We start from the raw sequence: 44698 nt of genomic DNA on the forward strand, positions 1-44698 counted from the left end.
ATCACAAACTTAGAACGGAGGTAACAACCCATGATGACGGCCGCACAAGAGGTAGAACAAGAGTATCGAGAGTTGTGGAACGGGGACTTCTCGAAGCTTGAGGTAGTCGCCGAGTCGGTGGACGTGTATGTTCCCTCGCTATCCGACGGCGAGATTCATGGACGAGACGCGTTCGAGGCGTACCTCCGTGACCTCCGGACGGGATTCCCCGACTGGCACGTCACGGTGGACGACATACTCACCAGCGACGGAATGGTAATGAAGGAATGGACGGTGACGGCAACACACGAAGGGGAGTACAACGGGATTCCACCGACCAATCGAGAGATGGAAATCAGTGGTATGGCCAAGATACGAACGGAGAACGGGAAGGTGGTGGAAGACCGGCTCTACTACGACCTTCAGGAAGTATTCGACCAACTTGGCCTCACCGAAGAATGAGTCCGGCCCTCTGCTGACTATAGCCTCTGTATTCAGCACGGCGCCCCTGTCAACTGCCGAGGGTTTCAACAGAGCAAACAAACCACTCATGTGTAACGCGATAATGGCACGGGACTGGGTTTGAGTTTGATGTCACCGAGCGACTGGACGTGCTGAGTTTTATATCCATGTGCGGCTTCCTTTGTTAACACCCCGATAAGGCGGCGAGGTGCAACCGGCTACCGGATGAAATGGATGTGCAGATTGAGGGAGAAACGCGGGAAGGGTCGGGATTCGTCTCCTTCAGAAACTATCATAAAACGTATGGGTTGGGGCGGATTCGAACCGCCGGCCTGCTCCGTGTGAAGGAGCCGTCATAACCGGGCTAGACCACCAACCCGCGCACCACTCGGTACCCGGGCGCGGGACTTAAGGGTTACTTACTCCGCCGGTGGTCGACCACGGTACTGATCGATCCGTTCGCGGGCCTTGCGGACCGGTTCGGCGTCGACGTTGCGGAACTCCGTCCGCACGCGGTCCATCCGAGTCCGGGGTTCCTCGGTGTCGTCTTCCTCCCACCCGAACCGCTCTCGCATGACGGCTTCGACCGGTGCGAGTTCCTCCGTGAGTCCGATGCGGAGGTGGTCGAACGCTCGACGGAGGTAGTACCACGCGTCCTGGAAGTGCTTGTTCATATCTGCCCTTACGCAAGCGACAGATATGAGTATTGTGGGACGTTCACGCGTCACAGAGTGTGACGGAATCGGAGCGGAAACCGCTGATATCACGCCGCACAGCCGATTTATGCTCCGAGCGCGCGTCTCCCTCCCCATGGTATTGAAGAACGTGCTCGTCACCGGTGCGACGGGCCAGCAGGGTGGTGCAGTCGTCGAGGCGCTGCGGTCCGGCGCGTACGGGGAGTACGAACTCTACGGGATGACCCGCGACGGCAGCAGCGACGCCGCCGCGGCGCTCGCCGAACGGGGCGTCCACGTCGTCGAGGCCGACATGAACGACCGCGCGAGTCTCGACGCGGCCGTCGAGGGGATGGACTACGTCTACCTCGTCACGACGTTCTTCGAGGAGGGGCCGGCCGTGGAAGCCGAGCAGGGCATGCGGCTGGTCGACGCCTGTGTCGACGCCGGCGTCGACCACCTCGTGTACTCCTCCGTCGCCGGGGCTGACCGCGCCCCGCTCGACCACTTCGCGTCCAAACACCGAGTCGAGGAGTACGTCGTCGACTCCGGACTCGAGTGGACGTTCGTCCGACCCGTGTACTTCATGGGGAACTTCGCGTGGCAGGTGGACGGAATCGAAGCGGGGACGCTCGCGATGCCGCTGGCCGAGGGTGTCTCTCTCGCCGTCGTCGACGTCGCCGACGTCGGCCGGATGGTGGCGACGGCGCTGTCAGACCCCCGGACCTGGGCCGGTGAGGCGGTCGAACTCGCGGGCGACGAGGCGACGCTCGAAGGCTTCGCCGCCGTCTTCGCCGACGCCCTGGGCCACGACGTCCTGGCCGTCCACCTCGACGTCGACGACTACCGCGCGGAGGCCGGCGACGAACTGGCCGACATGTACCAGTGGTTCAACGACGAGGGGTACGACACCGACGTCGCAACGCTCGCAGAACGGACCGGCATCGACTTCACGACGTTCGCTGAGTACGTCGACGCCCGCTGGGCGTCGCGGCCAGCGCCCGCCTGAGGACGGCGTTCAGGCGAGGCTTCGTTCGACGTACTCGAGGATGTTCTCGCTCTCTGACATCGTGACCCCGTGGTCGTCGTCGACGAGGACCGGAACGCCGCGCTGACCGCTCACGCGCTTCACCTCGTTGCGGTCGGAGTGCATCGCCTCGACCCACACGGTGTCGTAGTCGAGGTCAGCTTCGGTGAGTGCGTCGTGGACCTTGTCACAGTACGGACAACCGTCGAGTGCGTACAGGGTGAGCGCCATGACGGGGGGTATCGCCGCGGGAGGCAAGTATGTTGGCCTCCACGAGTAGGTGTCGCCGTCGGCGTTCGTGGTCGTCGGGGAGAGCCGTGCAGACCCGCGTCGTCGGGCAGGCCGGTGTGGGTCGTCCCAGACGCGACGACCAGCGACACGGACCCGGTGTGTTTCTCCCCCACCCGGCCGTCCACGTCCTGACCCCGACACCGGACGCAACGCGCTGGGACGAGTGGCCGGGGACCGACGCGGGATGCTATCACCGCCGGTAACTGGAACCAACATCTTAAACTGCGCGCGCCGACATCTCGACGTATGAGCCTGGAGACGGAACACCACTGCCCTGCCTGTGGCGAGGAGCGTACCTTCTGGCGGTCGGCCAGTACCCTGGTCCACCTCGGCGAGAAGGTCAAGTGGCGCTGCTCGGAGTGTAACTACGGCTTCGTCCGCATCGGCGACATCGACACGTCGGCCGAAGCCTGAGTCCGCTTCCGACGCGCTCGTCCGGTCCACTTCTGAGCGGTCGTCCACGTCTGTCCCACGGAGCGAACCGGGACGCGAGCGGCGTCAGTCCCCGCCGTCGTCCGCGAGTGCCTGCCACGAGAGCCGTGGGTCACGCGCCGCGCTCACCTGGTCGATGCGCCGCGCCGTGGTTCGCGAGGGCGCAGTCTCGAGCGTCTCGTCGTCGTCGCTGAGTGCGGCGTTGAACGCCGCGGCGAGGTCGTCCAGCGACGACCGGTTCTCGACTTCCGTCGGTTCGGTGAGCATCGCCTCCGAGACCAGTTCGGGCCACTTCGTCGTCGGCGGGTGGACGCCGTAGTCGAGCATCCGTTTCGCCACGTCCGCGGCGTCTCGCTCACCCGCCGTCGCGGCGAACTCGTGGTGGAACGGGCCGTAGGGGATGTCGCAGTCCAGTTGTGCGGCGAGGTAGTTGGCGTTCAGCACCGCCTTCGCCGAGGCGTCCCTGAGGCCCGCGTCGCCCAGTCGTGCGATGTACGCGTAGGTCTTGAGGAGCACGAGCCAGTTGCCCATCGTGCCGTGGACCTTGCCGATGGAGTGTTCGGGGTCGTACAGTTCGAACCCGCCGTTCGACCGCCGGACGCGGGGTTTCGGGAGAAACGCCGCGAGGTCCGACACCACGCCCACCGGCCCGGCACCGGGTCCGCCCCCGCCGTGTGGCGTCGCGAACGTTTTGTGGACGTTGTAGTGCATGATGTCGAAGCCCATGTCGCCCGGGCGGGCCCGGCCGAGGAGCGCGTTGAGGTTGGCGCCGTCGTAGTAGAGAAGGCCACCGGCGTCGTGGACCAACTCGGCGATTTCCACGATGTCGCGCTCGAACAGCCCTAGCGTGTTGGGATTGGTCAGCATGAGCGCCGCCGTCTCCTCGCTCACGGCGGCCGCCAGCGCGTCCAGGTCGACGCGGCCGTCGTCGCCCGAGGGCAGTTCGACCACCTCGTAGCCGGCCATCGCGGCCGACGCGAAGTTCGTGCCGTGTGCCGAGGCGGGGATGACCACCTCCGAGCGGTCGTCGTCGTTCGCCTCGTGGTACGCCTTCGCGACGAGGATGCCGGTGAACTCGCCCGCGGCGCCCGCCGGTGGCTGGAGCGTCACGGCGTCCATCCCGCCGATCTTCGCCAGGTCCTCCTGCAGTCCGTGGAGGACGGCGAGCGTCCCCTGGACCGACTCGCCCGAGCGGTCGGGGTGGACCGAGCCCGCCGGCAGGGCCGCGACGTCCTCGGTGAACGAGGGGTTGTACTTCATCGTACACGACCCCAGCGGGTAGGGACCCGTCTCGACGCCGTAGTTCATCTGCGACAGCCGCGTGTAGTGGCGGGCCAACTCTGGCTCCGAGAGGGAGGGAAGCGACACCGTGTCGCGGGTGAGGTCGTCCGGGAGCGACGACTCCACCTCGACGTCCGTCCCGCCCTTCTCGGAGAGCAACGGCTCGTACACGTCGTCTCGGCTGAAGCGCGCCTGGTCGTAGTTCACGCGAATCCCCCCGGGACGAGCGTGAACGAGGCAGGATGTGTCCTGACGGAGTTCATCTCAGGCGGCCTCCTCGAACGCCGCGACGAGGGCGTCCGCGTGTCCCGCGTTCGTCTCCGTGACACACACCTGCAGTCGGTGGTCGCCGACGACGTGGACCGCGAACCCGTCTGCTTCGAGTTTCGAAGCTACAGCCTTCGCGGGCTGGTCAGTGCGGGCCACGAACTCGCGGAAGTGGTGTCGGTCGTAGACGGGAGCCTGGACGCCGACGACCTCGTCGAGTTTCGCGGCGAGGTCACGAGCGTTCGTCACGCACTGTTCCGCGAGGTCGACCATCCCGTCCGCACCGAGCGACGCGACGTGCATCGCCGTCCGCAGGGCGACCCAGGCCTGGTTCGTACAGATGTTCGACGTGGCACGCTCCTTGCGGATGTGCTGTTCGCGCGTCTGGAGCGTGAGCGTGAACGCCCGGCGTCCGCTCGCGTCCTCGCTGGCGCCGACCAGTCGCCCTGGGACCTGTCTGAGGAACTCCTCGCGGGTGGCGAAGAGACCGAGGCCCATGCCGTAACTCGTCGGCATCCCGAGAACGTCGGCCGCGCCGACGACGACGTCGGCACCGACCGCTGCGGGTTCCTCGAGGAGCGCCAGCGCCAGCAGGTCCGACCCGAGGCAGAACAGTGCGTCGTGGTCGGCCGCGAGGGCGCCGACGTCCCGCAGGGAGGGCTCGATGACACCGTGAAGCGTCGGCGACTCCGCGTACACCATGACGGTGTCGTCGTCGACCAGTCCGGAGAGCGCGTCGACATCGACGGCGCCGTCGTCCATCGGATACCCCGCGACGGAGAGGCCCGCCCCCTCGACGTAGTTGTCGAGGACGCCCGCCTTCCCCTCGTGGAGGTGTTCGGGAACGAGGATGGTCGAGCCACTCGCCTGCCGGACCCGCCCGGCGAGTCGCGCGGCCTCCGCGAACGCCGTCGCGGCGTCGTACATCGAACAGTTCGCCACGGGGAGCCCCGTCAACTCGACGACGAACGACTGGTACTCGAACAGCGCCTGGAGGAACCCCTGGGTGACCTCTGGCTGGTACTGCGTGTAGGAAGTGAGGAACTCCGACCGCCGGGAGAGGTCCGAGACCAGGGCAGGGACGTAGTGGTCGTAGTGGCCCCGCCCGAGGAACTCGACGAGATCGTCGTTGCGCGAGAGCGTCGTCTCGACGCTCGCTCGGACGCTGGCTTCGGACTTCGAACTGATTCCGAAGTCACCGTCGAACGCGACTTCGTCGGGGATGTCGAACAGGTCGTCCTCCGAGTCGGCGCCGACGACGTCGAGCATCGCCTCGGTCTCCTCCGGCGTGTGCGGCGCGTACGGACTCCCGCTCATTCGATCTGCTCGCGGTACTCCTCGGGGGAGAGGAGGTCTTCGAACGCCTCGTCACCCTCGAGGCTCAGTTCGAGCATCCATCCCTCACCGTAGGGGTCCTCGTTGACGAGTTCGGGCCGGTCGAACAGGTCCTCGTTCACCGCCGTCACCTCGCCCGAGGCGGGGGCGTAGAGGTCTGAGACGGCCTTGATGGACTCGACGACGCCGAACGAGTCGCCGGCGGTCACCGTCTCGCCCGCCTCGGGGAGTTCGACGAAGACCACGTCGCCGAGTTCGTCCTGAGCGAACGCCGTGATGCCGACTCTGACCGGGCCGTCGGTCGTGATCCACTCGTGCGATTCCAGATACCGTCTGTCGTCGGGAACTTCGAACATAGTTGTGTTAGCGGTCGATGAAGGGCAGCGAGACGACCTTCGCCCGCTTCCGTTCGCCGCGGACGACCACGTCGACCCGCGTGCCGGGGTCGGCGTGGTCGACCGGGAGGTAGCCGAGGGCGACGGCCTTCGAGAGCGTCGGACTCATGGTTCCGCTGGTCACGTGACCGAGTGGCTCTCCGGTCTCGTCGGTGAGTTCGTAGCCGTGGCGGGCGATGCCGCGGTCGAGGAGTTCGACGCCGACGAACCGTTCGTCGACGCCCTCCGCGTGGACACGCTCGAGTGCGTCGCGACCGACGAACTCGGTGTCGAGTTCGACCGTGAAGCCGATGCCGGCCTCGTACGGATTGCGCGGTTCCTCGTCGGGGTCGAAATCCTGCCCCGAGAGCAGGAACCCCATCTCGATGCGGAGCGTGTCGCGGGCACCGAGCCCACAGGGCGGACAGGCGTCGTCGGCGGCGAACGCCGTCCACACCGTCTCCGCCTCATCCCACGGGCAGAGCACCTCGAACCCGTCCTCACCGGTGTAGCCTGTCCGCGCGAGCAGACACGACACGCCGGCGAGGTCGGCCTCTCGCGCCTCGAACCGGGCGAGTCCGGGTGCCGAACCGAGCACCTCGGTGACGAGGGCCGGGGCGTCGGGGCCCTGTACGGCGAACATCGCCCACTCGTCGGTGACGTTCGTCACGTCTGCGTCCAGGCCCCACTCGTCGCGAGAGGCCGTCCAGCGGTCGTACATCTCGTCGTCGTGGCCCGCGTTCGGGACGAACAGGTACGCGGCGTGCCCGTCTGCGTCCGACGGGAGGCGGTAGACGACGACGTCGTCGACGATGGTCCCTTCGGCAGTCGTGACCGTCGAGTACTGCGAGTCGCCGCGGTCCAGCGCGGTCACGTCGTTCGACGTGAGCCGTTGCATCAGCGCAGTCGCGTCCGGCCCGGTGACCTCGAGTTCGCTCATGTGCGAGACGTCGAAGATGCCGGCCCGTTCGCGAACGGCGGCGTGTTCGGTTCGGATAGAGTCGAACTCCACGGGCATGTCCCACCCGCCGAACTCGGTGAACTTCGCTCCCCGGTCGGCGTGAACGTCCCGCAGTGGCGGCTTCCGAAGGGCCATACTCGCGCATCGGCGGGAGTGAAGTAATGCTTTGGTATCGCGGACGAACGGCAGTGAGTCCGCGAGTCGTCGTGGGGTGCGAGGGAACGACGGTATCGCGGACGAACGGCAGGTGCCGTCGCTGACAGGGTGAGAGCACGGCGAGCGAAACCCCTCACGACTCGTCACGGACGTCGGTCACGCGACGACACCGCAGACGGACGGCAGTGACACCGGCACGCGTCCGGTTCCGGGCGTCCCGAACGTCGTCCTGACTGGCCGCTCCTAACTTCGAAGAGCGAAGCCTGACGCGAGGTGCAGGCTGGCTGGCACACGTGGCGTCGTGCGCGAGAGATAGATTTATGTAACCCGGATTCATAAAAACTTACTATGGAGATAGTAACTATTTCTGAATATCGAATCGAGGGCGAGACGTGGGCGGAGAGTCGGCGCACCGCGACGTTCGCGGACATGGCGAACGCGATGCGACGGGTCTGAGACGGGTTCTTCTTGCGGGTTCCGGGGCGTCGGTTCGTGGTCAGAGAGTGAGCGGATGCTGGCAGGGAAGAGACCACAGGGAGAGGGGGGGTCGAAGCGAGGGCCGACGGGGCTGGAGCGTGCTCGAGAGTCGGTCAGGCGCGAACGGGCGTCGGCTTCGCGGACCCGGTCACGACTTTCGTCGCCGTCCAGACGTTCGCTCTGACGCCGGCACGCGTGACCGACATCCGAACCTGTGCGCCTTCGGTGAGTGAGGCGAGGCGTTCGCGGGCCTCGGCGTCCGCGTAGTCGACCACGTGGTACGTCGCGTGACTGTCAGTCGACTGTACGGTGATGGCGCCGTGGTTGTTCATCGAATCTGTAACAATAAACGATTGGGGACTTTCGTCCTTCCCTGCTTCGCTCATATCAAGATAATCTCGTCCGAACTACATAAAGGTAAAGATATATAGCTCAAGTCGTCTTCTAGTTCTACTAGGTGTACTAGTGTCCCGCTCCTTGCCCGGGCGGGCTTCCACCGGTCGTGCGCCGAGCGGGGTCGGTCGAACCAGCACGCCTTTCTCTCCCACCGGATTACCGGGCACATGGACCTCCTCCAGCGGCTGTTCGCCGAGGACCACGCCTCGGAGCCGCGTGTCGCGCTGTTCGTCGACGGCCCGAACGTGCTCCGCGACGAGTTCGACGTGGACCTCGACGACGTGCGTGCGGCCGCTCGCGCCTACGGCCGGCCGACGACGACCCGCCTCTACGTGGACGAGCACGCGACACCCGGGCTCATTCAGGCGGCCGAGGCGCGGGGCTTCGACGTGGTCGTCACGAGCGGCGACGTCGACGTCAAACTCGCCGTCGACCTCACCCGGCAGGTGGTCGAAGGCAGAGCGGACGTCGTCGCGATCGCGTCCCGTGACACGGACTTCAAGCCGGCGCTGGAGGTGGCGAACGAGTACGGCCTCCGGACAGTCGCTATCGCACCGGGGAGCCACGGCCGCTCCGACGCGCTCCCGAACGCCGCGACGGAGAGCGTCACCCTCGGGGAGTGAGTCGTCGGCGGTGGCGGAGAAACGTTCTTGAGACTCCGCGTCGCTGGGTCGCGTATGGGACTCGTCGACTCGGTCGTCGGTTTCGTCGTGAGCCTCCTCGTCGGGGGGTTCGGCATCTACGTCGGCGCGCGGTTCGTCGTCGGCGAGCGCGACTACGGTCACGCCGTCGTCACCGCGCTCGCCGGGGCGGTCGTCTGGGCCGTCGTCGGGCTGTTCCTCGGGTGGATTCCGCTGGTCGGAGTGCTCCTCACGCTGCTCGCGTACGTCGCCGTGGTGAACTGGCGCTACCCGGGCGGGTGGGTCGAAGCGGCGGGCATCGCCCTGGTCGCGTGGGCCGCGTCGCTCGTCACCCTCGCCGTCCTCTCGCTCCTCGGCGTCGGGTCGCTGTCGGCGTTCGGCGTCCCGGGCGTCTGACGTCCGGACAGGGACCGGCCGCACATCCGGTCGTCTTTTGTGCCGCCCGTCGAAGGAGCGAGCATGGACCTCGGGACGCCGGTGCTGGACAACCACCTCCATCTCGACCCGGAGCACGGCCAGGGAATCGACGCCGTCGAGGACTTCGCCCGTCTCGGCGGGACGCACCTGCTGGTCGTCAACAAACCCTCCTGGCACCTCGGGTGCGAGGCGGAGACCGGCGAGGACTTCCGCGCGGTGTTCGAGACGACACTCGGCGTGGTCGAACGAGCGACCCACGTCCTCCCCGGGCGGGCCTGGCCCGTCCTCGGCGTCCACCCGGGCCTCGTCTCGCGGCTGGTCGACGAACGGGAGTTCGAGCCGGCCGAGGCGCGTGACCTCATGCAGGACGGCCTCGACGTCGCCGCCGAGTACGTCCGTGAGGGGCGCGCACTCGCACTGAAGTCCGGTCGACCACACTACGACGTCTCCGACGCGGTGTGGGAGGCCTCGAACGACGTGCTCAGACACGCCCTGTCGCTCGGCGCCGACTGCGACTGTGCGGTCCAGCTCCACACCGAATCCACGGAGGACCTGACCGACGTGGCCGCGTGGGCAGACGCGCGCGGGCTCTCACCCGAGCGCGTCGTCAAACACTACGCCGGACCGACGCTGGCAGGAGTCACGCCGAGCGTGATGAGCGAACCCGACTGGCTCCGGGAGGCGGCCGAGAGAGGGGAGCCGTTCCTCATGGAGACGGACTTCGTCGACGACCCCGACCGACCCGGCGCGGTCCTCGGGCCGAAGACCGTCCCCCGGCGCGTCAGGACGCTCCTCGACGAGGGCTACGACGAGGCCGTCCGCCGCGCGCACGTGGAGACGCCACGTGCAGTGTACGACATCGACACCCGTGCGACGCTCTCGGAGTGAGGTCCCTGACCCCCCACGACGGGTGGGAGCGCGCCACACCCAACCGGGGAGAGGAAAGGCCTTTGACGACAGGAGGTGACTCTCTGGTATGACCGAGGTTGAGGAGACCTACTACACCGACGAACGGTGGCAGAACTGGCTATCGAGGGTCGACGAGGAGGATCTAGACCCCGAGAGCGAGGAATCCGCACGGCTCCTATTCAACATGCAGGACGACGCGGCCATCGCCGTCGCGAAGGTTCTCTCCGCGTACAAAGAAGAGACCATCGACCAAGAGACGGCGCTCGAGGAACTCCGCGACATCGGGGAAATCGTCCTCTCAGAAGTCGAGTTCGAGAGCGAGGAGAAACTCATGCTCGTCGACGGCGTCCAGATGAGTCTTCGGTGCGTCTTCGCCGCGGGCGAGGAGTACGTCGCCGGCGGTCCCGCCGCCGAGGGCACCATCCCCGAACACGTCGAGGCGGCCGTCGCTGCCGAGGACGAGGAGGACCTCGACACCGCCTTCGCCCACGTCGTGCAGGCGGGCACGCTCGTCATCGAGGACGACGGCGAACTCGACGTGACCGTGCTGGAGGACATCGAGTACGGCCTCGTCTCCGACTGGGTCTCCGGCCTGGACTCGCTGCAGTCGGCGCTCGAAGACCCCGAAGTCATCGAAGAAGACGAGGACGAGTAAGCGGCCCGGGCCTGCCCTCACCGTGGCGCGATGAAGTACGTCGCTGACGCGTCACCCGTGCCGTCTCCATCGATGTCGATGAAAACGTTGAGGACGTAGAAGTCGCCTCGCTGTGGCGTGAACTCCGACCCGCCGGCGTTCGTGTTCTCGTAGAACTCCATCTCGAACGTTCTCGTCTGCGAGGGGCTGAAGACGTAACTGGTATTCTCGAAGTCACCGCCAGTGTTGAGCGACACGGTCGACCCTGACCCGACCAGACCGAGGGTCGCACTATCCGGACTGGGGTCCCTGCTCCCACTCTGGGCGTCGACACTGTAGAAGCTGAGTTTGGCCCGCGTGATATTCTTTTCTCTCGAAGAGTCGAAGTTCTTGAACGAGAGCCAAACTGCATCAATCTTGTTATCGTTCTGCGTGGGGTTCCCGTTGGAGTCAACCAGAGTCGCCGACTGCAACACCAGGTCGTTCCCTCCGGCGGGGTTGATTCCGCCGCCGTCGCCGCCGTCGTCGCCACCGGCCCCCTGCCGGATGACCGCGATAGTCGTCGAGTTGTACGGTGCGACCCCTTCGTCGACGATTTCGGCCGTGACGTTCGCGGTGTCGGTCCCGTCGGAGATGTTGAACGCGACGGTCGCCGTGCCGTCGGCGTCGGTCGTCACGGTCGATGACCCGTCGATGTCACCTCCGTTGGCCGTGAAATCCACGTCGACCCCGCCGAGAGGGTTGTTGTACCGGTCGCGGACCTCGACGGTGACGTCCCGCGACCCGCTGGTCGCGACCTCGGTCCCGTTGCTCGTCAGCGGCACGAGGTACTGCGGGTCGGTGTCCGTGTCGACGCCCGAGTCGGCCTTGTCGTGGACGACGACCCGCGCGAGGCGGAGCGTGTACGTCCGGGACCCGTCGAGTGTGACGTCGACGCGCGACCCGTTCACCTCGCGCGAGACGACGTTGGGATTCCGGTCGAGCGTCGTCGCGGCGGCCGAGTCGTTCCACGCCTGAGCGGCCGCTTCCGTGTCGTTTCCGGGGACCGGAAGCGTGACCGTGAAGTCCGCACCGCGGTCGCCGGTCACTGTCACGGAGCGCGTGGCCACGCTCGCCGGTGAGGCCGCGACCGACGAGGTCAACGACCCCGTCCGGAGGTCACCGTCGACGGTGACGAGGGTGATGGTGTTCCCGACGATGGCACGACGTTCGGTGAGTGCGAGCGGTCCGTTTCCAGTGAGTCGGTACGCACCGTCGCCCGAGAGTTCGACCGACGGGACGGTTATCTCGTTGTACGCGGGCGTGAAGACGAGGCTGCGAGTGCTGTAGTTCTGCGCGCCCCGTTCGGACGTGTTCCAGACGCCCTGGACGTTCCGTGGTTCACCCGAAACGGCCACGACACCGGAGATGGTGACGTTCTCGGCGGGGGTGGTCCCGACCGAACCGACGGGCGGCCCGGGGTTGATGAGCACTGCACGCGGGGGGTATCTGACACCGGTCTTGAGCGACTCCGCCTGCTGTCCGCCCTGTGTGCCAGCGGTGAGGATGTCGTTGCGGAACGTGACGAGGTCCTCCGTCGTCTCGGCGTAGCCGTTGAACTCGACACGGCCGTTCTCCTGTGGGACGACGACGGTCTGAAAGATGGACAGACCGATGATGAGAATCCCGAACAGCAGGATTGCACCGATCTGTAGCGACTGAGCGCGGTCGTCCTCCCGAAGCATCACTCTATCAAGAGTAACGGTGTTTATAGATGTAGCGCCGCCGCTATCACCGATAAGAAGTGGACGGTGAACACAGGAAGTGCGAGGCGTTCAGCCGAAGTCCGAAGAATTGACGAGTGAACGACGGGTCGTCGGATTCAGAGTCGGCCGACACCAGGAACGCATATCAGTACTGATATCGGAATCACGACTCATAAGTATCGTGTCTACCTACTGTTTGCAATGGAGGATTCTCACGGGACACGTGGTCAGGTGACGGGCATCACCGTCGTGCTCATGACGGCGGTGTTGGTAGTGGTCATCGGCACCGCTGGAACGTTCTATCTCGGCTCGCTCTCGGCAGCGGCGTCGGAGCCAGTCGCCGCCGTCGACCTCGTCGCAGTCGACGAGGGTGGCACTACCACTCTGACCGTGACCCACACTGCGGGGGAGGCGCTTTCGACTGGGAGCCTGACGTTGCCAGCACGCGGCGCGACGTACGCGCTTCCGACCCCGTTCGAGGAAGGGGCGACGTGGCGTACGTCGATTCCGGGCGTTCGGGCTGGCGAGAGACTTCAGGTCGTCGTCGTCGACAACCAGACCGGCACCGTCGTCTCGGACGTCCGCCTCACGGTCCGCGGCGAGACGCAGACGCCGACGCCGGCACCCGTGTACGGGGCAGTGACGCCAACTCCCGAACCGACGTCGACCCCCGAGCCAACGCCGACGTCGACGCCAACTCCCGAACCGACGCCGACCCCCGAGCCAACGCCGACGCCAACCCCCGAGCCAACACCGACTCCCGAACCGACGCCGACGTCGGACGACCCGCCGTCGATTCCGTCGTTCACCGTCGACTCGCCCGGCAAGGCGGGGAAAGTCGTGGTCGACTGGACGGTCACCGACGACGAGGAACTCTCGTCGGTCGTCGTCACGGTGAGGCGGGGCGGGACTGACGTGGCACGGGAGTCGCGTTCGGTGTCCGGCACGTCGGCGAACGACGTGACCCAGTTCAAGCACCTCGACACGGGGACGTACGACGTCGAACTCGTCGTCGTCAACGCCGCGGGCGGAGAGACGTCGAACGTCGTGACAGTCAGTGTCGAATCGAGAGGGAAGTCGAAGGGGCGGTCGAACGGCAACGGTCGGGTCGTCTGACCGTCGAGGACAATTCGACGTTCGACGAAAGACTCATCGACAAACCCATATGCCCCTCCGCAGTAACACGCAGTCATGACAAGCGTGGGGATCGACGCCATCGAAATCTGGACCGGCAAACTCCGACTCGACCTGCCGAACACGTTCGCCCCGGTGAAGGGCGACGACCCAGAGAAGTACACGAAGGGGCTGGGCCTGCAGAACTCCTCGATGCCCGACGTCTACGAGGACATCGTGACCATGGGCGCGAACGCCGCGAAACGGCTGATGGAGCGGAAGGGCCTGGTTCCGCAGGACATCGGCCGCATCGACGTCGCCACCGAGTCGGCGTTCGACAACTCGAAGCCGGTTTCGACGTACATCGCGGGCTGTCTCGAGCAGGTGTTCGAGGGCGACTTCCACCACGCGAACAAGGGCGAGCGGAAGTTCGCCTGTGTGGCTGGCACCCAGAGCATCGACGACGCGTACAACTGGATCAAGGCCGGGCGCAACCGCGGCCGTGCGGCGCTGGTCGTCGCCACCGACACCGCGCTGTACGCCCGCGGCGACCCCGGCGAAGCGACGCAGGGCGCCGGTGCCGTGGCGATGCTCATCTCGGAGGACCCGGGCCTGGTCGAACTCTCCACCGAGCAGGGTTACGGCTCCGCCGACGAGACGGACTTCCTGAAGCCGAACCAGCAGTTCCCGTCCGTCGACGGGAAGCGTTCGATGAAAGTGTACCTCGCACGCATGCGCGAGGCGCTCGAAGACTACGAGGCCGTCGCGGGGCGCACCCACCCCGAGGAGTTCGCGTACATCCCCTTCCACACGCCGTTCCCGGGGATGGTCCGGAAGGCCGCACTCCTCGGGTACCGGCACATGACGCGCGACACCGAAATCGAAGACGAACTCGCCGGTGAACTCGGCCGGCAGCCTCGCGAGGAGGACTTCGACTCGTGGGACGATTACGAGGAGGCCATCCGCGGCTACATGGACGGCCTCAAAGGGACCGACCAGTACCGCGACTGGTACGCCCGCACCATCGAGCCGACGCTCACGCTCTCCGGCCAACTCGGCAACTGGTACACCGGGTCGGTCCACCTGGCGCGGACTTCGGCGCTGAAGACGGCGGCCGAGACCGGCCGCGGCCTGTCGGGTGAGAAGCTCCTCGTCGGCTCGTACGGCTCCGGCGCGCAGGCGGAAATCCACGCCGAGACGGTCCAGGAGGGCTGGAAGGAGGAAATCGAGGCACTCACCATCGACGAGCAGATGGCCCGCCGATACGACCTCTCGTTCGAGGAGTACGAACAGGTCCACGACGTCCACAACCACGACAAGGAAATCGAGGTCGAGGAGTTCACCCAGCCCGTCGGGGAGTTCGTCTTCGCCGGGTGGGGGCGGATGAACGAACGGAAGTACGAGTACGTCGAGTAGTCGGCTCGCCCCGCGGTACGTGGACGCACGCGACGGCAGCCCCCCGCCGTTCAAGTAGGCTTTTTGTACCATTCATATTCTCGTTATCAGGGGAGAGAATTTGGGGGTTGGCTTTTTGCCCCGCCAGCGGGGAGTGGCGGTCAGTGCAGTATCCGGTCCGACGCCTGGCGTTAGCCGTCCCGGGACTCACGAGTGAGAACCGGCACGCCGTCATGGAGCCGGTGTGGTGGCCCGAGGCGATGCCCGCACCCGAGGTGACGGCGGCGGTCATCGTCGGAATGCTCGTCCTGGCGGCCGTCGTCGCCGTCGTCATCGTTCGGGTCGTCGTCCCCAGCGGGGTCCGGGTCGTCCGCGTGGTCCGACGCACCTGGGAGCGCGTCAGTCCCAAGACGACGTTCGGGAAGGTGTTCTCGATATTCACGCTGCTGTTCCTCGTCGCGGCCGCGCCGACGCTCGTGACGCTGGTCGACGCCAAGGGCGCGATCGGCCACGTCGCTGCCGGGACCGACACCATCGCCGAGATGGAGGGCGACACCATCGAGTTCGTGGACTCGACGGGCGTCCCCCGGCCGTCCCCCGACCGGGACGGCGACCGTCTCCTCGACGGGTGGGAGCGAGCCGGCCAGACACCCGACGGCGTCCCCCTCCCGGGGGCGGACCCCGACCGGAAGGACCTCTACCTGCAGGTGCTGTACGGGGACGGCGTCCAGCCGCTCTCGGAGTCCGAGCGAGCGCAACTGCGCGACATCTGGGCGCGGATGCCGGTGTCGAACCCCGACGGGTCGACGGGCATCGCCCTCCACGTCGTCGACGAGCGCCGACTCGACCAGGAGGTTCGAGCGTACGAGCCGAGCAAGGAACTGATCCGGAACCGGTACGACAGCGAGCACCTGTCGGGGGCGGAGTGCGTCTACTACCAGACGACGTTCGCCGACATCACCCACCCGAGACTCGGCGGACGCGGCGCCCTCGGCGGGTACGTCTCCATCGTCGACGGGACCGACACGACCGTCCGCGAGGGCCGGTCGGACCGCGTCGCGTTCCTCACCCACGAACTCCTCCACAACACCGCCGGCCACGTCGAGGGACGGACGCACACCCGGTCGGGGTGGCTGTCGGCACGCTACGACGGAACGGAGGCGGACGCGCGCCTCTCGCAGTCGACGGCCGACGATCTCTCGGACGGCTTCGAGGTCGGTGGGTACGAGGAACGCCGCGTCTGTGGGGCCTGAGCCGTCGTCCCGCGGCCGTCGCGCGTCTTCAGGTCGCGAAGTCCTGCGCGGGTTTTAGTCCACTTCGGCCCCGACGTGTTGGTAGACGATGTCCGTGCCAGATGGTTCGGACGCGTCGACCGACGAAGGCGCATCGACTGTCCAGGCTCCCGCTGACGCCGCGCCCGAGGAGTCAGAGCCAGAGACCACATCCGAGACCGACGAGAGCACTGTACTCCACGGGGACGACCACGACGACTCGTCGGACTCGGTGACGGAGAGGGTCACCGACTGGGCTCGCCACTGGCAGGCGTGGAGCGTCGCCCTGTTCTCCCTCCTCGTCGTCGGGTGGGCGGCGTTCCTCCAGCCGGAGGCGTCCCCGAAGGGGTACATCCCTATCTTCGCCGGATTCGCGGTGCTCGCCGTCGGCTACGTCTACATGGACGAGGAGAGCCAGATTCGACTCGCGTCTAGCTGACGACGGGCCTCGCGCCGAGTTCGCAGGGCCTCCCGCGGACTCCGGGGATGACTGGGGGTGTGTCGGGCGATACCTCCCCCGTTCTCTTCGCCCCCCACACCCCGCGACGCCGGCACACCCCCCATCTCACCCGTCCGGGAGGTCCGCGTCGCCGACGGGGTCTCGCCGCAGCGTGATGTCGAGGGTGAACCCACCCTCCTCGACGCTGATATGTGCCTCTTCGAGACGACACTCGTAGCTCTGGTAGTGGTTCCCCTCCTCGTCGTACTCGGTGTGGACGCCCACGAGGTCGTACTCCTCGAGGGAGTCGAGCCGTCGGTAGACCGTCGGCTGAGACGCCGAACTGCGCTCGGCGAGTTCGTCCGCCGAGAGGCGATCGACACTCGTCAGTGCCAGGAGCTCGCGGACGAGTTCGTTCCCGAGCAGGTCGAACACCGTCTCGGCTTCCCAGGCTCTGCTCACACTCGATAGTGACGACGTGCCCACATAAGCGTCGGGCCAGCAGAGGCCAGGCGGGTCGCAGTCACCTCCGCCGTTGCGGACGCGAGCGCACCGAGAGGACCGTCTTCACGAACTGAAGCGCCGCATCAGGTCTTCGACTCAGCCGAGCACCCGCAGGTCTGACAGCATCTCGTCGATGTCCCGGGTGGAGACGGCCAGCGAGAAGCCGTCGATGGTCGCGAGGGTGGCGGCGTGCTCCCACAGGTCGTCCTCGTGCAGGCCGTGCAGCACCACCGCGTTGGGAGTCGGGTTCACCACGCGGAGCGCGACCAGCGGGGACTCACCGCGGGTGACGTTCGTGAACACGAGCACCCGGTTGGTCGACTCGCCGTACAGTCGGTAGAACTCCTCCGACGAGAGCCGGGTGATGGCTTCGATGCTGTCGATGACGGTGTGGCCGCTCACCCGGTCGGTGTCGCCCCGGACGAGTTCGGTTGCCCCGAGCGCCTCGTACACCCGGGCGAGCCGGATGGCGGTGGGGTACTCGCGGAGGTCCTGGACGATGTCGCTCTCGAAGCCGGCACCGACGACCCGGGCGTACTGTCTGATGCGAGAGCCACCGCGAGCCTCGTCGATGTCGAGGAGCGCGTTCACCATCCGGCTGACGACGCCGATGCCGGGACTCTCGCGCCGCCCCGACTCGTAGTCCGAGACGACAGACGAGGAGACGTCGAGGTGGTTCGCCAGCGCCGTCTGTGAGACGTCGAAGTCGGTCCGCCACTTCCGGAGGGTGGCGCCGGGGTCGTCGCTGAGTGTTATCTCGCCGGCGATTCGGCGCGCGAGGTCCGCGCGCGGGCCGTCGGTCACGGCCGTGAACCTCCGGTCGGGTCGGAAGCGACTGTAGTCATACTCGACCGTCCGCCGAGCGCGACCAAAACCGTACCGAAACCGACCTTCGACGAACGTCGAGTCGTGCGATGGGCCAAGGCTCAAGCCCTCGCCTGGCCGACTACCCCTATGCCCTCGACACTCGTGCACGTGGCGCTCGGCGGACTCGTCGGCGCTGCGTTGCTCACCAGCGAGTTCGATGCGCGAGCGATCGCGCTCGTCGTCGCGGCGACGGCAGTCCCCGACCTCGACGCGTTCGCCGGACTCGTCCTCCCCGGCGCACACCGCTCGCTCCTCCACAGCCTCCTGTTCCCCGCGCTCGTCTGTGCGCTCCTCCTCGTCGACACGCTTCGAGAAGAGTCGCTGCTCCGAACCAGGTTCGGGACGCGCGGCGTCCGCCTCGCGTGGGTGTCGCTCGCGGCGATGCTGTTCGGGGGCATCCTCCCCGACCTCTTCACCAACGGCGTCAACGCCTTCTACCCCGCTGTCGACGCCTTCTACACCGTCGACGGGAAGCTACTCCTCTCCGACCAGCGCGGCCTCGTCCAGACGTTCGTCGAACTCCAGCCCGAACGGACCGAGCCCCGGCCGACGACACAGAACCTCCACTACAGCACGCCGGTCGACCCGAAACCGGGCAAGGAACCCGAGGACGTCGAGCGGGTCGCACCGGTGTTCCAGGCCGGCTGGGAGTTGATGCTCGTCGTCGTGAGCAGCGTGGTGGTCTCGGTCCGCCTGTGGGACGCGAGGCGGCGCTGAACCGCCGACACGACCGTGTTCTGCCCGGTGGGTGGTCGGCATCCTCGGAGCAGCACCGCCCGACACCCGGTGCATAAACTGAATACGGCGATAGAAAATCGGCCCCGGACACGCGAGAGGTCGGTATCGCCGCCGGGGCCAGGACCGGGTCCCGAAGACGTACACCGCCTCGGGAGGGCCTCCGACACGTGACTGTCCCGAACCCGGCACAGCAGGCGCGACGCGTGGGTTACCGCGGACTCGCGCTCCTCCTGGGCGGCGTGACACTGGCGACGTTCGGCACTGTCCGAGACGGCCGGGTCGCCGCTCGGAGCGGTCCCGGCGCACGTGATGGCGGCGGTGGTCCTCGCCGTCGGGGTGGGTGCGCTCCGCGCGGCGGTCCACGGCCACGGCGTCGAGACGGCGGTGCTGCTCGCGCTCGGGCCGGTCGGTGGCTTCGCGGCGTATCTCGTCGGCTACCACCTCGTTCGGCCCCCGAGCACTGACTCGCCGACGTGGCTCGTGTTCGTCGGCTTCGCCGGCGGAGTCGTCACGACAGGGGTCGCGGCGTACGTCGTCGGCCGGTTCGTCGAACGGTTCCGGTGACGAGTGGTGTCCGGCGGTGGCGTCGCGGGCTTCCGCCTCAGTCCGAACTCGTCCCCTCACCGGCGTCGATACTGCCGACCTCTGGCGCGGACTCCACGCCGGCGGCGGCCGTGAGTTTGCCGACAACAACCATGGTGACGTAGATGCCCACCGCGATGAGGACGATGACGCCGCCCGCAGTCGCCTCTGCGTAGTAGGAGACGCCGATGCCGAGCAGGACGGCCAGTTCCGCGAGCACGACGCTCACGAGGAGCGACTCCGAGAAACTCCGCGACACCTGCGCCGCGCCCGCGACGGGGACGACGAGCATGGCGGCGACGAGGATGACGCCCATAATCTGCATCGCGCCGACCACCACCAGCGCCGTCAACATCACCATGATACGGTTGTACCACTGCACCGAGATGCCCGCCACCGCCGCCGCCGTCTCGTCGAACGTGACGTACAGCAACTGGTTCCGCGTGAGTCCGACGGTGGCGACGATGACGGCGAACAGCACCAGCAGTATGGCCGCGTTCTCCGCCGACACTGTCGAGAGGTTCCCGAACAGGTACTGGTTGATGCCGACGGCCAGTCCGCCGGCGTTGATGCTGATGAGGACCGTCCCGAGGGCGAACCCCGTCGAGAGGACGATGGCCATCGAGACGTCGTTGTACGCGTCGGTCACCTCCGAGATGACCTCGATGAGCAAGGCGGCGAGCATCGCGACGACGACGGCCGATAGGTACGGCGAGACACCGAGTTCGAGCACTCCGTTGAGGAAGAGCCCGACGGCGACTCCCGCGAATGCGGTGTGTGCCAGCGCGTCACCGATGAGCGCGAGCTGTCGGTGGACCAGGAACGTCCCGATGAGCGGCGCCATCACGCCGATGCAGAGGCCGACGAGGATGGCCCGGTGCATGAACCCGTACTGGAGCAACTCCAACCCGGTCGCGCCCGCGACGAAGAAGAGCAGGTCCGACCAGAGACCCAGGAGCCAGTACAGCGGCGCGAGAACTGTGTCGAGCGCGCCGTCGCCCGACTGGAGCAGGAACGGCGGTGAACGGGTCATCGACTCGCCCCCGCGAACGCCGCGGCAGTCCCGAACGCCCGGGCCAGGGCGTCGCTCTCGACGAACTCGTCGGTGGGGCCGTCGAAGTACACCTCCCGGTTGAGACAGACGACCCGCTCGGCGTGTTCGGTCACCGCGCCGAGGTCGTGTTCGATGAGCAGGACCGTGATGCCCTCGTCGTTGAGCGACTCGAGCAGCGCGTAGAACGCCTCGACCGATTCGGCGTCGACCCCCACGGTCGGTTCGTCGAGGACGAGCAGGTCGGCCTCGCCGGCGAGCGCCCGCGCGATGAACGCGCGCTGGCGCTGGCCGCCCGAGAGCTGGGTCACCCGTCGGTCAGCGAAGGCGGCCATGCCGACCGTCTCGAGGGCGTCGTCGACGATAGCGTGGTCCTCCGGCGAGAGGCGGCCGAAGCCGACGTGGGGGAACCGACCCATCTTCACCACCTCGCGGACGGTGATGGGCATCTCCTTCGCGGCGCTGGCGTGCTGGGCGACGTAGCCGATGCGAGCGCCGTCGTCGAACCGGTGGGCGGGGTGACCGAACAGTCGCGCGGTCCCCTCGTCGGGGGTCAGGAGGCCGAGCATGAGCTTCATCAGCGTCGACTTGCCCGACCCGTTCGGCCCGACGACGGCCACGTACTCGCCGGGGTCGACGCGAAGCGAGATGTCCTGGACGACGGGGGAGGCCGTGTAGCCGAACGCGACGTCGGTGAGTTCGACGACAGGAGCGGCGTCGCTCCCGGTCACTCGAAGTTCCTCCACTCGGCAGCCCAGCCGTCGTAGCCGACTGCCTCGGGCTCGCGGTTCCCGAGGACGACCTCGAAGGTCGGCATATTGATGTTGTACGCGATCTCCTCGTACCCCCACTCCTGTTCGACCCAGTCCTCGCGGACGCCGGCGTAGGGCGTCACCGGGAAGTACGCCTCCACGGCCGTCTCGGCGACGAGTTGCTGTGCGGGCTTCCGCGTCTCGAACACGCCCGCGCCGATGTAACGGATGTCGTTCTCGTCGATGACGCGCTTGGCCTCCGTGATGTCCGAGGGTTTGACGTCGCCGCTGGCCGCGAGGTTCACCACGAGCGGGCGCATCTCGACGCCGTAGCGGACGCCGATGTACTGGAAGGCGTTGTGTGCGGCGAGCTGGACGACCTTCCGTTCGGCTCGGTCGAAGATGTCCTGGTAGTCGCTGTCGATACGGTCGAGGACCTCCGTCTTGTACGCCGTGGCGTTCTCGCGGAACGTGTCCTCGTACTCGGGGGCGAGTTCCACGAACCCCGCGGTGATGTTGTCGACTGCCTGTTTCGCCCGCTGGGGGTCGAGCCAGAAGTGCGGGTCCCTCCCGCGCCCCGCACCGACGCCCTCTTCTTCGGGGTCGAGGCTGGCCGCGAGGTCGACCAGTTCCACGCCCTCGCGGACGTTGATGAGCTGCGTGTCGACGTCGTCGTCCTTCAGCGTCTGGATGGCGCGGTCGGCCCACGGCTGGAAGTTCTCGCCGACGTGGACGAACGCGTCCGCCTCGATGATGTCCCGCGTGACGCTCGCGTTCGGCTCCCAGCCGTGGCCGTGGAGCCCCGTCGGCACGAGGTTCTTCACCGTGAGGGGGGTTCCGTCGGCGACCGTCCGGGCGAAGTCGTAGAAGCTAAAGAACGACGCGACGACGACGGGGCCGTCGTCGGAACTGTCGTCACCGCCGCTGGCACCGGCACCGGTCGTCGCGCTCCCGCCCAGACAGCCGGCCAGCCCCATCGAGACGAGGCTGCCACCCGCTGCGAGCGTAGCCCTGCGTGACCAGCGCCGACCGCCGCTCGAATCCTGTGGGAACTTCATGGGCGACTTAGACGATTCATACTCATATAGTTTTGCTACTCGTAATATTAGTTTAGAGTAGTCTAATTCTCTTGGACAGGATGAGAGCGTTGACGTTCTCCTCGGAGTAACCACGGGGTATGACCGACATCACCGTCCGTCCCTACGACGCGTCGGACGCCGAGGACCTCTGGTCGCTGAAACGCGGATTCGAACTCGGCATCGGGCAGGAGACCGGCGGCGACGACAAGGCGCAGACGTACGCGGGGAAGCTCACCGACTCGTACCGCGAGCGGTGGCTCGCGTGGGTCGAGCAGTGCGTCGACGAGGACCCCGACTGCGTCCAGCTGGCGGTCCACGAGGCGGGACCCGTCGGCTACGTCTTCGTCCTCCCCGAGTCGCTGGCGTTCGTCTGGGACGCCGCCGTCCTGAACGAACTGTACCTCGAACCGCCCGCGCGCGGGACGGGCGTCGCCGACGACCTGATGGAAGCGGCGCTCGCGTGCGCCAGCGCGCAGGACCTCCCGCTGGACCGCCTGGTGCTCGACGTCGACCGCGAGAACGACCGCGCGCGGGCGTTCTACGACCGGTGGGAGTTCGAACACTGGGGCGAGATGGTCGCGCGCGAGCTCTGAGACGGCGTGGCGACGGTTCGCGGTCGCCCGTTCGGGCCGACCGCGGGACACGTGTCCCGTGGTCGACAGTCCGACGGCGAGTGGACAGCTTCAAGCGACCACACCCCCCAGGGTCGGACGATGCTGCTGCGAGACGCCCGACTCCTGTCGAGCGGCGAGGACCGCGTCGGCGACCTCCGGGTCGTCGACGGTCGCATCGACGCAGTGGGCGACCTCTCCCCCCGGTCCGACGAGCGCTGTCTCTCTCTCGACGGACGGACGCTCACGCCCGGCCTGGTCGACGCGCACGTCCACTTCTCGCTGTCGGCCGAGACGAGCATCGAGTCCGTCGTCGGCATGTCCGAGGCGGAACTGGCGCTGGTCGAGGCGCGCAACGCACGGAAGACGCTCGAGGCGGGCGTCACCGGGGTTCGCGCGATGGGCGCGGCCGGCGTCGACCTCCACCTCAAGCGGGCGATAGAGCGCGGCGACGTTCCCGGCCCACGGATGGTGGCGAACAGCCGCTCGATCACGATTACGGGCGGGCACGGCCACCACCTGGGCCGGGAGATAGACGGGCCGGTCGACGCGCGACAGGCGGTCCGTGAACAGGTGAAACGTGGTGCCGACTTCATCAAGTTCATGACCACTGGCGGAGTGACGACGCCCGGCACCGACCCCGACACCGTCGCGCTGACCGACGACGAACTCGACGCCCTCGTCGACGAGACACACCGGCACGGCCTCCACGCGGCGACCCACGTCCACGGCGCGGCGGGGGCGAAAGCGGCCGCGCTGGCGGGCGTCGACACCATCGAACACGGCACGTTCCTCGACGAGGAGGCCATCGAACTCATGGTGTCGGAGGACGTCACGCTGGTGCCGACACTCTCGGCGCCGTACTACATCGTCCGCAACATCGAGTGGGCAACGCCCGACAGCGCACGGAAGACCGAGTACATCTACGAACGCCACATCGACTCCTTCGCGCGGGCCGTCGACGCCGGTGTCACGGTCGCCGGCGGAACCGACGCCGGCACCCCGTTCAACGACCACGGCGCGAACGCGTCGGAGGTGACGTTCATGGTCGAACACGGCCTGTCGCCGCGAGGGGCGCTCACGGCCATGACAGAGACGGCGGCCCGGACGATCGGGCTCGACGACTGCGGGACGCTCCGGGAGGGCGCACACGCGGACCTCGTCGTGCTGAACGGCGACCCGCTCGAGGACTCGACGCGGCTGAACGACCCCGAGGCCGTTCTCCGCGGCGGGGAACTCGTCGCCGGCTACCTCCCCACCGAGGACTGACCTGGACGGCCAGTCGTCACACGGCCTACCGAGCGGACGCTCGACGAACGCGTCACGTCACCGAGCGACTCAGCCTGAACCCGAGGTAGCCGGTCAGCACGAGGACCACAGCGCCGGGTATCGTGGCCGCGAGGGTCCCGTACCCCGCGAAGCCGGCGAGGAAGAGGAACCCGGCGACGGCACCCAGGACGAACAGGGCGTCCTGTGCCTGCTGGCTGTGGAGGGCATCCCGGAGCGGGCGTGACATAGCACGACCGACAGGCGCCTCGCTCGTAAGGCTGTCGTCCGCCCCCCCAGCGGCGACAGGCGGCCGGACCGGCGGCTCGATCGGTTACTCGCGGTCGAAGCGGTCGAGCTTCATCACCTTCTCCCACGCGTCCACGAAGTCGCGCACGAACTTCTCCTCGCCGTCGTCGCTGGCGTACACTTCCGCGACGGCGCGGAGCCGGGCGTTCGAGCCGAAGACGAGGTCGAAACGAGTACCTGTCCACTCGACGTCACCCGTCTCGCGGTTCCGGCCCTCGAACACGTCGTCGGTGTCCGAGACCGACTCCCACTCGACGTCGCTGTCGAGGAGGTTCACGAAGAAGTCGTTCGTCAGCGTCCCCGGCTGGTCGGTGAAGACGCCGAGGTCGGAGTCCTGGTAGGTCGCGCCCAGCGTCCGCATACCGCCGACCAGCACCGTCATCTCGGCCGGCGTCAGGTTCAGCAGGTCGGCCTCGTCCACGAGCAGTTCCTCGGCCCGACGATCGGCCTCGTCGCTGAGGTAGTTGCGGAACCCGTCGGCCTCCGGTCGGAGCACCTCGAAGGAGTCGACGTCGGTCTGCTCCTGCGTGGCGTCCACGCGTCCGGGTTCGAAGGAGACGCTGACGTCGTAGCCGGCGTCGGCTGCCGCCCGTTCGACGGCCGCGTGGCCGCCCAGGACGACGAGGTCCGCGAGCGAGACGCGCGTGTCGTCGGACCGGGAGTCGTTGAACGCCGTCTGGACGTCCTCCAGCGTCTCCAGGACGCTCGCCAGCTCCGCGGGCTCGTTGACCTCCCAGCTTTTCTGGGGTTCGAGGCGGATGCGAGCCCCGTTCGGGCCGCCGCGCTTGTCGCTGTCGCGGTACGTCGACGCGGCCGCCCAGGCGGTCTTGACGAGCTGCGTGACCGAGAGGTCCGAGTCGAGAATTTCCGCTTTGAGCTCGGCGGCCTCCTCATCGCCGACGACGTCGTAGTCGGCGTCCGGGAGCGGGTCCTGCCAGAGCAGTGTCTCCTCGGGGACTTCCGGGCCGAGGAACCGCGACGGCGGGCCCATGTCCCGGTGGATGAGCTTGTACCACGCCCTCGCGAAGGCGTCCTGGAACGCCCCGGGGTCCTCCTGGAACGTCTCGAGGACTGCCCGGTAGTCGGGGTCGTGCTTCAGGGCGACGTCGGTCGTGAGCATCATCGGGTCGACCGACTCGTCGGGCGCGTGGGCGTCCGGGACGGTGCTCTCCAGTTCCTCGTCGACTGGCCGCCACTGCCACGCGCCGCCGGGACCCTTGTGCGGCTCCCACTCGTGGTCGAGGAGGTTGTCGACGTATCCCATGTCCCACTGAATCGGCGTGGCGTTCCACGGCCCCTCGATACCGCTGGTGATGGTGTCGGGGCCCTTGCCCTCGCCGAACTCGTTCTCCCAGCCAAGACCCTGTTCCTCCATGGGTGCTGCGGCGGGTTCGGCGCCGAGGTTCTCGCCGGAGTCGGCGCCGTGGACCTTCCCGAAGGTGTGGCCGCCGGCGATGAGTGCGACGGTCTCCTCGTCGTTCATCGCCATCCGGCTGAACGACTCCCGGATGTTCTTCGCCGACCCTTCGAGGTCCGGCTCGCCGTCCGGACCCTCCGGGTTCACGTAGATGAGTCCCATCACGGTGTTTCCGAGCTGTCCCGTGAGGTTCCCGTCCTCGTCGAATCGCTCCGAAGAGGTCGTCTCCCACTCGTCCTCGGGGCCCCAGTCGACGGCCTCGTCCGGCTCGAAGTCGTCCTCGCGGCCGCCGGCGAAACCGAACGTCTCGAACCCCATCGACTCCAGGGCGACGTTCCCGGTCAGGACCAGCAGGTCCGCCCACGAGAGACTCCGGCCGTACTTCCGTTTGACCGGCCAGAGCAGTCGACGAGCCTTGTCGAGGTTCACGTTGTCCGGCCAACTGTCGAGGGGCGGGAGGCGCTGCCGACCGCCGGACGCGCCGCCGCGGCCGTCGGCGGTACGGTACGTCCCGGCGCTGTGCCACGCCATCCGGATGAAGAGCGGCCCGTAGTGGCCGTAGTCCGCTGGCCACCACTCCTTCGAGTCCGTCATCACCTCTTCGATGTCCGCCTTCACCGCGTCGAGGTCGAGCGACTCGAAGGCCTCCGCGTAGTCGAACGACTCGTCCATCGGCCCGACGTCGCGGGCGTTCTGGTCGAGGGGAGTCAGGTTCAGCTGATTCGGCCACCAGTCCTGGTTGGACCTAGTCATCGGCTGGGGGTCCTCGCGTTCGCGTGTTAAGTTTGTCCATATCGGAAAGAAAATTTCACTCCGGAAAAACTTTCTAGCGCGTCTGTTAGCTGCTGTCGTTACAGTGACCGAATCGCTACGCTGGGCAGCTTCGTCGAACGGATACGGACCGGCGCGTCCGACGGCCGAACCCGGTCAGGCGCTCTTCGCTTCTTTCCGCCCGGACAGTTCGTCGACGACCAGTCTGAAGAACCGGAACGTCAGTTCGCGGGGGTGACGGTCGAACACGTCGACGAGCGGGATGTGGACCCGCCGCATCGCCTGTACCACCTCGGACTCGATGGCCGCCTCCGTCACCTCGTCCAGGTGGCCGGTGACGACGACGCTCCGCCACCCCTCGTCGGTCTGACCGTGGACGACCAGCGAGAGCGGCCGGTCCGCGGCGACGACGTCCTCCTTCTCGCTCTCCGTGTCGAACGCGAGTCGGAGGTAGAAGCCGCCCGAGTCGGGATCGTAGCCGTACGACACCGGGAGCGAGTGTGGCGGTTCGTCCGCTTCCCGTGCGAAGGAGATGACACCGGTCCCGCCGGTGCCGAGGAACGCGTCTCGTTCGTCGTCGTCCATCCGCACCGAGCGAGTGTCGTTCATGCGTGGGGGTAGGATGTCAGTGAGCAAAAACGATGCGCCGGACCCCACGCCGTGAGAAACAGTTCGGGTTCGGCGGCCGGACTACACCTGTTTCTGTCCCGTGAGTTCGTCGGGGACGAGCTGGAACAGCTCGAAGTCGAGTTCCCGTGCGGGACGGTCGAACACGGTGAAGAACGGGATGTCGATGCGGCGGATGGCCTCGACGAGGCTCGAGTCGAGCGCCGCCTCACCGGTTTCACGGAGCCGACCACGGGCGACGATGCTCCGCCACCCCTCGTTAGTCTCCGCGCTGACGACGAGCGAGACGGTGCGACTGGGTCCGAGGAACTCCCGCTTCTGGCTGTCCGGGTGGAACGCGAGGCGGAGGTAGAACGTTTCTTCGTCCCCGTCGTAACCGTACGACACCGGAATGGCGTACGATTCGTCGTCCCTCGCGAGGGCGAGTACCCCCGTCCCTTCCTCGCCGAGGAACGCGACGACCTCTCTTCGGTCCATTGGTTCCGCGTTGGACATACCCTCAGAAGGACACCAACTGTGATAAGTTCACGCTTCGCACAGGTCGCCCGCAGACTGGTCCGTGGTAGCGAATGACGTCGGAACGTGAAATATGACTATCACGTTGGAGCGCGTAGAGGAGACGATTCGGCCGCGGAGACGACGGAGCCGCGACCGGGTCGAGAGAGGGGAAGACGATGGCAACCAGTCCGGCCACCGACTACGAGGCGGCGCGGGAGGACATCGAGGAGACGCTCGGCATCGTCCCTGGATGGCTCGACGGCCTCCCGCCGGCCGACCTCGTCCACGAGTGGCCACTCAACAAGCGGTATCTCGTCGGTGAGTGGGAGATACCACCGAAGTATCGGGAACTGATCGGCCTCGCGGTCGCGGCGAGCGTCAAGTGCCAGTACTGCATGCACTTCCACCGCGAGGCAGCGAAGATGCACGGGGCGACGGACGAGGAACTCGCGGAACTGTCGATGCTGGCGAGCGTCACGCCGCGGTACAGCGCGATGCTGCACGCACAGAACTACGACGTCGAGCGGTTCAAGTCTGAGACGGCGGAAATCGCCGCTCACTTCGAGCAGGCCGCCGACGCGGACGACTGAGCCGACCACGGGGTCGGCCGTTTCGTATAGCGGTCTGTGGTGTATCGGACCGCTGGTCGGGACCACGCTGTGAGCGCGAGTCGCGACACCGTAGACGCCAGCCGAAGCGCGGGGCTCTCCGCAACCACTAAACGCGCCTCGTGCCTTCCACCGACAATGGTCGACTGGACGGAGCAGTCATCGTCTGCATGCCCATATCGTGGGTATCTGGGAAGGCACCGACCGCAAGAGTGAGGCGTCGTCGGTATGAGTAATTGACGAGAGAATGAGACGACGGAGCTGCCTCTCAGGAGCGACGGCCGCTCTCACTTTCGGACTGTCCGGGTGCACTGGGACCGGACTCGGGTAGCAGTGCCATTCGGGCCACCACGGCCCACCGAAGGGAGTCGAGGTGACCAGCCATGCGACTGGCGAGCGAACGGTTACGATAACGGCCTACGACGTCGAGAGCGAATCTTCGGGACCGGTCTTCTCCAAGCGCACGATGATAAACCCGGGTGAGGAGCAGACATATCAGGAGGTGGCGACCGAACCGGGACGGTATCGCGTCGTGGTCGAGACTGAATCGCTTCTCCGGCGAGTGGACGGAAACGACCGAGCAGTGTGGCATCTGGTTACTATTGGTGGACCTCTACGACGAGCGAATCGAAGCGAGACGACCGGGTTCGATGTGAGAGTGCGGCTGAACCGCACGAGGCAAATTAGTAGTATCGACGGAGTAGTCATCGGCTGACAACTCTTGGAGATGCGCATCGTTGGCTTCCATCACGTCGCCAATCTGACGACCCTGCTGTCGAACGAAGACGAGGCCGGGGTTTTCTACACGACGTTGTCCGGTGACTCTGCGCCGTGTTCGAGTAGTTCGCTATCGAACGTGACGAGCGTCGCTCCGACGGCATCTGCAGCGGTGAGGACGAGTGCGTCCATCGGATAGAGAAGCGTCTCCGACTGGAGCCGATTAGCAGCCATCACGTCCGAGGCGTCCGGGAACGTGACCGTCGTTCGGGACGTGATTCGATTCTCGATTTGCTCGATTCGCTCGCGTTCGAACAGCTTCTTCTTTGTCAGGACGCTCCGAAGCTCCATGAGGCTCAATACAGAGACGTACGATTCGGCGGTTCGGTTGAGCAGCTCGACGGCATCCTCAGAACGCTCGGTGTCGTGAGTAACTGCCGCAACGAGGATATTCGTATCGAGAAGTAGCTTCATAACCGCTCGCGGACGTCTCGGACCGCCTCGACAGAATCCACCTCGACGTCAGAGGCCACCTCCGCAAGGGCGTCCCCGAGTGGGACGGATTCGTCGTCATCGGGGTCCGAATCCAGAAAATCCCTGAAATCATCCGTTGTCAAGCTCATACGATACTGTTACGCCCACAATTGAAAAAGACTGCCGGTGACATAGTTGCGGCACACGCTGCCGCGTCAGCACCGTTATTACCGTCGGTCGATAACCCCTGTTCAGACTCAGATGGACGGCGATATCGGTATTCGAAAACCCTCACGCGAGGTATCTCAGACATGACTTCTACCGACTGGACGGAGCAGTCACCGTCTGCATGCCCACATCGTGGGCATCTACGAAGGCGGCGACCGCAAGTGTGAGGTGTCGCCGGCCTATGCAGCCGACGAGGAGAGAATGAGACGACGGGCCTGCCTCTCGGGGACGGCGACCGCGCTCACATTCGGACTGGCAGGTTGCACCGAGACCGGACTCGGGCAGCAGTGCCACTCGGGTCATCACGGTCCGCCGAAAGGGGTCGAGGTGACCAATCATGCGACTGGCAAGCGAACGATTTCGATAGCGGCCTACGATGTCGAGAGCGAATCCGCGGAACCGGTCTTCTCCCAGCGCACGATGATGCGCCCGGGTGAGGAACGAACGTACCGAGAGGTTGCGACCGAACCGGGACGGCATCGCGTCGTGGTCGAGATGGAATCGCTCTCCGGCGAGTGGACCGAAACGACCGAGCAGTGTGGCATATGGCTACTCCTCGTGGACCTCTACGACGACCGTATCGAAGCGAGACGGCCGGGTTCGATGTGAGAGAGGACGAGTGAGCGCTACAGGTACTCGATAGAGTAGTCGTCGTCGGACCGGTTTTGAATATGTGCATCGACGGCTTTCACCACGTCCCCTATCTGACGGCCTTTCTGTCGAACGAAGACGATGCCGGCGTGTTCGAGGCCCTCGCCTTCGACGAGCGAGAGGAAGTCGTCGTCGAACGTCAGGAGAACCCAGTCGTGCTCGACGGCGTACGTCAGTTGGTCCCGGTCGGGGTCGCCGAGCGTGCCTTCATCTCTGGCCGTATGAACAGTCCAGCCGCGGCGACGTAATCCATCCGCGACCGGAATCCAGATACTCTCGTCACAGTAGACCGGTCTCGTCATGCGGATGCGGGTTCGGAAGAACTCGACCGGAAGTCGTCGATGTGGTCGTAGTAGTATGCGAGTGCCCTGTGGACATCTGCGAGCGTAAGGTCCGGGTAGAGCTGTGTGAGTTCATCCGGTTCGTAGCCGCTGTGCTCGTACGCGACAGCGATGTCTTTCACACGGATACCCGTCCCTTTGACCGTCGGCGCACCGTCACTGTGTTCGCTGTCCCGGACGATTCCCATACGAGAGTATAGCATCGATGGCGACTTGAAACGTGAGGGTAGGGAGTTCAAGCCCGTGTAACCGACAGCCCACGGTCCCTCGACTGAGGTCACGTCAGCACCGTTATTACCGTCGGTCGATAAGCCCCGTTCAGACTCAGATGGACGGCGACATCGGAATGCGAAACCGCTCACTCGAGGTATCTCAGACATGACTTCTACCGACTGGACGGAGAAGTATCGTCCGACGACGCTGTCGGAGGTACGCGGCAACGACAAAGCCCGCGACGAGTTCGAGGAGTGGGCCGACACGTGGGACGACCACCGGGAACCGGTCGTCCTGCACGGGAGTCCCGGTGTCGGCAAGACGAGCGCCGCACACGCGCTGGCCGCCGACAAGGGGTGGGAGACGGTGGAGTTGAACGCCTCGGACCAGCGGACGGCGGACGTCATCGAGCGCTTCGCGGGCCGGGCGGCGATGAACACCACGCTCGCGGGTGCCGCCGACGCCGGGACCCGCGGGCGACGTGACCGCGGCCGCCAGCTCGTCATCCTCGATGAGGCGGACAACATCCACTACCAGCAGGACTACGGCGGCAAGCAGGCCGTCACGAAGCTCCTGAAGGAGGCGAACCAGCCCGTCGTGCTCATCGCGAACGCGTACTACGACATGTCGCGGGGGATGCGGAACGCCTGCCGTGAAATCGAGTTCACGGACGTCTCCGCGCGCTCCATCGTCCCGGCGCTCCGCCACATCTGTCGGCAGGAGGGCGTCGAGTTCGAGGAGGCCGCGCTCGAGGCCATCGCCGAGACGAACGACGGCGACCTCCGCTCTGCGGTGAGAGACCTGCAGAGTTCGGTCGGCGGGAAGTCCTCGCTCACGGTCGACGACGTGACGACCGGTGGGAGGGACCGCACCGTGAACATCTTCGGCTTCCTCGACAGCGTCCTCAAGGAGTCCGAATCCGCCCAGGAGGCGCTGCGAACGGCGTACGACACCGACGAGACCCCGGACGACCTCACCTCGTGGGTCGAGGACAAGGTGTCGATGGTGTACGAGGGTGAGGAACTCGCCCGGGCGTACGACCACCTCGCGAGCGCGGACCGGTGGCTGGGACGCACCTACGCGACGCAGAACTACCGCTACTGGCGGTACGTGACCGACAACGTCTCGGCAGGCGTCGCCGCCTCGCGCGACCAGACTCAGGGGGGCTGGACCCGCTACGGCGGCGCGCCCTGGCGGTCGACCAAGGACGCGACCCGCGACGCGGTCACGTCGCGCATCGCCGAGTCGTCGGGGGTCAGCATCGCCACCGCCCGCCGGGAGATCCTCCCGTTCCTGCAGGCGATGACCCACCACTGCAAGCCGCGCGACCTCACCGTGGCGATGACGGGGTGGTACGACTTCGACGAGAGCCACGTCTCGTACGTGACGGGGAGCGGCGAGTCGACGAACAAGGTCGAGTCCATCGTCGAGGACGCCAGAGCGCGCCGCGAGGAACTGGTCGAGGCGCACGCCGGTGACGCGTTCGCGGCCGACGCACGCGACGCCCACGGGGAGGACGAGGAGTCGGCCGGGAACGGGGAGGAGGACGAGACGGCAGAGACGACCCTCGACGAACTCGGCGACACGGGCGACGAGAGCGACGGCGACGGCGACGGTGACGGCACCGCAGACGGCGACGGACGCGACGACGGCCAGTCCGGCCTCTTCGATTTTACATAACCGACACGGGACCGTCCGGATTCGAATAGGTTCTCCGTCTACTCCCGCGTTTCCGACCGTTTCGATATTCCTCGCGGGTGACGCACCATTTATCTATGTCGGTCGTCTAGAGGTATTAATTCATGAGTGAGGGGGGATTCCTCTGGGGGACCGCCGCGGAGGGAGCGGAGTCGCCGGTCGACGTGCTCGTCGCCGATGACGACGACGCGATGCGTGAGACGACCATCAAACTGCTCGAAGCCACCCTCGAGAACGCCGTCATCCGCGGGTACCCGTCGGCACAGGGCGTCCTCGACGCACTGGACGAGGGCGTCTCGGTCGACTGTATCGTCTCCGACTACGAGATGCCCGAGATGAGCGGACTGGAACTCCTCGAGGCGGTCCGGGAGACGGACCCCGACGTCCCGTTCATCATCTACACGGGTCACGGGAACGAGGACGTCGCGAGCGACGCCATCTCGGCGGGCGTCACCGACTACGTCCGCAAGTCGACCACCGGTGGCCACCAGATACTGGCCAACCGCATCGAGGCGGCCGTGGCGCGACGCCGTGCGGAGGCCGAACGCGAACTCCAGGCGCTGGCGATGTCGACCGTCGAGGAGGGCATCGCGGTGGTCGGCAGCGACGGGCGGTTCGTCGAGGTGAACCGCGCGTACGCGGAGACGTACGGGTACGACCGGGAGGAACTCGTCGGCGAGTCGTGGGAGCGGGTCAACCCGCCCGCGGAGAACGAACGGATGCATCTACAGATCCTCCCCGCGCTCGAAGAGAAGGGAACCTGGCGCGGGGAGTCCGTCGGCCTCCGCAAGGACGGGTCGACGTTCGTGAAGTCGAAGTCGCTGACGAAGCTCCACACTGGCGGGTTCGTCTGTGCGGTCAGGGACGTGACCGAGCAGCGCGAGGCCGAGGACGCCCTCCGCGAGCAGAACGAACGCCTCCGGGAGTTCGCACGACTGGTCTCGCACGACCTGCGCAACCCACTGAACGTGGCCGAGGGCTACCTCACCGTCGTCGAGGAGTCCGTCGGTGAGGAGCTACAGGACGACGTCGACCGGATCAAGACCGCCCACGACCGGATGCGCCGACTCATCGACGACATGCTCCGCCTCGCGCGCGAGGGCCGACTGGTCGACAACCCCGAGCCGATACCGCTCGAAGAGGTCGTCGAGACGGCGGCGCTCACGGTCGGCCTCACGAGCGAGGGCACCTGCGTCGTCGAGGCCGACCTCCCGTCGGTGTACGCGGACGAAGAGCGCCTGAGCGCGCTGTTCGAGAACCTCTTCGGCAACGCACTCGAACACGCCGGACCCGACCCGACCGTCCGCGTCGGACCCCTCTCCGACGACCACGGCGTCTGTGGCTTCTTCGTCGAAGACGACGGTCCGGGCATCCCGGAGAACCGTCACGTCAAGGTGTTCGAGTCCGGATTCACCACGAACCGCTCGGGGACCGGGTTCGGACTGGCCATCGTCAAGCGCATCACGACCGCCCACGGCTGGACCGTCTCCGTCCGCAACGGCCGGGACGGGGGCGCACGGTTCGAGTTCCGGGGTGTCGACGTCGTCGACGACGCGGCGCACGAACCGCCGAAGGCTGAACACCGGGACGTCGAACCCGAACCCGGGGCCGAGGCCGACGACGAGAGCGACGCGGAGACGGAGTCGGACGCCGAGACGGAGACCGACGTGGACGCGGAGGCCGGGGTCGACGCCGAGACGGGGACGGACGCCGTCGCCGACGGCGGAGACGACGAGAAGGGCGAGGGGTAGCCGCGCGGACGACGAGGCGTGAGCGACCACCCCGGGTGATTTTGTCGCGGCCCGCGAACGGCCGCCATGCGCGCCTGCGTCCTCACCGAGTACGGCGAGCCGTTGTCCATTCGCTCCGTCGACGACCCGAGTCCGACGCCCGACGGTGTCGTGGTCAGGGTGGAAGCCTGTGGCATCTGCCGGAGCGACTGGCACGCCTGGCAGGGCCACGGTGAGTGGGCCGACGACCGGGTGTCGCGCGGCCAGATACTCGGCCACGAACCCGCCGGAACCGTCGTCGAGACCGGCGAACGAGTCCACGCCTACGAAGTCGGAGACCGGGTCGCGGTGCCGTTCAACCTCGGCGACGGCTCCTGCCCGCGGTGTCTCTCCGGACACGGGAACCGCTGTGTCGACGGGAGCGCGCTCGGTTTCTCGAGCGACGCGCCGGGCGCGTTCGCCGAACGGGTCCACGTCCCTCACGCCGAGTACAACCTGCTCGCGCTGCCCGACGGCGTCGACCCGGTCGACGTCGCGGCGCTCGGCTGTCGGTTCATGACGGCGTACCACGCGCTGGCGCACCGCGTGTCGCCGGAACCGGGGTCGTGGGTCGCGGTCCACGGCTGTGGCGGTGTCGGCCTCTCGGCGCTCTCCGTCGCCCGGGCGGCCGGTCACCGGACCGTCGCCGTCGACATCCGCGAGGAGGCGCTCGCGCTCGCCGGCGACGTCGGCGCGACGGTCACCGTCGACGCGACTGCGGAGTGTGTCGTCGACCGAATCCACGAGGTGACGGGCGAGGGGGCCGACGTCTCGCTCGACGCGCTCGGCCGGGCGGAGACGTGCCGGAACTCCGTCCGCTGTGTCCGACCCGGCGGCACGCACGTCCAGGTCGGCCTCACCACTGACGCGGAGCGCGGGGAGGTGTCACTGCCCACCGACTGGATGACCCGGTGGGAGGTGTCGTTCGTCGGGTCCCGGGGGATGCCGCCGACGCGGTACGACGAACTGTTCGGCCTCGTCGAGAGCGGCGCCGTCTCACCGGAGACGCTCGTCACGCGCGAAGTCGCGCTCGACGACGTGTCGGACCGACTGGCGGCGATGACCGACTACGGGACGGTCGGCGTCGAAGTCGTCACGACGTTCTGAGGTGGTCGGCCAGTCGCCCGGCGACGAAGACGACCGGGAGGAACAGCAGGAGGCCGACGGCGGCCGTCACCCCGGCCGTCGTGGGAGTGAGCAGGCCCGCGTCGAGCAGTCGCCAGTAGACGAAGGCGACTGTCGGGACGACGAGAGAGGCGGCCGTGACGACGCCCGGAACGTAGCCACGAAAGACGGCCGCCTGGGCGACGTGGACGGGTCCGTGGAGACCGTAACCGCCGAGACAGACCGCGAAGACGAGGAGACCGACCCCTCTCGGGTCGGTGACGCCGGCGACGGTGCCGCCGAGCAGGAAGAGGCCGACGAGCGTCGCGGCGACGGCGAACGTCCCGCGGGAGTCGGGGAACGCCGCGACGAGCCGTCGGGTCACCGACGACCAGCGGGCGGCGCGTCGCAGTGCGGACTCGTTCCGTCGCCGCCACGCGGGGAGCGCGAGGAGTTCCTCGACGTCGTGTACGACCCACGAGACGGGGACCAGCCAGAAGACGAACACGTCGGGCATCGTGCCTCTCTCGTCGTGGCCGTCGAAAGCCGTGTCGGTGGAGTCGGCGGTTCGAGGACGGGGCGGAGGTACGGACAGGAACGAGGTTTCGGTGGGTCGTCGATGCAGGAGAAGTCCGGTGGAGAGCCGGTGAGTCAGCGGCCATGGCGCGACGCGTTATCCGGCGCCGGCGCCGTGGGCCAGGCCGGCAGCGACCCACCAGTTCATGAAGCCGTCGCGGCGGGTGGTCGTCGAGTCGGTACGTCGGGTCTGGGTCTGGGAGTCGTTTCGGTTCATCTTGTCCTCGTCCAGAGAGACGGGGAACGAGGAGATAAAACTTATCAATTTTCTTAACAATAGCCGTTGTAACACACGTCTATCGGGGGTGACAGGTCGAGGTTCGAGAACAGGAGTGGCGAAGAGCGTGGCTCTCGAACGGTGTGAGGGCTTCGTTACTTCGTCCGGAGGACGGACACCCCCATCGATCGGCGGGTCACGCACGGTCGATACGTTCGACGACGATTCGGTCCGCGCTGACGTCCTCGGCGAGCGCGTTCTCGCCGCCGACGGTCAGCGTGCCGTCCTCCGTCTCGACGACGAGCGTCGCCTGTGCGGCGAGCTGGACGAGCGACGGCGCGTCGACGCCGTCCCCCTCGTGACCGACGTAGTCGACGTCGGCGACGGTGCCGGAGACGGTCCGGTGGCGCCCGGTCCTGACGCTGTAGCCCTCGACGCGGACGTGGACCGTGGCACCGTCGTGGACGAGGTCCTCGAGGTAGCGGACCGCGTCGGTGATTTCGACGAACGCGAACGGTGGGGTGCCCCGCGGGTCGGCGTGGATGGGGTCGTACACCTCCCAGCAGCTCGTGAGGAAGAACCAGTGGAAGACGAACGCCGTCGCGCGGTCGTCGACGAGGACGCCGTACTCGTCCATCGAACGACCCTTCGGCGAGAAGCTCACACGCTGGCGGTCCGTGAGGATCAGAAACGGCTTGGGGAAACTGAGCCGCCGCACCTCGGTACAAACTCCCTCGAACGCCTCGGCGTCGGGGAGAGTGTCGCCGTCCGGCGCGTACAGCGACACCTGGACGTAGACACCGCGCTCGTAGGCCTCTGCGAGCGTCTCTTCCAGCACGTGGTACTGGTCGAGCGACAGGACGGCTTGGACGTGTCGCTCGGCCACCTCGACGTCGCGTCTCGCCTGCCGGAAGACGGTGTCGAACTGGGTGACGAGCGTGAGGTCGCTCTCGCGGGTCGCCGGCGTCCGGTAACGTTCTTCGATTTCGTCCAGCGCCGACTCCAGTCGGGTGAGTCGCTCGCGGAGCGGTTCGAGGTCCGCGGGGTCGACCGCCTGAGCGTAGAGGCGGTCCTGTTCGTACGTGGTGACGTACCCCGCGGCTTCGAGGTCACGGAGGACGTCGTAGATGCGGGGCCGGGGGACGCCGCTCATCTCTGCGAGGTCGCCCGCCGACACCGACCCGGCCGAGAGCAGCGTGACGTACGCCTCGGCCTGGTAGGGCGAGAGCCCCGCCTCTTCGAGCGTCGCGGTGAGTTCGTCGCGCTCCATACGGCACGCTCGCCGTGAGCCCACGTAGGCGTACCGCCGGGGTGGAGACCGTCAGCGGACGGTGAGGGTCTCGCCGCAGTCGGGGCAGACGAGACGGCGGCGGGCGCTGTCGTGCTCGACGCGCCACTCGTCGAGGGGGGCCTCCCGACCGCACGGACAGAACAGGAGCGCCTTCGGTCGGTCGGCGGCGATGGAGGGCGAACCGCGGTACTGGCTTCCGTCGGGGCGTTCGGACGCCGGTGCGAGTGTCATCACCGAGGAGGAGCGGAGCCGACGGTATAAGCCTTCTTGCTCGAATATCAATCGTGAACAGAAGTTCGGGAGGGTCCGCCCGGCACCCGGTCAGAGCATCCGGGAGAGGAACCGCTTCGCGCGCTCGGTCTCGGGGTTCTCGAAGAACGTCGCGGGCACGGCGCTCTCGATTATCTCCCCGTCGGCCATGAGAACGATGCGGTCGCCCACCTCGCGGGCGAACCCCATCTCGTGGGTGACGACCATCATCGTCATCCCCTCGTCCGCGAGGTCACGCATGACGCCGAGCACCTCGCCGACGAGTTCGGGGTCGAGCGCGCTGGTCACCTCGTCGAACAGCATCACGCGGGGGTCCATCGCGAGGGCGCGAGCGATGGCGACGCGCTGTTGCTGGCCGCCGGAGAGTTGATTCGGGTACGATTTCTTCTGGTCGCCGAGGCCGACCCGGTCGAGCAACCGGTCGGCCCGGTCGCGGGCGGTGTTCCTGTCGACGCCGCGGACCTTCCGCGGCGCGAGCGTGACGTTCTCCAGTGCGGTCTTGTGTGGGAAGAGGTTGAACGACTGGAACACCATTCCGATGCGCTGGCGGAGGCGGTCGACGTCGGCGTCGGGTGCCGAGATGGACTGCCCCTCCAGCCGAATCTCTCCGCCCTGTATCTCCTCGAGTCGGTTGGCGCACCGAAGCAGGGTGGATTTGCCCGACCCCGAGGGGCCGATGACGACGGTGACGTCGCCCTCGTCGATGTCGAGCGAGACGTCTTTGAGGACGTGCGTCTCGCCGAAGTACTTGTCCACCGAGTCGAACTCGAGGAGCGCGTGACGGGTGCTCACTGGCTGTCACCTCCCCAGTCGGAGCGTTCTTCCAGGTAGCTGACGACGTAACCCAGCGGCAGGGTGATACCGAGGTACGCCACCGCGGTCAGGACGATTGGCGTCCACGGGTCGAACGTCGCGCTGTTGACGCTCCGGAAGACGCTGATAATCTCGGGGACGGCGATGACCGTGAGGAGCGAGGTGTCCTTCACGAGGATGACCTGGTCGTTACCGATAGCGGCCAGCGCGTTGCGCCACGCCTGCGGCAGCACGACTTCGCGCATCCCCTGGGTGTACGACATCCCGAGCGAACGGGCCGCCTCCAGCTGGCCGTCCGGGACGGCACCGATGCCTCCGCGGATCGCCTCGCCGGTGTACGCGGCGTGGTTGAGCGTCAACGCGATGATGGCCGCCGGGAGCTCCCAGTTCTGGATGGGGAACGTCCCCGTCCACAGCGCCGGGATGCCGAAGTAGACGATGATGATCTGGAACAGGAGCGGCGTGCCCCGGAAGAACTGGACGTACCCCTTCGCGACGGTTCCGGTCGGGACGGTGTCCGAGACGCGCATGAAGCCGACGAACACCCCCGCGAACACCGAGAGCACGCTCCCCGCGACGAAGATTTGGAGCACCAGAAGGTACGCGTCGACGAAGCGCGGGAAGATGGTCACCATCAGGTCGAAGCTCACTTTGGCGTAGACGATGTACCCGATGAGACCGACCACGACGAGCGTGAAGAGACTCGACACCGCGATTCCGGCGTACTTCAGCGTCCGGTCGTTGATAACCGACTCGTCGACCCGCTCCTCCGCCGGGCGCGAGTCAGTCGAGTATGATTCAGCCATTGGTAAGGTGTGACAGTGTGACGTGAAAAGTCAGCCGGTTCCGCGGTTATCCAGCGAAGTAGTTGGAGTAAATCTCCTCGTACGTGCCGTTCTCGCGGATGGCCGCGAGCGCCTCGTTGACGCGCTCGCGGAAGGCGTCGTCGTCCTCGCGGAACGCGATGCCGTAGTTCTCCACGGTCAGCGTGAGATACGGCGGGGCGTTCTCACCCTGCTCGGCTGCGGCACCCTCCCCCTCGACGAAGCGGACGCCGTCCTGGTTGTTGACGAACTCGGCGTTGACCGTGTTGTCGTTGATGACGGCGTCGACCTGCCCGTTCGTGAGCGCGTCGAACGCGCCCGTGATCTGGTCGTACTCCTTCAGCTGGAGGTCGCCGTCGAACTCCTCTTTCAGTCCCTCGGCCGCGCCGAGGCCCGTCGTGCCCTTCTGGACGCCGACGGCGATGCCCCGAAGGTCTTCCTTCGAGGAGATGTCGGAGTCCTCACGGACGATGATGGTCTGGTACGCCGTGAAGTACGGGTCCGAGAAGTCGACCTGCTCGTCGCGCTCCTCGTTGATAGTCATCGCGGACATGATGACGCGGAAGTTCCCGTTGTTCAGCGAGGGGATGATGGTGTCGAACGAAGTCTTCTTGAACTCGTAGCTGACGCCGAGTTGCTCCTCGAACACTGCCTGGGCGATTTCGACGTCGAACCCCTTCAGTTCGCCGGCGGCCGTCTCGTACTCGAAGGGCCGGTAGGGGATGTCCGAACCGATGACGACGTTCGAGGGGACGACCGACTCCGTGGTCGCGGCTTCGGTCTCCTCGCCGCCCTCGCTCCCGCCTGATTCGGTGCTCTCACCTGACTCGGTACTCCCACCCGACTCGGTGCTTCCGCCGCTCTCTCCACCGGAACTACTGTCTCCTCCACCACCGGTACAGCCGGCCAGACCGAGGCCAGCGACCGCTGCGGAACTGAGCTTGATGTACTGGCGTCGTTCCATGTTCAACCGCAAGCGACGGGACACATTTAACACTTATCAGACGCGATTGCACGGTCCACCGGAACATAATACGCGAGCAGACTGTACAATCGGCCTATTACACCGACCCGCAGAGCGGCGGGTAGGCGGGACGGCCGGGAGTCAGTCGCCGGAGACGCCGGGGGACTCCCGCCGGACGGGAGTGTCCTGGCGGCGGAGCGCCCAGACGACGCCGCCGACGAGGAGACTCACGAAGACGAAGAGCAGGGTGTTGACCGCCCGCCAGGTGGCCGTGTAGAAGACGAGATCACGCCCGAGGAGGAGTGCGCCGAACGTCGCCGCCAGCGCGGCCGAGAGGGGGAAGCGCAGGCGGGACGCGGACGTCGCTCCGAGCCACGCCACCGCGGCGACGAGCGACGCGAACAGCGCGAGCGCCGCGCCGTAGAAGGCGGCCTGTGCGGCCGGCGAGTACGGTACGAGCGTGAACACGCGGGAGAGCGCGACGGAGACCGGAACGAGACCGAGGGCGACGAGACACGCGAGTCGGACCCGGTCGAGCGCCGGTCTGGTCCACCGCCCCGCGTAGGCGCGGAGCGTCGTCACCACGAGACCGGTGAAGATAGTGAGCGCGACGACCAGGTGTGCACCCTGTGTCGAGGGGGCGTAGCCGCCCGGGATGAGACCGTTCAGCGTCACGGTGACGGCCCCGATAGACACCTGGAGGGGGAGGAGAACGACGGCGACGGCCGAGGCGGTCTTGGTCTTGCGGTCGTCGCCCGAGAAGGCCCAGAGGGCCGTCCCGAGGATGAAGAAGCCCGCGATCATCGCGACCAGGCGGTGGAACCACTCGATGAACGAGGGGATGGTCTGGGGGAGGAGGCCGTTGTCGCACAGCGGCCACTGGGCCGAGCAGGCCAGCCCCGAACCGGTCGCAGCGGTGTAGACCCCGAGCATCATGAGTGTCAACACGAGGCCCGTGGTGAACGCCGCGAACCGCCTGAAGGACAGCCACGAGGGACGGTACGTGCTCATGCGTCGAAGGTCGGGACCGTTCGTACTTATGCCTGACTCTGTGCGTCGCGAGCGGTGTGTCCCTCGCCGTCACCGCCTCGCCCTGTCGCTCGTCCGGGGCTCACCGTCGGACGAGGGGTCGGCCGGCAGACGACCGGCCGATTCATTACGCGGGGGTGACGACGCCTGGCTATGACGACGCCGACCGAGGCCGACCGCGAGACGAAGGTGGCGCGGGTCGACGAGTATCGGCGCGCGAACGACCTCGAAGCCGTCTGGTTCGCTCGACCCGACTCGTTCGCCTGGCTCACCGGTGGCGGCGACAACGTCGTCGACCGAGCGGCGGCACGGGGCGTGGGGGCCGTCGGGTACGACGGGAGTACCCTCCGGGTCGTGACCGACACCATCGAGGCCGCTCGCCTCGTGGACGAGGAACTCCCCGAGGCGTTCGCGGTGGAGTCGTACGACTGGTTCTCGGGGTCGCTCGCCGACGCCCTCCGCGAGGCGTCGCCGACGCCCGCAGCCGCCGATTTCGACGTGCCGGGGTTCGAAACGGTCGACCCCATCGACCTCCGACAACCGCTCACCGACGCAGACGTCGACCGCTACCGGGCGCTGGGCCACGAAGCGGCGACGGCAGTCGAGCGGGTCTGTCGCGAACTCGAACCCGACGACACCGAACGGGAGGTGGCGACGGCGCTCGGCGTGGCACTCGGGGCACGGGGAATCGAGACACCCGTCGTCCTCGTCGGCGGCGCGGAGCGCGCGACGCGGTACCGCCACTACACCCCGACCGAGGCGCGCCTGGGCGACTACGCGCTCGTGTCGGTCACTGCCGAGCGGGGGGGCCTCCACGCGAGTCTGACGCGGACCGTCGCGTTCGACCCGCCGGAGTGGCTGACGGAGCGACACACAGCGGCGGCCCGGGTCGAGATGTCGGCGCTCGAAGCGACCCGGGTCGCCGCGACGAACGCCGGCCGCGCCGGCAACGTCTTCGCCGACGTCCAGGACGCGTACGAGAAGGTGGGGTGGGCCGGCGAGTGGCGCAACCACCACCAGGGCGGGGCCGCCGGATTCGCCGGCCGGGAGTGGATCGCCACGCCGGACCACGAGGCGAAGGTGTACGAGCCGATGGCGTACGCGTGGAACCCCACGGTGCAGGGCGCGAAGAGCGAGGACACGGTCCTCGTCACGAGCGGCGGCTTCGAGACGTTGACCGAGACGGGAGAGTGGCCGACACTCGAAGTCGAGTCCGCGTGGGGGTCGACGAGCCTGGAACGTCACGACGTCTACTGGGACTGAGGGCCGGACGGCACGCCGGAACCACGCCGGAAGTTCGACGTCCGTCGAACGGCGAAATCGACAGACAGGAGTATCTATTTACGTATCCGGGTTAACCACCGCGTCATGGGATTAGACGACGACGCGCGGGAGTACCATCGGCAGGACCCGCCCGGGAAGATCGAGATAGCCACGACCAAGCCGACCAACACCCAGCGCGACCTCTCGCTGGCCTACTCGCCGGGGGTGGCCGCCCCGTGTCTCGACATCGACGAGGACGCGACCCGGGCGTACGAGTACACGGCGAAGGGGAACCTCGTCGGCGTCGTCTCGAACGGCTCCGCCGTGCTGGGGCTGGGTGACATCGGCGCGCAGGCGTCGAAACCCGTCATGGAGGGGAAGGGCGTCCTGTTCAAACGCTTCGCCGACATCGACGTGTTCGACGTCGAACTCGACCTCACGGACCCCGAGGATATGGTCAACGCGGTGTCGGCGATGGAGCCGACGTTCGGCGGCATCAACCTGGAGGACATCAAGGCGCCGGAGTGTTTCGAGATCGAGCGACGCCTCAGAGAAGAGATGTCCATCCCCGTGTTCCACGACGACCAGCACGGCACCGCCATCATCTCGGGCGCCGCGCTGGTGAACGCCGCGGAACTCGTCGACAAGGCCCTCACCGACCTGAAGATCGTCTTCTCCGGAGCCGGAGCGTCTGCCATCGCGACGGCGCGTTTCTACGAGTCGCTGGGGGCGAGTCACGAGAACATCCTGATGTGTGACTCGACCGGTATCATCACCGCCGACCGGGCGGACGACGTCAACGAGTTCAAGCGCGAGTACGCACAGGACGTCCCCGACGGGAGCCTCGCCGACGCGCTGGAGGACGCGGACGTGTTCGTCGGCCTCTCCGTCGGTGGCATCGTCTCCCAGGAGATGGTGCAGGCGATGGCCGACAACCCCATCGTCTTCGCGATGGCGAACCCCGACCCCGAAATCGCCTACGAGGACGCCAAGGAGGCCAGAGACGACACGGTCATCATGGCCACCGGCCGGTCGGACTATCCGAACCAGGTGAACAACGTGCTCGGCTTCCCGTTCATCTTCCGCGGCGCACTCGACGTGCGGGCGACGGAAATAAACGAGGAGATGAAGCTCGCGGCCGCCCGGGCGCTCGCCGAGTTGGCGCGACAGGACGTCCCCGACGCCGTCGTGAAGGCCTACGGCGACCAGCCGCTGCAGTTCGGTCCCGAGTACGTCATCCCGAAGCCGCTGGACCCGCGGGTGCTGTTCGAAGTCGCGCCGGCGGTGGCGGAGGCGGCAATCGAGTCGGGCGCGGCCCGGAGCGAACTGGACAAGCAGCAGTACGTCGAGCGACTGGAGGCGCGTCTCGGCAAGTCCCGCGAGATGATGCGGGTCGTGCTCAACAAGGCGAAGTCCGACCCGAAGGTGGTCGCCCTCGCCGAGGGCACGGACGAGAAGATGATTCGCGCGGCCTACCAGCTCGAGGAGCAGGGCATCGCCCGCCCGGTCCTCATCGGCCGCGAGGAGCGCATCCAGCGGACTGCGAAGCGGCTCGGCCTGGAGTTCGAGCCGACGGTGGCGGACCCCCGCGAGGGCGACTGGGAGCATTACGCGGACCGGCTGTACGAACTCCGCCAGCGGAAGGGGCTGACGCGGTCGGAGGCGGCCGAACTCATCCGCCGCGACAGCAACTACTTCGCGAGCGTGATGGTCGAGGAGGGCGACGCCGACGCGATGCTGACCGGCCTGACCCACCACTACCCCTCGGCGCTCCGCCCGCCGCTGCAGGTCATCGGGACCGCCGAGGACGCCGACTACGCCGCCGGGGTGTACATGCTCACCTTCCGCAACCGGGTCATCTTCGCCGCCGACACGACGGTGAACCTCGACCCGACGGCGG

At 67.0% G+C, this 44698-nt stretch carries 51 protein-coding genes and 1 tRNA gene; 23 read left to right on the plus strand and 29 right to left on the minus strand.

What is annotated here, in order from left to right:
* Positions 1 to 30: 30 nt before the first annotated feature.
* Entirely contained in the window at positions 31 to 441 is a 411-nt protein-coding gene (locus ACESK5_RS06110) for an ester cyclase (protein WP_372910663.1), read from the plus strand.
* 304 nt (positions 442 to 745) lie between these two features.
* Here the strand turns inward: ACESK5_RS06110 and ACESK5_RS06115 are convergent.
* Positions 746 to 820: transfer RNA gene (locus ACESK5_RS06115), tRNA-Val, on the minus strand.
* A gap of 40 nt (positions 821 to 860) precedes the next feature.
* The gene (locus ACESK5_RS06120) at positions 861 to 1115 is read right to left on the minus strand and encodes a hypothetical protein (protein ID WP_372910664.1); all 255 of its coding nucleotides are present in this window, start codon (positions 1113 to 1115) and stop codon (positions 861 to 863) included.
* A 136-nt stretch (positions 1116 to 1251) separates the two neighbouring features.
* Between ACESK5_RS06120 and ACESK5_RS06125 the strand changes: the two genes are divergently transcribed.
* Positions 1252 to 2124: an NmrA/HSCARG family protein gene (locus ACESK5_RS06125; protein WP_372910665.1), complete on the plus strand. Its 873-nt coding sequence runs from the start codon at positions 1252 to 1254 to the stop codon at positions 2122 to 2124.
* Positions 2125 to 2133: 9 nt separating this feature from the next.
* Here the strand turns inward: ACESK5_RS06125 and ACESK5_RS06130 are convergent, their stop codons facing one another.
* A complete protein-coding gene (locus tag ACESK5_RS06130; RefSeq protein ID WP_372910666.1) occupies positions 2134 to 2373 on the minus strand; it encodes a glutaredoxin family protein in 240 nt (79 codons plus the stop codon).
* 306 nt (positions 2374 to 2679) lie between these two features.
* Here ACESK5_RS06130 and ACESK5_RS06135 point away from each other — a divergent pair, with 306 nt between their 5' ends.
* Positions 2680 to 2847 carry a hypothetical protein gene (locus ACESK5_RS06135; protein WP_372910667.1) on the plus strand — a complete coding sequence of 56 codons (168 nt, stop codon included), beginning with the start codon at positions 2680 to 2682 and terminating at the stop codon, positions 2845 to 2847.
* An 84-nt stretch (positions 2848 to 2931) separates the two neighbouring features.
* On the opposite strand, the gene gcvPB is transcribed toward ACESK5_RS06135, so the two are convergent.
* The 5 genes from gcvPB to ACESK5_RS06160 all read right to left on the minus strand — a co-directional run bounded on the left by gcvPB (position 2932) and on the right by ACESK5_RS06160 (position 8102).
* The gene (gene gcvPB / locus ACESK5_RS06140; protein ID WP_372910668.1) at positions 2932 to 4353 is read right to left on the minus strand and encodes an aminomethyl-transferring glycine dehydrogenase subunit GcvPB; all 1422 of its coding nucleotides are present in this window, start codon (positions 4351 to 4353) and stop codon (positions 2932 to 2934) included.
* Positions 4354 to 4410: 57 nt separating this feature from the next.
* The gene (gcvPA, locus tag ACESK5_RS06145; RefSeq protein ID WP_372910669.1) at positions 4411 to 5730 is read right to left on the minus strand and encodes an aminomethyl-transferring glycine dehydrogenase subunit GcvPA; all 1320 of its coding nucleotides are present in this window, start codon (positions 5728 to 5730) and stop codon (positions 4411 to 4413) included.
* Positions 5727 to 6104 (minus strand): glycine cleavage system protein GcvH, encoded by a 378-nt coding sequence (gene gcvH / locus ACESK5_RS06150; RefSeq protein WP_372910670.1) that lies wholly within the window; start codon positions 6102 to 6104, stop codon positions 5727 to 5729. Before gcvH ends, gcvPA begins: the two co-directional genes overlap by 4 nt.
* Before the next feature lie 7 nt (positions 6105 to 6111).
* Positions 6112 to 7218 (minus strand): glycine cleavage system aminomethyltransferase GcvT, encoded by a 1107-nt coding sequence (gcvT, locus tag ACESK5_RS06155; RefSeq protein WP_372910671.1) that lies wholly within the window; start codon positions 7216 to 7218, stop codon positions 6112 to 6114.
* A 611-nt stretch (positions 7219 to 7829) separates the two neighbouring features.
* Entirely contained in the window at positions 7830 to 8102 is a 273-nt protein-coding gene (locus ACESK5_RS06160; RefSeq protein WP_372910672.1) for a hypothetical protein, read from the minus strand.
* A 177-nt stretch (positions 8103 to 8279) separates the two neighbouring features.
* Between ACESK5_RS06160 and ACESK5_RS06165 the strand changes: the two genes are divergently transcribed.
* The 4 genes from ACESK5_RS06165 to ACESK5_RS06180 all read left to right on the plus strand — a co-directional run bounded on the left by ACESK5_RS06165 (position 8280) and on the right by ACESK5_RS06180 (position 10734).
* The gene (locus ACESK5_RS06165; RefSeq protein WP_372910673.1) at positions 8280 to 8735 is read left to right on the plus strand and encodes an NYN domain-containing protein; all 456 of its coding nucleotides are present in this window, start codon (positions 8280 to 8282) and stop codon (positions 8733 to 8735) included.
* A 54-nt stretch (positions 8736 to 8789) separates the two neighbouring features.
* Positions 8790 to 9149 (plus strand): hypothetical protein, encoded by a 360-nt coding sequence (locus ACESK5_RS06170; protein WP_372910674.1) that lies wholly within the window; start codon positions 8790 to 8792, stop codon positions 9147 to 9149.
* A 63-nt stretch (positions 9150 to 9212) separates the two neighbouring features.
* Positions 9213 to 10058 carry a TatD family hydrolase gene (locus ACESK5_RS06175; RefSeq protein WP_372910675.1) on the plus strand — a complete coding sequence of 282 codons (846 nt, stop codon included), beginning with the start codon at positions 9213 to 9215 and terminating at the stop codon, positions 10056 to 10058.
* An 88-nt stretch (positions 10059 to 10146) separates the two neighbouring features.
* On the plus strand, positions 10147 to 10734 hold the full coding sequence (locus tag ACESK5_RS06180; protein WP_372910676.1) for a DUF2150 family protein: 588 nt from the start codon (positions 10147 to 10149) through the stop codon (positions 10732 to 10734).
* 17 nt (positions 10735 to 10751) lie between these two features.
* On the opposite strand, the gene ACESK5_RS06185 is transcribed toward ACESK5_RS06180, so the two are convergent.
* A complete protein-coding gene (locus ACESK5_RS06185) occupies positions 10752 to 12437 on the minus strand; it encodes an Ig-like domain-containing protein (RefSeq protein WP_372910677.1) in 1686 nt (561 codons plus the stop codon).
* Positions 12438 to 12659: 222 nt separating this feature from the next.
* Here ACESK5_RS06185 and ACESK5_RS06190 point away from each other — a divergent pair, with 222 nt between their 5' ends.
* The 4 genes from ACESK5_RS06190 to ACESK5_RS06205 all read left to right on the plus strand — a co-directional run bounded on the left by ACESK5_RS06190 (position 12660) and on the right by ACESK5_RS06205 (position 16676).
* A complete protein-coding gene (locus tag ACESK5_RS06190) occupies positions 12660 to 13574 on the plus strand; it encodes a type IV pilin (protein ID WP_372910678.1) in 915 nt (304 codons plus the stop codon).
* A 75-nt stretch (positions 13575 to 13649) separates the two neighbouring features.
* On the plus strand, positions 13650 to 14987 hold the full coding sequence (hmgB, locus tag ACESK5_RS06195) for a hydroxymethylglutaryl-CoA synthase (protein WP_372910679.1): 1338 nt from the start codon (positions 13650 to 13652) through the stop codon (positions 14985 to 14987).
* Positions 14988 to 15130: 143 nt separating this feature from the next.
* Complete coding sequence (locus ACESK5_RS06200) at positions 15131 to 16219, plus strand: hypothetical protein (protein ID WP_372910680.1); 1089 nt, start codon at positions 15131 to 15133, stop codon at positions 16217 to 16219.
* 88 nt (positions 16220 to 16307) lie between these two features.
* Positions 16308 to 16676 carry a hypothetical protein gene (locus ACESK5_RS06205; protein ID WP_372910681.1) on the plus strand — a complete coding sequence of 123 codons (369 nt, stop codon included), beginning with the start codon at positions 16308 to 16310 and terminating at the stop codon, positions 16674 to 16676.
* A gap of 126 nt (positions 16677 to 16802) precedes the next feature.
* Here ACESK5_RS06205 and ACESK5_RS06210 read toward each other — a convergent pair whose 3' ends face one another.
* Positions 16803 to 17138: an ArsR/SmtB family transcription factor gene (locus tag ACESK5_RS06210; protein ID WP_372910682.1), complete on the minus strand. Its 336-nt coding sequence runs from the start codon at positions 17136 to 17138 to the stop codon at positions 16803 to 16805.
* A 138-nt stretch (positions 17139 to 17276) separates the two neighbouring features.
* The gene (locus ACESK5_RS06215) at positions 17277 to 17984 is read right to left on the minus strand and encodes a helix-turn-helix domain-containing protein (protein ID WP_372910683.1); all 708 of its coding nucleotides are present in this window, start codon (positions 17982 to 17984) and stop codon (positions 17277 to 17279) included.
* Positions 17985 to 18134: 150 nt separating this feature from the next.
* Here ACESK5_RS06215 and ACESK5_RS06220 point away from each other — a divergent pair, with 150 nt between their 5' ends.
* Together ACESK5_RS06220 and ACESK5_RS06225 are read left to right on the plus strand one after the other, a co-directional pair.
* Complete coding sequence (locus ACESK5_RS06220) at positions 18135 to 18764, plus strand: metal-dependent hydrolase (RefSeq protein WP_372910684.1); 630 nt, start codon at positions 18135 to 18137, stop codon at positions 18762 to 18764.
* Positions 18765 to 19094: 330 nt separating this feature from the next.
* On the plus strand, positions 19095 to 19349 hold the full coding sequence (locus tag ACESK5_RS06225; RefSeq protein WP_372910685.1) for a hypothetical protein: 255 nt from the start codon (positions 19095 to 19097) through the stop codon (positions 19347 to 19349).
* 37 nt (positions 19350 to 19386) lie between these two features.
* On the opposite strand, the gene ACESK5_RS06230 is transcribed toward ACESK5_RS06225, so the two are convergent.
* From ACESK5_RS06230 to ACESK5_RS06240, 3 genes are read right to left on the minus strand one after another with little or no spacing between them, the layout of a single operon-like run.
* Positions 19387 to 20400 (minus strand): metal ABC transporter permease, encoded by a 1014-nt coding sequence (locus ACESK5_RS06230; RefSeq protein WP_372910686.1) that lies wholly within the window; start codon positions 20398 to 20400, stop codon positions 19387 to 19389.
* Entirely contained in the window at positions 20397 to 21149 is a 753-nt protein-coding gene (locus ACESK5_RS06235) for a metal ABC transporter ATP-binding protein (protein ID WP_372910687.1), read from the minus strand. The genes ACESK5_RS06230 and ACESK5_RS06235 overlap by 4 nt, the downstream gene beginning before the upstream one ends.
* The gene (locus ACESK5_RS06240) at positions 21146 to 22228 is read right to left on the minus strand and encodes a metal ABC transporter substrate-binding protein (protein WP_372910688.1); all 1083 of its coding nucleotides are present in this window, start codon (positions 22226 to 22228) and stop codon (positions 21146 to 21148) included. Before ACESK5_RS06240 ends, ACESK5_RS06235 begins: the two co-directional genes overlap by 4 nt.
* Positions 22229 to 22347: 119 nt before the next feature.
* On the opposite strand from ACESK5_RS06240, the gene ACESK5_RS06245 reads away from it, so the two are divergent.
* Positions 22348 to 22842, plus strand: a complete 495-nt coding sequence (locus tag ACESK5_RS06245; RefSeq protein ID WP_372910689.1) for an N-acetyltransferase family protein — start codon at positions 22348 to 22350, stop codon at positions 22840 to 22842.
* A gap of 120 nt (positions 22843 to 22962) precedes the next feature.
* Positions 22963 to 24129, plus strand: coding sequence for an amidohydrolase family protein (locus ACESK5_RS06250; protein ID WP_372910690.1), 1167 nt, complete (start codon positions 22963 to 22965; stop codon positions 24127 to 24129).
* Between the two features lie 52 nt (positions 24130 to 24181).
* Here ACESK5_RS06250 and ACESK5_RS06255 read toward each other — a convergent pair whose 3' ends face one another.
* The 4 genes from ACESK5_RS06255 to ACESK5_RS06270 all read right to left on the minus strand — a co-directional run bounded on the left by ACESK5_RS06255 (position 24182) and on the right by ACESK5_RS06270 (position 27745).
* Positions 24182 to 24376, minus strand: a complete 195-nt coding sequence (locus tag ACESK5_RS06255; RefSeq protein ID WP_372910691.1) for a hypothetical protein — start codon at positions 24374 to 24376, stop codon at positions 24182 to 24184.
* Between the two features lie 84 nt (positions 24377 to 24460).
* Positions 24461 to 26605 (minus strand): catalase/peroxidase HPI, encoded by a 2145-nt coding sequence (gene katG / locus ACESK5_RS06260; protein WP_372910692.1) that lies wholly within the window; start codon positions 26603 to 26605, stop codon positions 24461 to 24463.
* 174 nt (positions 26606 to 26779) lie between these two features.
* Complete coding sequence (locus ACESK5_RS06265) at positions 26780 to 27232, minus strand: pyridoxamine 5'-phosphate oxidase family protein (RefSeq protein WP_372910693.1); 453 nt, start codon at positions 27230 to 27232, stop codon at positions 26780 to 26782.
* 81 nt (positions 27233 to 27313) lie between these two features.
* A complete protein-coding gene (locus ACESK5_RS06270) occupies positions 27314 to 27745 on the minus strand; it encodes a pyridoxamine 5'-phosphate oxidase family protein (protein WP_372910694.1) in 432 nt (143 codons plus the stop codon).
* Between the two features lie 179 nt (positions 27746 to 27924).
* Here ACESK5_RS06270 and ACESK5_RS06275 point away from each other — a divergent pair, with 179 nt between their 5' ends.
* Together ACESK5_RS06275 and ACESK5_RS06280 are read left to right on the plus strand one after the other, a co-directional pair.
* Positions 27925 to 28338: a carboxymuconolactone decarboxylase family protein gene (locus ACESK5_RS06275; RefSeq protein ID WP_372910695.1), complete on the plus strand. Its 414-nt coding sequence runs from the start codon at positions 27925 to 27927 to the stop codon at positions 28336 to 28338.
* 391 nt (positions 28339 to 28729) lie between these two features.
* A complete protein-coding gene (locus ACESK5_RS06280; protein ID WP_372910696.1) occupies positions 28730 to 29071 on the plus strand; it encodes a hypothetical protein in 342 nt (113 codons plus the stop codon).
* Positions 29072 to 29157: 86 nt separating this feature from the next.
* Here the strand turns inward: ACESK5_RS06280 and ACESK5_RS06285 are convergent, their stop codons facing one another.
* Together ACESK5_RS06285 and ACESK5_RS06290 are read right to left on the minus strand one after the other, a co-directional pair.
* Positions 29158 to 29547, minus strand: a complete 390-nt coding sequence (locus ACESK5_RS06285; RefSeq protein ID WP_372910697.1) for a type II toxin-antitoxin system VapC family toxin — start codon at positions 29545 to 29547, stop codon at positions 29158 to 29160.
* Positions 29544 to 29696 (minus strand): hypothetical protein, encoded by a 153-nt coding sequence (locus ACESK5_RS06290; RefSeq protein WP_372910698.1) that lies wholly within the window; start codon positions 29694 to 29696, stop codon positions 29544 to 29546. Before ACESK5_RS06290 ends, ACESK5_RS06285 begins: the two co-directional genes overlap by 4 nt.
* Before the next feature lie 211 nt (positions 29697 to 29907).
* On the opposite strand from ACESK5_RS06290, the gene ACESK5_RS06295 reads away from it, so the two are divergent.
* Positions 29908 to 30384, plus strand: coding sequence for a hypothetical protein (locus ACESK5_RS06295; RefSeq protein ID WP_372910699.1), 477 nt, complete (start codon positions 29908 to 29910; stop codon positions 30382 to 30384).
* Between the two features lie 17 nt (positions 30385 to 30401).
* Here the strand turns inward: ACESK5_RS06295 and ACESK5_RS06300 are convergent, their stop codons facing one another.
* Positions 30402 to 30728, minus strand: a complete 327-nt coding sequence (locus ACESK5_RS06300; RefSeq protein WP_372910700.1) for a DUF5615 family PIN-like protein — start codon at positions 30726 to 30728, stop codon at positions 30402 to 30404.
* Entirely contained in the window at positions 30725 to 30955 is a 231-nt protein-coding gene (locus tag ACESK5_RS06305) for a DUF433 domain-containing protein (protein ID WP_372910701.1), read from the minus strand. The genes ACESK5_RS06300 and ACESK5_RS06305 overlap by 4 nt, the downstream gene beginning before the upstream one ends.
* 190 nt (positions 30956 to 31145) lie before the next feature.
* Here ACESK5_RS06305 and ACESK5_RS06310 point away from each other — a divergent pair, with 190 nt between their 5' ends.
* The 3 genes from ACESK5_RS06310 (at position 31146) to ACESK5_RS06320 (ending at position 35554) form a co-directional block, all read left to right on the plus strand.
* Positions 31146 to 32660, plus strand: a complete 1515-nt coding sequence (locus ACESK5_RS06310) for a replication factor C large subunit (RefSeq protein ID WP_372910702.1) — start codon at positions 31146 to 31148, stop codon at positions 32658 to 32660.
* Between the two features lie 122 nt (positions 32661 to 32782).
* A complete protein-coding gene (locus ACESK5_RS06315) occupies positions 32783 to 34429 on the plus strand; it encodes an ATP-binding protein (RefSeq protein ID WP_372910703.1) in 1647 nt (548 codons plus the stop codon).
* Between the two features lie 66 nt (positions 34430 to 34495).
* Positions 34496 to 35554: a zinc-dependent alcohol dehydrogenase family protein gene (locus ACESK5_RS06320; RefSeq protein ID WP_372910704.1), complete on the plus strand. Its 1059-nt coding sequence runs from the start codon at positions 34496 to 34498 to the stop codon at positions 35552 to 35554.
* Here ACESK5_RS06320 and ACESK5_RS06325 read toward each other — a convergent pair.
* The 7 genes from ACESK5_RS06325 to ACESK5_RS06355 all read right to left on the minus strand — a co-directional run bounded on the left by ACESK5_RS06325 (position 35541) and on the right by ACESK5_RS06355 (position 41517).
* Positions 35541 to 36068 (minus strand): HXXEE domain-containing protein, encoded by a 528-nt coding sequence (locus ACESK5_RS06325; RefSeq protein WP_372910705.1) that lies wholly within the window; start codon positions 36066 to 36068, stop codon positions 35541 to 35543. The genes ACESK5_RS06320 and ACESK5_RS06325 overlap by 14 nt on opposite strands.
* A 472-nt stretch (positions 36069 to 36540) precedes the next feature.
* Positions 36541 to 37614 carry a TrmB family transcriptional regulator sugar-binding domain-containing protein gene (locus tag ACESK5_RS06330; protein ID WP_372910706.1) on the minus strand — a complete coding sequence of 358 codons (1074 nt, stop codon included), beginning with the start codon at positions 37612 to 37614 and terminating at the stop codon, positions 36541 to 36543.
* Positions 37615 to 37665: 51 nt separating this feature from the next.
* Positions 37666 to 37866, minus strand: coding sequence for a hypothetical protein (locus ACESK5_RS06335; protein WP_372910707.1), 201 nt, complete (start codon positions 37864 to 37866; stop codon positions 37666 to 37668).
* Between the two features lie 90 nt (positions 37867 to 37956).
* Positions 37957 to 38697, minus strand: coding sequence for an amino acid ABC transporter ATP-binding protein (locus ACESK5_RS06340; protein ID WP_372910708.1), 741 nt, complete (start codon positions 38695 to 38697; stop codon positions 37957 to 37959).
* Complete coding sequence (locus ACESK5_RS06345; RefSeq protein ID WP_372910709.1) at positions 38694 to 39524, minus strand: amino acid ABC transporter permease; 831 nt, start codon at positions 39522 to 39524, stop codon at positions 38694 to 38696. The genes ACESK5_RS06340 and ACESK5_RS06345 overlap by 4 nt, the downstream gene beginning before the upstream one ends.
* 46 nt (positions 39525 to 39570) lie before the next feature.
* Entirely contained in the window at positions 39571 to 40506 is a 936-nt protein-coding gene (locus tag ACESK5_RS06350; RefSeq protein ID WP_372910710.1) for a basic amino acid ABC transporter substrate-binding protein, read from the minus strand.
* A gap of 141 nt (positions 40507 to 40647) precedes the next feature.
* The gene (locus ACESK5_RS06355) at positions 40648 to 41517 is read right to left on the minus strand and encodes a heme A synthase (protein ID WP_372910711.1); all 870 of its coding nucleotides are present in this window, start codon (positions 41515 to 41517) and stop codon (positions 40648 to 40650) included.
* Positions 41518 to 41688: 171 nt separating this feature from the next.
* On the opposite strand from ACESK5_RS06355, the gene ACESK5_RS06360 reads away from it, so the two are divergent.
* Positions 41689 to 42798, plus strand: coding sequence for a M24 family metallopeptidase (locus ACESK5_RS06360; protein ID WP_372910712.1), 1110 nt, complete (start codon positions 41689 to 41691; stop codon positions 42796 to 42798).
* 105 nt (positions 42799 to 42903) lie between these two features.
* A partial coding sequence (locus ACESK5_RS06365; RefSeq protein ID WP_372910713.1) for an NADP-dependent malic enzyme occupies positions 42904 to 44698 on the plus strand: 1795 nt, incomplete at its 3' end.

It is taken from the genome of Salinigranum sp. (assembly GCF_041641895.1).
GTDB lineage: Archaea > Halobacteriota > Halobacteria > Halobacteriales > Haloferacaceae > Salinigranum.

What these genes read in the sequence shown, in the direction of transcription:
- ACESK5_RS06325 (WP_372910705.1), bottom strand. Translation starts at nt 36,068, where the DNA reads ATGCCCGACGTGTTCGTCTTCTGGCTGGTCCCCGTCTCGTGGGTCGTA.
- gcvH (WP_372910670.1), bottom strand. Translation starts at nt 6,104, where the DNA reads ATGTTCGAAGTTCCCGACGACAGACGGTATCTGGAATCGCACGAGTGG.
- ACESK5_RS06360 (WP_372910712.1), top strand. Translation starts at nt 41,689, where the DNA reads ATGACGACGCCGACCGAGGCCGACCGCGAGACGAAGGTGGCGCGGGTC.
- ACESK5_RS06255 (WP_372910691.1), bottom strand. Translation starts at nt 24,376, where the DNA reads ATGTCACGCCCGCTCCGGGATGCCCTCCACAGCCAGCAGGCACAGGAC.
- ACESK5_RS06190 (WP_372910678.1), top strand. Translation starts at nt 12,660, where the DNA reads ATGGAGGATTCTCACGGGACACGTGGTCAGGTGACGGGCATCACCGTC.
- hmgB (WP_372910679.1), top strand. Translation starts at nt 13,650, where the DNA reads ATGACAAGCGTGGGGATCGACGCCATCGAAATCTGGACCGGCAAACTC.
- ACESK5_RS06320 (WP_372910704.1), top strand. Translation starts at nt 34,496, where the DNA reads ATGCGCGCCTGCGTCCTCACCGAGTACGGCGAGCCGTTGTCCATTCGC.
- ACESK5_RS06130 (WP_372910666.1), bottom strand. Translation starts at nt 2,373, where the DNA reads ATGGCGCTCACCCTGTACGCACTCGACGGTTGTCCGTACTGTGACAAG.
- ACESK5_RS06330 (WP_372910706.1), bottom strand. Translation starts at nt 37,614, where the DNA reads ATGGAGCGCGACGAACTCACCGCGACGCTCGAAGAGGCGGGGCTCTCG.
- ACESK5_RS06350 (WP_372910710.1), bottom strand. Translation starts at nt 40,506, where the DNA reads ATGGAACGACGCCAGTACATCAAGCTCAGTTCCGCAGCGGTCGCTGGC.
- ACESK5_RS06285 (WP_372910697.1), bottom strand. Translation starts at nt 29,547, where the DNA reads ATGAAGCTACTTCTCGATACGAATATCCTCGTTGCGGCAGTTACTCAC.
- ACESK5_RS06275 (WP_372910695.1), top strand. Translation starts at nt 27,925, where the DNA reads ATGGCAACCAGTCCGGCCACCGACTACGAGGCGGCGCGGGAGGACATC.
- ACESK5_RS06165 (WP_372910673.1), top strand. Translation starts at nt 8,280, where the DNA reads ATGGACCTCCTCCAGCGGCTGTTCGCCGAGGACCACGCCTCGGAGCCG.
- ACESK5_RS06185 (WP_372910677.1), bottom strand. Translation starts at nt 12,437, where the DNA reads ATGCTTCGGGAGGACGACCGCGCTCAGTCGCTACAGATCGGTGCAATC.
- ACESK5_RS06310 (WP_372910702.1), top strand. Translation starts at nt 31,146, where the DNA reads ATGACTTCTACCGACTGGACGGAGAAGTATCGTCCGACGACGCTGTCG.
- ACESK5_RS06160 (WP_372910672.1), bottom strand. Translation starts at nt 8,102, where the DNA reads ATGAGCGAAGCAGGGAAGGACGAAAGTCCCCAATCGTTTATTGTTACA.
- ACESK5_RS06110 (WP_372910663.1), top strand. Translation starts at nt 31, where the DNA reads ATGATGACGGCCGCACAAGAGGTAGAACAAGAGTATCGAGAGTTGTGG.
- katG (WP_372910692.1), bottom strand. Translation starts at nt 26,605, where the DNA reads ATGACTAGGTCCAACCAGGACTGGTGGCCGAATCAGCTGAACCTGACT.
- ACESK5_RS06355 (WP_372910711.1), bottom strand. Translation starts at nt 41,517, where the DNA reads ATGAGCACGTACCGTCCCTCGTGGCTGTCCTTCAGGCGGTTCGCGGCG.
- ACESK5_RS06180 (WP_372910676.1), top strand. Translation starts at nt 10,147, where the DNA reads ATGACCGAGGTTGAGGAGACCTACTACACCGACGAACGGTGGCAGAAC.
- ACESK5_RS06250 (WP_372910690.1), top strand. Translation starts at nt 22,963, where the DNA reads ATGCTGCTGCGAGACGCCCGACTCCTGTCGAGCGGCGAGGACCGCGTC.
- gcvT (WP_372910671.1), bottom strand. Translation starts at nt 7,218, where the DNA reads ATGGCCCTTCGGAAGCCGCCACTGCGGGACGTTCACGCCGACCGGGGA.
- ACESK5_RS06270 (WP_372910694.1), bottom strand. Translation starts at nt 27,745, where the DNA reads ATGTCCAACGCGGAACCAATGGACCGAAGAGAGGTCGTCGCGTTCCTC.
- ACESK5_RS06345 (WP_372910709.1), bottom strand. Translation starts at nt 39,524, where the DNA reads ATGGCTGAATCATACTCGACTGACTCGCGCCCGGCGGAGGAGCGGGTC.
- ACESK5_RS06175 (WP_372910675.1), top strand. Translation starts at nt 9,213, where the DNA reads ATGGACCTCGGGACGCCGGTGCTGGACAACCACCTCCATCTCGACCCG.
- ACESK5_RS06335 (WP_372910707.1), bottom strand. Translation starts at nt 37,866, where the DNA reads ATGACACTCGCACCGGCGTCCGAACGCCCCGACGGAAGCCAGTACCGC.
- ACESK5_RS06205 (WP_372910681.1), top strand. Translation starts at nt 16,308, where the DNA reads ATGTCCGTGCCAGATGGTTCGGACGCGTCGACCGACGAAGGCGCATCG.
- ACESK5_RS06125 (WP_372910665.1), top strand. Translation starts at nt 1,252, where the DNA reads ATGGTATTGAAGAACGTGCTCGTCACCGGTGCGACGGGCCAGCAGGGT.
- ACESK5_RS06300 (WP_372910700.1), bottom strand. Translation starts at nt 30,728, where the DNA reads ATGACGAGACCGGTCTACTGTGACGAGAGTATCTGGATTCCGGTCGCG.
- ACESK5_RS06120 (WP_372910664.1), bottom strand. Translation starts at nt 1,115, where the DNA reads ATGAACAAGCACTTCCAGGACGCGTGGTACTACCTCCGTCGAGCGTTC.
- ACESK5_RS06305 (WP_372910701.1), bottom strand. Translation starts at nt 30,955, where the DNA reads ATGGGAATCGTCCGGGACAGCGAACACAGTGACGGTGCGCCGACGGTC.
- ACESK5_RS06315 (WP_372910703.1), top strand. Translation starts at nt 32,783, where the DNA reads ATGAGTGAGGGGGGATTCCTCTGGGGGACCGCCGCGGAGGGAGCGGAG.
- ACESK5_RS06230 (WP_372910686.1), bottom strand. Translation starts at nt 20,400, where the DNA reads ATGACCCGTTCACCGCCGTTCCTGCTCCAGTCGGGCGACGGCGCGCTC.
- ACESK5_RS06265 (WP_372910693.1), bottom strand. Translation starts at nt 27,232, where the DNA reads ATGAACGACACTCGCTCGGTGCGGATGGACGACGACGAACGAGACGCG.
- ACESK5_RS06170 (WP_372910674.1), top strand. Translation starts at nt 8,790, where the DNA reads ATGGGACTCGTCGACTCGGTCGTCGGTTTCGTCGTGAGCCTCCTCGTC.
- ACESK5_RS06245 (WP_372910689.1), top strand. Translation starts at nt 22,348, where the DNA reads ATGACCGACATCACCGTCCGTCCCTACGACGCGTCGGACGCCGAGGAC.
- ACESK5_RS06135 (WP_372910667.1), top strand. Translation starts at nt 2,680, where the DNA reads ATGAGCCTGGAGACGGAACACCACTGCCCTGCCTGTGGCGAGGAGCGT.
- ACESK5_RS06225 (WP_372910685.1), top strand. Translation starts at nt 19,095, where the DNA reads ATGGCGGCGGTGGTCCTCGCCGTCGGGGTGGGTGCGCTCCGCGCGGCG.
- ACESK5_RS06290 (WP_372910698.1), bottom strand. Translation starts at nt 29,696, where the DNA reads ATGAGCTTGACAACGGATGATTTCAGGGATTTTCTGGATTCGGACCCC.
- ACESK5_RS06220 (WP_372910684.1), top strand. Translation starts at nt 18,135, where the DNA reads ATGCCCTCGACACTCGTGCACGTGGCGCTCGGCGGACTCGTCGGCGCT.
- gcvPA (WP_372910669.1), bottom strand. Translation starts at nt 5,730, where the DNA reads ATGAGCGGGAGTCCGTACGCGCCGCACACGCCGGAGGAGACCGAGGCG.
- ACESK5_RS06240 (WP_372910688.1), bottom strand. Translation starts at nt 22,228, where the DNA reads ATGAAGTTCCCACAGGATTCGAGCGGCGGTCGGCGCTGGTCACGCAGG.